This is a genomic window from Bradyrhizobium sp. Kon58 (assembly GCF_055807455.1).
Genome location: NZ_JBVVOT010000010.1, coordinates 57,672 through 115,342, shown reverse-complemented (window position 1 = coordinate 115,342; position 57,671 = coordinate 57,672). Strand labels below are relative to the sequence as shown.

Below are 57,671 nucleotides of genomic sequence, written 5' to 3'. Positions count from 1 at the left end.
CACCCGAGATCGTTATTCCGTCTGCCGTCGAGAGCCAGGGGGAAATGGTATCTAGAACCTGATCCATTTCAGTCGTTCCGCGTCCATGAGTCCATGTGTCCATGGAAATGCATCCAGGGCAACGGATCGAGCAGCCTTGAAACCAGATCCCGATTCTACGACCGGGTCCCAACGTGGTAACCGGGAAATGGATGCGCGATAGGTCGATCGTGGCGGTCATGTGGACTGCTCGCCGACGAGGTCGATGGCACTCGATGCGCCTGGGCGAATCCCCTCGATCCTGTACTTGCGTCCTGAAGCCACGCCACTGTCAAACAGGCTACGCGAGAGTGGGTTGATGAGATTGGCTTCCACTTGATTGCGGATGCCTCGCCCGCCGTTCGAAAGATCGGCGAGGCACAGTCCGCGAAGGGCGTCGCGAGCGGCTCCCGTCAACGTAACGTCGTAACCGAGCGAGTTGATGTCCCCGAGCAGATTGTCGACCATCTGATCGAATATCTCGTTCGCAACATCTGGGCGAATGAAGTCGAATACGATGATGTTCTCGCCGATCCGATTCAATATCTCCGGGCGATTGAGGACCTGTTTGAAGTGCTTGTCGATCTCGCCGCGGACCTTTCTCCGTACCCCTTCGAAAGTCTCCTCGGGAGTGACGTTGGCGATCCGCTCGCCGGATGGGCCGGGTACATAGATACCCAAATTCGAGGTGAAGACGATGAGAGCTTCGGAGAAATAGACGCGATCGCCTCGACCCGAGGTGAGGACGCCGTCATCGAGTATCTGAAGGAATTTGTCGAGGATCCTCGGGTGAGCTTTCTCGATTTCGTCGAATAGAACGACGCTGAACGGTTTTTCGCGGATCGCGTTCGTGAGCTCGCCCCCGACGTCGTACCCGATATAGCCCGGCGGCGCGCCAATGAGCCGCTGGTCCGAATGCTCGGCGCTGAACTCCGACATGTCGAACCGAATATACGCGCTCTCGTCGCCGAAGAGCAGGCTCGTGATCGTCTTCGCCAATTCCGTCTTGCCGACGCCGGTCGGTCCCGCCAGAAAGACCACGCCTCTCGGCCTACCTCCTCTGGGCGACTGCCCGATGCCGGTCACCGCGCGCTTGACGATGTCCAGCATGTGCGTAACCGCGTGCGCCTGTCCCTTGACGCGACGTCTTACGAACTGTTCACCCGAGCTGATCTTGTCGCGGTTGATCTTGCGCCAAGGATCTTCGGTTACGCCGACCTTGAACCGTCGAACGGCATCCCCGATTCGATCGAACTGAACTCCCTCGGTGCGGGCGAGCTGCGCGACCGCGCTCAGGTCGAGCAGCAGAAGGCCCTCCGTCTCATCGACGAATCCCTGGATCGACTTGTCCAGTTCCGGCTGTTCTGCATTCTGCGCACCCGGCAGGCCACGGACGAGAGATCGGATCATGCTTCTCCTCGCGGAATGATCCGGCCGACCTATGGGGATGTGGCGAATCTTGGGGTTGCCGATCAGGAACCAGTCGGGCAGGTCTCCCTCCTTGTCGACGATCCAGATGACCGTGTTGAAGAAGGGAAGGCGTTTGTCGCCGGCCGGCCTAGCTCTGGCGGCATGAGAGAGAATTAGCGCCCGGGAGAACAACTGGTGTTCGTGAGGTGACAGAGCTTCGTTCCGCGCGATCAGCCTAGAGGCGAAGTCGATGATGAGCGCCGACGGCGGCCCATCTGCCCCGATATGCCTTTCGATAGCGGCTGACAGGAGGTCGATCCCGCCCGGCGCGGTGCCGTTGGTCGGTGTCAGCCCCAATTGAGACAGATAGCTTCCGTCGTTCGGCTCGAGGCCCCGAAATCCGTTGAGAAGATCGAAGCATGCGATGTGCGCATAGCCCGCCTCCTTCAAGACGTCCGGTAGAACCCTAGATAGCGGCGCAGCGGTCACCTCGCCCGGGACGACCTCGTGCATCTGAAGGTCCCGAGTATTGCCCGAGAGGACAAATTGACTGCGAAGCGGCAGAAAGCGCAGCAGATCGCGGAGCCATCTGGCTTTTTCGGCCGGACTATCGTGCACTGAGACGCTCCCCCTTGTACTCGTAGCGCGCGACTATAAGCTAACTCACTCGCCTATTTCGAGAGCAATTCCCTAGATTCCATAGGGAATTAGGATGAGCCGACCGCAGGAAGGGAAAGTGCGGCGCCGGCTCAATTCCGCAAAACGGGATCTGGTTTGACAGTCTGCGCAACGACATTAGGAACACGATTGAAGATCAAAGGCGCAGCGGCAGCGCGGCGCCCGAGCTCGGCGTTTTCCTCCGGCGTGGATCCCAGGCGATGGCCGTCTTCAGCGCAACGCTCGCGATGGCCGGGCTCCAGTCGGCGTGCACGAACTCGGCATTTCGGTCTCGAAGATCAAGGGAGGCGAGCTGCGTCCGATCCTCGCGAGGCTCGCCGAAATGCGAAACATCGATCCCCGCGTCGTCTCCGAGTTTGTCGCGAACATCAAGTCGGGAACGGAGCAATTACCGGAAAATTTGGCTAGATCTCTCTGGGCCAGACAGAATGACGACAGGGTCACCGGGATCCCCGTCATGGCCCGAGGTTTATAGCAGCGTACTGCCTTCGAGCGTTCGATGGTGGAGGAACGACGCGATGCACAAGATGGAAGAAAAGCTCAACCTCAGCGCGGGTTATCTCGTAGGTCATATCAACTGCCGATATATGACCGCACTCGACCTTGCCGTGGCGTACGGCCGGTTGGCAAGCCGCGTGTCTGGGATCCGTTGCTGGAGACGCTGGCCGAGCGCGGCGCATCCGGCGAGATCATGTCTTACAAGCTTGTGATCCGCAAACAAAGCCGCTTTTCACAGTTGAAGCGTGCAGCTTCCAACATTCACGCTTGGCTTTGCGACAAAGTCTGCCACAGATGCCATCTCGGGCGCACCGAGCTGCATCTGAAGAAATCGGGCGGTCGGCTCCAGGGAGGCAAGACGAATGGCTTGAGCGATGACCAGCGCTCCTGTAGCAGCTCCCACAAACGGCACGGAGGTGCTTGCTTCAGCGAAGCTCACGATCCCGCACTGGCCAATCTGTTTCTCAAGATCCTTGTAAGCAGCATTTTCTTGCCGATCCGATAGCGCTTCTTCAGGTGCATGCTCGGGCGCACTCCACAAATCGCTGGACAATGCGCCCTTGGCGACCACGCGCAGTTGAATGCCTTCGAAATCATGTGGCCCATGCCCAAGTCCGGCATCAATCATGTAGTCGAATCCATGCTTCGCCATGATGCGGCGTGGTTCAATCCGGTCGAGGCCGCTTAAAAGATACGGTGGGTCGTCGGGTGTAAGCCGAACATCACCATGATGCCGCCGCTCAATAACGTCCGCTGTCCAGCCAGCGGCGCCAAGCCACGTCGCAGTGATCCGCGCTTTCTTTTCTCCGATATCGGCCTCCGTTACTAGGAGGCTGGTTGCCTCGTTTTCCTCGCCAATGGTTTGATTGTCCTGGAGCACCGCCCGGCCGCCTTTTGAACCAAGAAGGCAGAGGTTCCAGACGAAGCCTTGGCCGAGATGGCCGAGGCCAAGAAACCAGAATTGGTCAGGTACATCGAAGCATTCGGGTCCGAGGTCTTTGCGGTCAGCGCCCATCCATGGCGTCCAGAGCGAAATCGTAGCATCCCTCGCGCGCAGGACCTTGCCGGCAAGTACACCTGCGAAGACCTGACGGACCGCAAGTGCGGCGGCAAACACGCCGGAAAGAGCCAGCCGGGAGTCGCCGATCGTCTCGTAGTGTACACGCGTTCCCGAGAGCCACCGGTCCCACCAGCAGCGGATCGCCCAACCATCGCCGGCGGCCACGTTCCCAACGATGATTCTGTGCGTCGTTCTTGCAAGCGGCTTTCGGACAGTCCTGGCGCCGAGCCGCCGTGCTGCACGGTGAAGCGTTGCACCCAAGGGAAGTTTTGCGATCAGCGGAATGTCCATTTCGCTGACGAGCGTGACGGGGCCAAAGCATTTGCGCGCGGTGACAATGGCCGTCAACACAGCCGCCTGGCCGGCGCAGGTCGTGGCCTGATCGGCACCAACGACGATCGCTATCTGGACGGCATCGAGGCGTGCTTCCGCCTCCTTAAAGGAACTGGCGCGCGCAGCGTCAGTGAGAGCCTTGGTGATGCGGGAGCGTTTCCAGTGGTTCGCCATCAGAACCACCCGACTCTCAGAAAGCGGCTGCTTCTCTCGCTGTGATCAGCCCACCGGCCGTTGCCGAGGAATTCGTACATTCCTATCCCGCCGGGCTTGGGGTTATCCCGGGCAAAATTCGGCAGGATGAACGCGATGTGGCCGGAGCGAGGCATAATCGGTCCCGCGCGATCTGAGGCACTTTGCCCATAGCCAGACGGGTGCACGTGCACATCTGCGACGACGCCATAGCCCCGCGCCCGGCAGATTTCCCAAAGGCGCGGCAACGCAGTTTCGCGAATAGTCACGATGCCGGTAGCCAACGCCTTCGGATCAACGTCATCGTAGAAAATGAACTCAAGGATCTCGCGCGTGTCATTCTTGAAAGTGCGGCCGAGAAGATAGGCGCCGCTTTCACGGGTCTCATTCAGTGTGCGTCGCGCAAGTTCACCGACACCCGCCTCCCAGACGCGCCGCGCGCAGATAATCCTAGGCGGCGCGAGCCCGACCCAGCCAAGCAGCGTGTTCAGAAACGAGTTCATACAAGCGCTCCATAATGAAAGTGATATGCCGATCCCGGCGCCACACGAGGTCCGGGCGCTTCGATGCCCAGCCATTATGCAGCGCGGCAAGACGCTGCCACGGGCGATAGATGCCGCCATACGTTCCTGGCTGCTGGTCAGTCCACTGTTTCAGCGCATCAACGACACTGTCGGCGCTCGCCGTGAGTGGATCAGGTCGTTTACCCGCCGCATGGTTCCAGTGCTGGACGAATGGACCCGTGGCCGGAAAATTATCACACACGAGCTGAAAGCCCAGCGTGACGCTCTGCCCCGTTGGCGGATCGGAGCCAGTGATATTCACTTCCAGTTTGGGAAAGGCATAACGCACGATCTGCCAGCGCCCTTGATCGACGCCAGCCAGGAAGCGCACCGACCGAAGATGCGCTTCCAGTGTCTGTTGCGCGGCTGGAAGAACGTCAGCCATTGCTGAAATCCTTGAGCGTGAGATCCACTACAAGCGTGCAGTGGCCGTGCTTGACGAACTTGCCCAGCGCATCCTCGCGGGGAAGCGGCGCCTCAGCACCCGGCAAGATCAGATTGGCTTTTGCCGCGGCAACGGGATCAAGCCCAAAGCCCTTCTTGCCAACGGCCCACTGCAAGGCTTTGAAGACCGTCTCGGACGGGGCGAAGTGGTGCTCGATGGTGCGATGCTCGTAGCGAACCTGAAGTGTGACGACCGGGCAGCGGTGTCCCACCAGGCGAATGCTCTTGCGTCCATGCGGCGGGCAAGGAAGTGGCTTGTCGTGGCCGTGTTCGAAGAGGTGCATGTCTTCGGCCACGCCGATCCGGCCACGAACCGTCTCGTGGAATCGCTCGTCGACGACGACTGAAAAGCCCATCGCCTCTTCGCGGTCCTCGATCTCGATTTCGACGTCGATTTCCAAGACCTCGATGACCTCAAGGGCTGAATCGGGAGGCTGCCCCTCAATTTGCGTGGGATTCTCGGAGTGGTTGCCATGTTCCATGATATGATCCTGTTAGCTGTGGCCTGCCCTACCAAATGGTCGGCTTTCGTCCAAAAACGGATAAATCTGATTATTTAGTACGTTGTTGGACTATCTGTAATCGAACGAATATGCTACGTCAAGTCCGATTTTGGACTTATGGAGCCCTTATGCCGCCCGCCGCCACACCCGCCGAAACATCCGCGAACGCACCCCCAAGCCGAGCCTTGGATGTCTTTTTCAAGATTGCCGACGCCTGGAAGCTATCGATCGAGCAGCAGATCACTCTGCTCGGCGCCCCGGCGAGGTCGACGTTTTACAAATGGAAAAAGGAAGGTGGCCTGTTATCGACCGATACCGAGGAGCGCATCTCGCACCTCACCGCTATCTATAAAGCGTTGCAGATAATCGTTCCCGATCCGCATGCGGCCGACACGTGGATCGAGCGGCCCAACAAATATTTTGGCGGCCGTACCGCGCTCGAAGTGATGCTTGATGGAAAGCTCACCGACATCTATGCGGTCCGCGTTTATCTGGATGCCCAGCGCGGAGGCTGATGGCGATGTATTCCAAGCGTTCGTTCGATCAGGATTGTTACCAGCTCATCCCCTCGCGGTTTCCGATCATCGAGGTGTACGAGCGGCTGGGCGACGACCGATTACAGAATGCCGCGAAGGTTCTGGAGGAGCGCTCAAATCCTCGCCTAGCGGCGATCAAACAGCTGCCCGGGGCACCGAAGGTAGGCGAAAAATCTGCCAGCCAATACCAAAACTGGAATCACGCGCCCTTCGCCTACAAGGACCCGCGCGGGACATTTTTTCTCGGGCCGACGCTCGGGTGCCTTGAACTCGCCAGCGATATCAACACGGCTCTGGCCTTTGCCCTCCTGCGCCGCGAGGAGTTTCTCGGCAGCACGGGCGAACCTGCCATGGGCCTCGACATGCGTGTCTTCAGCCGTCGCATTACAGGAAGCTTTCACGATCTTACAAAGCTTGATCCCAACCTCCCTAAGGCCGAGCGTTGGAAGATCGGGCACCAGCTTCACGACGGCGGCTCGCCGGGCGTTCTGTTCTGCCGGCCGGGCTTCGGTGAACATCGCTTCCTTGCCGTGTTCGACGGGGCCTTGCTGCCGCGCGCTGTGCAAGGCGCCCACTACCGCTTCGTCTGGGACGGGCAGAAGATAAAGAGCATCTACGATTTTTCCGGCGGAGAAGAAATCTCGCGGGGAGCTTTGTTAGTCTCCGACGCCGGCAGAGACGCTGCCGAATAGATAGCAAAGCGGGGGGCAATCGTGAGGCAGGAAGCAGGAAAGCGGATTTATTCCGCAACCGACCTCGTAAATTATCTCGGCTGCACGCATGCAACGTTCAACGACTTGCGGCAGCTTACGCATCCAGTGGCCCTCCCGGAAGACGACGAGCAGGCCAAGCTCCTTCAGGAGAAAGGTATCGAACACGAAAAGGCCTATCTCGCCCGGCTGAGGAAAGAAGGGCGAACCGTTTCCGAGATAACCAACGAAGGATCGCTTGGCGACCGTGTGGCGGCCACGCACAAGGCAATGCAGGCAGGCGCCGATGTCGTGTATCAGGGCGCGCTCCATAGTTCGCCCTGGCACGGGTTTTCGGACTTCCTCCTGCGCGTCAATGGAACTGCGTCGCATTTGGGTGACTACGCCTATGATGTCGCCGACACGAAACTCGCGCGCACTGCCAAGCCGAAACACGTGGTCCAGCTTTGCGTTTACGCCGATCTTCTTGGCGCCGCTCAGGGCATCGAACCACGGCAGTTGCATGTTGTGCTTGGCGACGGGAAAATAGCTTCACTTCGCACATCTGACGTGCGTCACTATTATGCCGTGGCGCGAGGGCGGTTCGAAACGTTCGTTGCTACGCCTCCAACGTCATCGATGGCAGAGCCCTGTGGTCATTGCACCTTTTGTCGGTGGTCCGACCCGTGCACCAGCGAATGGGATGCGAACGACCATTTGAGTCTCGTTGCGAACATCCATCGCAGCCAGATCGATAAGCTACGGGCGGCGGGCATCGCCACCGTCCGGCAGCTCGCAGCGATGCCGGCGACCGCGCGCATTCCGAACCTGCAAGCCAATACCTTGTCGCGGTTGCGCGCGCAGGCTACCTTGCAGGTGGAGCGCCGCGATACGGGAAAGAATCAGCATGAGATGCTGCCGCCATCGCCGGGCCGTGGTTTTGAGCGGCTTCCCAAGCCGGATCCCGGTGATCTCTTCTTCGACATGGAAGGCGATCCCCTCTACGAGATGGGGCTCGAATACCTCTTTGGCTTGGTCCACTACGATGCGGACCAACAGAGGTTCACGGCCTTCTGGGCGCACAATCGCGAAGATGAAAAGAAGGCATTCGAGAACACCGTCGATTTCATGACCGCCCGTCTCGTGTCTCATCCTGCCGCCCACATCTACCATTATGCCAGTTATGAAGAGTCGGCCTTGAAGCGCCTTGCGATGCTTCACGGCACCCGGGAACTAGAGGTCGACAATTTGCTGCGCCGGCACAAGCTCGTCGACCTCTACAAGGTTCTGCGCGAAGCCGTGCGCATCTCGGAGCCGCGCTATTCGATAAAGAACGTCGAGGCCTTCTATCTTGATAGCGCGAGATCTGGAACAGTTACCACGGCGGGCGACAGCATCATCATCTATGAGCGCTTCCGACGCCTCGGCGAAAAAGCCCTGCTCGACGAAATCGAGGCCTACAACAAGCTTGATTGCCAATCGACCGCGAAGTGCCGGGATTGGCTGGTCACGCTGCGTCCTGCCACTATGCCGTGGCCCACGGAGATCGCGCCGGAGAAGGCCGATCCCGCGCGCGAGCAAAAGCGTATCGAGGCGGAGCAGCGCACCGCCGCACACGTTCAGGCACTCACAACGGGATGCGCGCCTGAAGATCGGCCGTGGCGGACCCTGCTGGCCTATTTACTCGAATTCCACCGGCGTGAGGCCAAGCCGAAATTTTGGGCGATGTTCACGCGTCAGGAAATGACCGACGAGGAATTGATCGATGACGCCGAGTGCATCGGCGTTCTTAGGCCAGATCCCGCGCGTCCACCGCGCCCGGAAAAGAGATCGATGGTCTATTCCTTCACGTTTCCGCTCCAAGACTTCAAGATGCGCGTCGATGATGAGGTCCTGCGGGCCGGGACGCTCGAGCCGGCCGGCGAAGTCTTCGAACTGGACGAAGACGGAAGGCGCATCTCCTTGAAGCTTGGGCCGAAATGTCCACGCCTTGCCGATGGCGCGTCGCTCATTCCCAAAGGCCCTCTTGGAGACCTCGTTTTACGAGGGGCCGTTCATCGTTATGCCGAAGCCGTCATCTCGGGCGATCTGAACTGCTACCGAGCGTTGACCGACATCATGAAGAAGTCGGCGCCCCGACTCGTGAAGCAGGCGCAAGGCGCGCCAGTCATTGCTCCGGGTGCAGACCTTCTGGACGGATCGGTTCTCGCACTAAAGCGCCTTGATCAAAGCTACATGCTTATTCAAGGACCACCCGGTGCCGGCAAAACTTATACCTCATCACACGCAATCGTCGCCCTTTTGGCGGAGAAGAAGCGCGTCGGCGTTGCCTCCAACTCGCATAAGGCCATCAATAATCTGCTGAAGGACGTTGAAGCCGTCGCGAAAGAGAAGGGCATCCGCTTCAGCGGAATTAAGGGTTCAACCAAAGAGGAGCAGCATTTCCAGGGAACGATGATTACCAATGCGGAGAACAAAGACGCGGCGGCGGCCCAAGCCAATCATCAGCTCATTGCCGGGACCGCTTGGCTCTTTGCGCGGCCTGATCTCGATCAGACGCTCGACTACCTCTTCATCGATGAAGCAGGCCAAGTGAGCCTTGCGAATGTGATTGCGATGGGGGTAGCCGCGAAAAATGTCGTTCTCGTTGGAGATCAAATGCAACTGTCCCAACCCATTCAGGGGGCCCATCCGGGCGGCTCTGGCATCTCCGGGCTCGATCACTTGCTCGCCGGCTTGGCAACCGTTCCGCCCGACAGGGGCATCTTCCTGGCAACTACCTTCCGGATGAATCCCGGTATTTGCAAATTCATCTCAGATGCTGTCTACGACGGCCGTCTCGTATCCGACCCATCCGCCAAACGGCAAACGATCGACGTCGGGGATACGAAGGATGAGGCGCTCGCTGCGACCGGACTACGCTTCGTTCCCGTCGATCATGCCGGTTTTGCGCAACGGTGCCCGCCGGAGGCCGATCGCCTCAAGAAGACTTACGACACATTGCTTGGCAGAACGTGGGTCGACCAGAAGGGCACCAAGAAGACGATCGGCGTCGACGATATTTTGGTCGTAACGCCTTATAACATGCAGGTCAACCATCTGCGCGACGTCTTACCGAACGGCGCTCGTGTTGGGACAGTCGACAAAATTCAAGGACAGGAAGCCGCCGTCGTATTGATTTCGATGACCACCTCGTCCGGCGAGGATATGCCGCGGAACATTGAGTTTTTATACAGCCGCAATCGTCTCAATGTGGCGATCAGCCGGGCGCGATGCCTTTCTGTTGTCTTCGCAAGCCCGCGTCTTCTGGAAATACCCTGCAATACGATCGAGCAGATGCAGCTCGTGAATACGCTTTGCTGGGCCAAACATTATTCTGATGCGTCCGGGGCATCCAGAGCCGCCAACTAGATTGCTTGTCTTCACGTCTGCCTAGGCTCGGGGGGACCCATGCTTCAGAAGCAACTCGAAAAATCGACCTTACGGATCTTGAGTGCCTGCTTGGTGTGGCGCGGGAAGGGGCGGCACACGGTGTAAACCTGGACGGCGTCACTTCCTCTATTCGGGTCCTTCGATAGCGGAAAGCCACGGCCGGGCAGGTATTTCGGCCGGAACAGCCAAGCGTTGCCTTTCGGCTGCTGTCCTGCAAACCTCCAAGCCCGGCGCGCCTGAGAGCATTCCGCGGGGCTGCCATTCTTTCTCGGATTAGCAAACGCATGGGAAGGCGGAAGCCGCTCCCATGAAGTCCGCATTGGTTTCGCGGCCGCTCGAATTCTCCATGTGGAGAATGACGCGCCGCTCGAGTCAGTTTCAAAGCCGGAGATTGACTCACCCTTGTTCGGGGGTCGAAACGTTGCCGAAACGCTGGCGAAGCTCCATGCCCACGTGCACATTTTCAGGCTGGTCCTTCATGCCCTGGTCACTTTCGAAGCTATCTTCGAGCACGCCGCGCTTTTGGACGCGCTGGAGCGGCGGGACGTAGAGGCAAGTCACGCGACCATGAAGCTTCACGTCGAGGCTTCCTTGGCTCGCGTTCTCAGTCTGCGCCGATGATCCGACCGAAGCGAAACGTCGACGGGAAATCCGGTCCGAGCGCAGCCGTGGCAGGTCACCGCGGCGGCTGCGCTGTCCGATAGGCTCGCGAACCGTCCTCTCAGGATGCCGAAGCCGTTTCGCGGATCGACGCGAGGAATCGATCGATCGTCAGCACCTCGTGGCCGAAGGTCGGATAGGAGATGTCGATCGCGGCGCGGTGCGCCTCGGGCGTGAACTCCGCGACAGCATCGGTCAAGAATGTCAAGTGATAGCCCGCCTCGGTGGCGTGGCGGCCCGTTCCCTCGACGCACGTCTGCGACGTCAAGCCGGCGAGGATCACCTTGTCGATACCGCGCTTCTTAAGCTGTTCGTCCAGATCCGTCCCGATGAAGGCGTTGAACGTGCGGTGACGGCCGGCGATGATGTCTCCCTTCTGGGGACGGAACGGTTCGTAGAAATCGGAGCCGGGCTCACCCATCCAGAACATGTGTTCCTTCATGGCACGCTGCATCCGGACGGGAACGTGCTTCACGTCGTCGAAACTGTGCTCGTGAAGACCATGGGGAGCGTACACGATCTGCAGTCCCGCCTTGCGGGCGCCCGCGATCAACCGGGTCAGATTGGGGACGAGATTCACCTGGGCCATCTGATCCTTGATGCCCGGATAGATCTTGCCGTCAGGCGACAGGAAATCGTTGAGAACGTCGACGAGAACGAGCGCCGAATCGTTGGCCGTATAGATCGTGCCTGCCATTACCATTGCCTCTTCATGATGTTGTCGAAGGTCGGTCGGCCGATGCCAGGACACGCCATTCGTGTTACTTCATTATTTGAAGTTAAGAACAATTACTCTTCCGGGGCGAGCCGGTCAATGGGGCGAACAAATAGATGTCTGTTCAACTCTATTTGAACTGGCATTGGCTCGGCGGTTTCGTACACAGCCGGAATTCAAGCGAGGAGCTACACAATGGACTATCGTCGACTTGGGCATTCCGGCCTGCGCGTCCCGGCGCTCAGCCTAGGTACCGCCACCTTCGGTGGCGGCAACGACTTCTTCAAGGCGTGGGGTTCCACGGACGCGTCCGGCGCGGCGCGACTGATCGACATCTGTCTCGATCACGGCCTGTCGATGTTCGACAGCGCGGACGTCTATTCGGGCGGGCTTGCCGAAGAGATCCTCGGCCAGGCCATCAAGGGCAAGCGGAATGAACTGCTCATTTCGACGAAGTCCACCTTCCCATCCGGCGACGGACCGAACGACTACGGCTCTTCACGGCAACATCTGGTGTCGGCGGTCGAAGGCTCATTGAGGCGTCTGCGGACCGATTACATCGACGTGTTCCATCTCCACGGTCAGGACTACAATACACCCGTTGAAGAGACGCTTGGCGCGCTCGACGCTCTCGTTCGTTCCGGCAAGATCCGCTACGTCGGCTGCTCCAATTTTTCCGGCTGGCACCTGATGAAGTCGCTTGCGGCCGCCGATCGCTTCAACCTTCCGCGGTACGTGGTGCATCAAGCCTATTACTCGCTCCTGAACCGCGACTACGAGTGGGAGCTGCTCCCGCTCGGGCGAGACCAGGGCGTCGGCGCCATGGTCTGGAGCCCGCTCGGCTGGGGCAAATTGACCGGCAAAATCAGGCGTGGAGTCGCCGCGCAGCCCGGCACCCGCGCGCACGACATCGCTGGCACCGGACCTTATTTCGACGACGAGCGGCTGTTCCGGATCGTCGACGCGCTGGATGCCGTCGCCAAGTCGATAGGCAGGAGCATTCCGCAAGTCGCTTTAAATTGGCTGCTGCAGCAACCGACGGTCGCCAACGTCATCGTGGGTGCGCGGGACGAGAAGCAGCTCGTCGAAAACATCGGCGCGGTAGGCTGGACCCTTTCCGCCGAGCAGCTCGCCCAGCTCGACGCGGCGAGCAAAGTCGCTCCGCCATACCCTGTCTGGCACCAACGCGACTTCCCTATGCTCAACGAGCGGAACGGACCAGCCCACTAAATGTAACTTCAAAAACAAAAGCGACGTTGACAACAGCTCTTCCGTCGTCCTATTGGTGGCCGGTGCCATAGGACGGCGGCTTCGGCTCCGGCCTCGGCAGGCTCTCGGAGATTCCGGAAGATGACCGCACAAGCCGACCGCAAAGCCGTCGAGCAAACAGCCGATCTGTTCGACGCGACGCTCGGCGCGCGTCGGCTGCAAGAGCGGTACAGATCGGAAACCACGACGGTGACCGGTCCATGGAACGCGGTGATCGCGACTCTTCTCAACCATCGCTCGGTCAGGGCGTTTTCGGACGAGCAGGTGTCCGACGAGATTTTGGAACGCGCGATGGCCGTCGCGCAGTCGGCCGCGACATCCTCCAACCTTCAGGCATGGAGCGTCATCGCCGTCCGTGACGCCACCAAAAAAACGCGGCTGGCCGACCTTGCAGGTTCGCAGGCCTACGTGGCCAATTGCCCGCTCTTTCTGCTCTGGTTGGTGGACCTGTCGCGTATCGAACGGATCGGCGACGAAAACGGGCGCGAGACCGACGCGCTTAAGTACACGGACACGTTCCTGTCGGGCTTGATCGACGTTTCGTTGGCGGCGCAGAACGCGGTATCCGCATTCGAGTCGCTCGGATTAGGAACGACATACATCGGCGGGATGCGCAATCGTCCGATGGCCGCCGCAAGCGAGCTGGACCTGCCGGCAAGCGTCATGGTCGCGTTCGGGATGTGCGTCGGTTATCCCGATCCCAAGGTCAATACCGCGATTAAACCGCGGCTACCGTCCGAGCTCGTGATCCATCGAGAGAAGTACAGGCATTCGATCCCGGACGCCGTCCTCGCGGAATACGACGCGCGCGCTCGTTCGTTTCAGGTCGAACAAGGAATGAAGCCGTCTGGCTGGACGGACCAGGCGCTGGAACGCATGCGCGGACCGGAAGCGATGAGCGGGAGAGACAAGCTCAAGGACGAGATGACCGGGCTTGGCTTTCGAATGCTTTAAGTGTGTCGTCGACGTCTTCACGCGTCCGAACAACCAGAACGAATAGGGAGTAACGGACCATGACCAAGAAGTCCGCAGTCGTCGTCGGAGTGGGATCGGAGCAGGGCTTGGGCGCGGCACTCTGTCGCCGTTTTGCTCGCGAAGGATACCATGTCTTCGTCGCCGGACGATCCGCCGAGAAGATCGAGCGAGTCGTTGACACGATCGTCGACGAAGGGGGAGCCGCGGAGGCCATAAAGGCGGATGCGTCGAGCGAGCGCGAGGTGGCGCAATTGTTCACGAAAGCGTTCGCTCCCAGGACGAGCCTCGATGCGCCCGATCTAATCGTCTTCAATGCCGGAAACAACAAGCGCATGCCATTTCTGAAGATTACGGCGGCGACGTTCGAGGATTTCTGGCGGAGCGGGTGCTTCGCAGGTTTTCTGGTCGGCAAGGAAGCGATCACGAATCTTCTCCCCTTGAAGCGCGGAACGCTGATATTCACCGGCGCTTCGGCCAGCCTGCGGGGGCGAGGCGGCTTCGCGCACTTCTCCGCCTCCAAAGCCGGTCTGCGCATGGTCAGCCAGAGTCTCGCGCGCGAATTCGGCCCACAGGGAATCCACGTGGCTCATGTCGTCATCGACGGAGGCATCGACGGTGAGCGACTTCGCACGTCGGCTCCCGCGCGCGTGGCGGAGTTGGGCGAAAACGGCCTTCTGAAGATCGACGCGATCGCTGATGCCTACTGGCACATCCACGGGCAGCATCCGTCCGCCTGGACGCAGGAGTTGGATCTACGGCCCTTCGTCGAGGTGTTCTAGCTACCGCAGGCTTCTTCCAAACGAAGCTTCGTTCACGGGCAGGTCGTGAACCCAGTGGTGGTAGCGGTCGAAATTACCGGCTCGATGCCGCGGGAGCTCGACGCTCAACTCGGGTATACAGGGCTCCTCAATCGACCGCCGATCGCCTGCGGAGACGCTCGGACAAGGCAACCGTGCCAAATGAGTTCTCGAAATGGCGACGGCGCTGAGGTATTGAAACGCCTTCTTTTCGACTCGGTGTCGTGATCCACCAATGATCGCAATCAGTTGCTTGCGTTGGCGAGCTCGCCGAACTTTGCCGACCGCAAGTCGATCAACTAGGCAACGCCCTAGTGTCGATGTCGCGCAAATTCACGAACAATCGGACGAACGAGTGCGGACCGTGCCTGCGAACCGCTGCAACAGGCGGACGTAGCTCTCACACGAAAACGGTGGAAAAGGGGATCCGTGATGATCGCTGCCTCGAATGTCTTTGAACCGGTCGCCTGCAAATCGCGTAATGGAAGTATCGGCTTCCGCCGATAAGCGTGCGCGCCTCCTTGCGATGCCAGATTGTACGGTGTCATATTACCGCAGGAACTCCGGCGTTTTTCGGACGTTGATGCGACGCCCGCATCACCGCTCGAATCTGGACTTGCGCGCCGAGCGATCTTGGCCCACATCTGTCAAGTGTTTTGTTCCGCGTGAGCTGCGGAGGCTTAAGCTATTGTTAATGAAGGAATTTTAAATTCAGAAGGATGCTCCGATGCGCAGGTACTTGAGAATGACCACCAAAATACCTGACCAGAGCCCGGCCGAAACTCTCCAAGTGGAAGGCCGTGCGGATGCTCCGACGAAGCCCGATGTTCCGCGCAACCAATACGGGCGGACTTGGGAAGAGCATCGCCTGTATGTCGAGGAACAGTTGCGCGGGGCATTGACCGAAGAGCAGTTCGCTCACGAGATGGCGATCCAACGGCGCCAATTCGAGATCTTTTCCGGTTTCATCGCGGAAGTCGACGGGCGACAAGCTCAGTTGCAGCGATCGTTCGACGCTACGCCCCCCGATCGTCACGCAAGAATCCTAGAAGCAGCGAGACGATCCTGGAAGTGATGCCGGCCGGCGGCGGGATTACCCCAACTTGCGGGCGGCGCTCCTCTGCAGGCTTTGTGGTCACGAACCTCTCCTCGACGAGAATACGCCAGTCCGCTTCGAGCAACGCCACAGTGCCGTCGAGCCTTTCATCGGCAGGTTCGAGGACCTTGCCGTCGAGCTTGCGCAACAACTTTCCATCAGGCCCTTTCCAGAGGTCCGACCGAATCTCGGCCGCTTGACCGACAATCGGATCGAACAGCGATAGATCCCTGTCGCTCTCGATCGACAACACTCCCTGAAAGATCTTGCGCTCGTCGATCACGGGAATGGCCCAGCACCACGCCCGATCCTTCCATTTGACCGCGTCCCGGTAGCGGTTCATTCGTTCGCCCATGAGCTCCTTGAGGACGTCGGCCCGGGCGAATTGACTGCGGCCGGTCTGTGCGGCCCAAGCGGTCATGCTGGATCCGAAAGGCAGAACGAGACGATCGTCGAGATGATCGCGCCCAAAACCGTAGGTGAACTTGATACGCATGGCCTTCGAGGGACCGTCGCGTTCGGACCAGAATACCCGGATGATGCCCTCGGAGACCGGATTGTTCGGATCCCGTCGGTTGCGCAACGACGCTTCGATCGCTTGGCACACGTTGTTGAAGGCGATCTTCCGGCGCCAAAGCAGGTTGGTGGTCCAGACGTATGCCTCTTGCTTGAGAAGCTCGATCTCCGCCTTCGCCCTCTCCGCGGATATGTCGAATTCGAGGAGACCGATGCGAGGTTGCAGCGGAAACTTGTCGAGCCGATCGCTGAAGTCGAGATCGAGAGAACGGCCCCCGAAGGCGGCAGTTCTGCCGACGTTCATAGCGATCCGAAGCGGCCAGAACAGGGATAGGCGCGGCGTAAGCAAAACGATGCGCGCTTTGCCGATCGCCCTCATAATGGCTCGCAGTTGTCGGTTCGAGAACTTCTTGTCCCATTTCGCCAGTCTGCGCGCACGCGCATCGAAGAAGGGCTGCATCCAGGTGTCGTGTTCGCGGGACTCGATGCCGACCGCAAGAATGCGGCAATCCGGATCGCGCGTGCGGTGTCTACGAAAGAGCCACGCCGGCAGAGTACTGATGAGTCCTCCATCGAAAAGCACACGCTCGCCGTCGGATATCGAGCGGAAGGCGAACGGAATCGCCAACGACGCGGTCACGGCCTTCGCGACCGAGAACGAGCCGTGCTCTTCGGTGGTGAAGACGGCCACGTCGTTCCTGACGATGTCCGAGGCGACGATGCTCAAGGAGAGCCCGGTTGCGGCATAAAGGTCATCGAAGGTGACTTCGGTTCGGCCTACCATGGCATCAGGTCGATACTTGCGGAGGATCGCCGCGAAGGCGTCATTTAAGTCGATCTGCAGATTGCCGCTGCTCACCGTTCCCTTGCAGAAGCGACGGATGGCGCTCACGATCCAGTACCCTGCGGCCAAGCCGCAAAGAACGCGCAGAGCCAGGAGGCAGATCGGAACGTCGTGGTAAAGGACCGAAATACGGTATCCGATCAGGTCGAAGAACGCGGATTTGGCCCATGAGATCATCGCTATTCCTCTGACGGCGATCGCCGTGACGAGAAGAGAAACGAGTAGGGTCAAACCCGGATGAAAGGCCGCAGAGAGCTTCCAGGAATAGTGTCTCTTCTTCCTGCGGCGCTTGCTTTTGTCGACGGCCCGCAAAATCGTGTTGGAGAGAGCGAAGCAGAAATTCGCGACGAACCAGAACAGGAGAAAGACGATCTCTTCCGCCCCTTGACGCTTGAATATATCCGCATCGTCGAGCCAGAAGTAGAATAGGGAAAAGACGACGCTGGCGACCACGATCCAGAAAAACATGTCGCCGGTCGGATAGAACCACGACTTCGCCCTTTGCGGCCAAGGTCGATTTTCCTCCCTGATGAAGCGCCATGCCTTTTCGGCAAGCGGTCCGGCGGACCCACCGATCGATTTGAGGTACTTCAGACGGCGCCACTCTCTCATTCCGAAGATGTCGTAGAAATACTCGACGCCAAGGACGTCGCATAACGGCACGCGTCCCTCCCGATCTATCAAATCCTCGGCCTTGGCGCCGGCCGCAATGAAGGCCGCGACGATGGCACCCGCCGACGAGCCCGCAACGGCGGTCAGGCGGAAGCGATCTTTGCCGAGATCCGAAGGAACGTCGCAAGGTGTCGGGTCAAATGGTTTCGCCACCAGTTCGTTCAGGACGCCCCATGCCGCGACATGCGCGATGCCTCGAGCGCCACCCCCCTCCAGGACCAGAAAAAGCTCGGTCTCGGTCGCTTCGGCCGGGCTCTCGACTTCTCCGCGTTCGGCCGTTCCAATCGTCTCGCTCATAGATTCGGACATCCCTGAATCGTCCTCGGCCAAGCTCTTATGTCGCTGGGGAAAATGTCAGATCGGCGACCTCCGAAAACCTAGTGAAGCCCCTAGGACGGCCTCCAATCGGAGGAGGGCATGGGCGTTCCGCTTGACCATTTCAGAAGCGGAGATCGCCCTCTTGGCGCCCAAGATCACATCCGATGTCCCCGGCCCAATCGCGAAGATTGCCGGGACGATAGCGCCGGTCCTCTCGACAGCGCCTGAAGACGGAGGCGTCGATCGTGCTCCGAATGCTCTGCCGTCTTTCGATCGGGCGATAATCGCGGCTGCTGACGAGACCGAAGCTGCCGCCGAGAAATCTCCTGTATGTATCGTGAAGCGAATAGTCGTGCTCATCGCCGGTCAACGGCTGCAGCGTCGTGAAATGGAGCCCGGCGGCGGCGGCTTCCTGCTGCATCCAGAGCAGCGGCACGTTGGAAATCATCCCGCCGAGATGTCCGCCGCCGACGTCGCAATGATCGCCGGCGAACCAACGCTGCTCGATGTCGACGTGATTCTCCCGCTCCGGGCGGAGTTCGAAATGCTCGACGCGGTAGGGCTCGCGGTGCTCGTCGATGGCGATCGCTTGGCGGATCGTGCGGCATGATCGCGTGCTCATGATCTCGTGGAAGAGATTTTCGGATCGACTGAAGCCGCGGATATTGCCCAAGGGGATGTCCAGGTACCGGACCGTATCCCAGACTCCCAGGAACCGGACTTCCACCGACCTCGTGCGATCCAGGAATCGTCGTTCTTCCACGGTCAGCAGGCGATCCATCGACGCTAGTTCGGACCTGCGGGGGACGACGTCCGGCCTCCGGTATCGTTCGAACAGCTCCGCGACGATCGGTGCGTCGGACTTCACCGAGAGGCCGCAACGATCGAGAAATCCCACGAGCGATCTCGCTTCGAACGCACCACGGCTGAAGCCGAGGACATAGATCTCATCGCCCGGAGAATAGCTTTCGGCCAACCATCGATAGGCCCTTCTGACGCGGTCGTTGATTCCTTTTCCGAAGGCCCCGATCAATCTGCTCATCCTGCTGGTGCCGACGCCTACGACGTACTCCTTCTCCTGCGATACGCCTGCCGGATCGAACGGCGCGAGCAACTCGGCGAGACGCCAAACGTTGGTATGATGCTGCGGTACGTTCCAAGTGCCATCCATTAACACGCAGAGCCGCTTCATGACGCCGTCCGGAAAATGTTCTGAAAAGTCTTCGGGTCGCTCGATCCCGGGAATCTACCCGAGCGGAAGTAGCCCCCCAAGGCCCAGAACGAAGAGTTGAAGCAGCGCCAAAGCGCTCGATCCGATCTTTGTCGCCCTCAAGGCTGCGAGCAAGCCCACGGACGCGTCGGTTATGACGGAAGGTCGTGTCAACAGGACGAAAATAAGAGCGTCTTCGAACAGATCCGCCAGAGCGTAAAGCGCGGGAAGCGCCAACCATGCCACAATGGGGACCTTGCCGAGAGGATTGCCGGTGACGATCCCCGAGCTCGCGAGCGTGTAGGCCGCGAGCGCGAGAAATCCGCCGAAGGCGAAAATATAGAACAAGTCGATCGGCATCACTCTGCGGGCATAGGCCCTCGCATAAGCCGAAGTACCGGTGGCGGTAGCCCAGGCCCGGAGGGATTTAGCGTCGATGGGGACGGGCGGGGCGCCCGGTTCTGAGGGAATGCCGCCGGGGCGTTCGAGGAAGCGGGCAGAGACCGCAGCCCCGACGCGGTTCGCCGGCGCGAGCACGGGTACGATGAATGGGGTGGCTATCGCCGCGGCCGCAGACAAGATGATCCAGAGCATCGATGAAGCCTCAATTGGCCTGACGGGGACGTTGCACGACCAGCGTCGCATGCCCCTTGTCGTTCCGATAGAAGCGGTCGTAGAGCCAGGGCAGACCCCACACCGCCTCGTTGACGTAGATGAACAACTCTCCTGGACGCTTCGGCACGATCTCGACATTCAGCGCGTTCGACTTCGGATCGTCCGCTTCGAGAACCGTTTCGTCGCTTCCGATCGAGCCTACACGGGCGATGACCTTGAAGCGTTCGACGAACAGATGCCGCTTCAATGGCCAGATCATGACTTCCCTGAGCTTCGCCCACGCTCCGGTCGAGGACGCTCCGCGCGTGCTCACCACGCTGCCGTCGGCGTCTCTCCACGCCGTCGTTTCGTAGTCGTCGTCGCGGGGAGACGGTGCGAGGACGGCGATTTGGTATTTCTGACCTTCTTCAAGCCAGATTCCCGTCTTGTGGCAGACCTCGCCGATGTCGAACCTCTTCGCCTGGCTGGAGATCGGCTCCTTCTCGCAGATCGCCGGGCAAACCCCCAAGCCAACGAAGCGGCTCGACGCTGGCTTGTTTCTCTCGGCTGGTACCGTGACGCTACATACCGGGACAGGGGATGCTAAGCTTCCGCCGCAGACAGGTTGCCCTTCGCCGCAGAATACCTCGCGTCCGTTGCTGCAGCTGGGTCGGGCCCCTGGTGCCGTGCATGTGGCGAGACCGGGCGATAGACATGCCTGAAGTCCAATGTTCTCGACGGGCTTTCCGTGTTCGCCCAGTTCGTCGCTTTCGATCGCCCGCGTGATGGAGGCGCTTTGCTCACACGCCCACCCGTTCGCCTCCTCCACGCTGAAGGCGAGGTGACTGACGAACAGCACGCCCAGCAACAGAAACGAAGCGGCGAAGATCAACGGCAAGAAGAACAGCTTCGTCCATCGCACCAGAGTCCGGTAACCACCCCAAGACCTGAGGTGGTAGACCAGTCCTGCAGGAGCAAGGAGCGCGATGACCGTCGCGATCGCGATAGCCTTCAAGGAGGTACCGACATGATGGTCGAGAAATTGCTCGCCTCCCTTCGTGAGCCGGAGCGTCGGAGGGAGGTGGGCGTGAATGACGATGTAGATCGCGATCATCGCGACGGGTATGCCGAGCCAAGCTACGAACCTGGAGCGCGGTGCTTCCGGCCCGGAACGCCATACCCGCTCCATAAGGTCGCTGATCCGACTTCCGAGACGGACGCCCAGCCAGATCAGCAGAGCGACGAGCGCACCGACGAGGAGAAAGTGGGCCGGGTCGCGAGCATAGGCGTCGATCCAGATCGTCAGCGCGCTGGGCAGGACCTGTCCGGCCGCTCTGATGATCCCCGAGACCAGAGTCCAGCCGTTGTCGAATTCTCCGGATGAATGAATGGTCCGGGACAGCGGGTAGACCGCCAGATAGAGAGAGGCGAAAACCGTGATGAAATAGACGATTCGCCTGCGCCAGACGAAATTCCAGATCTCCTCCTGTTTCGCATGGCGTGCTTTCGCCTGATCGTCGCTTTCGATCGTCGAGCGTGGCCCGACTCCACCGTCGGAGAGAACCTGGTAATCCTCGGGGATGCCGATCGGCGCGTACCGGTGGGCTCCCAGCTGCGCCCGCAGGATCGCGGTCTCGTGGATGGTTGGAAGGCCGTTCTCCACGCGATCGCCCTTGCGCCAGGAGAAGCGTACTCGGCTCAGGTCCGCGATCCGCCGAGGACCGTACCTGTAGTAACCTCCGAGCCCGTTTCTGGAGTCGTACAACCTCCCGTCCTTGTCGCGATGCCATTCTGCGAATGCCATCATGTCGGGATCCGGATTCGTCGGCTGGTTGGGGACCGTCTTGAAGTTCAGACCGTGGCCCTGCGCCTCCTTCATGATCCAATACAATGGGATGTAAGCGAGCGAGTCGTCGGGATAGCCGCCGCCGACGTTCGAATGCACGCCCGAGAACCACACCTGTTTCAGCCGTCCAGGCGGTACGTTCTTCTCGTTCCAGAGCACCGGGTGGAAGGTCGTCCGCTCGTCATCGAGCGACAGAGCATGGCAGGCGCAACGGATCTTCTCGTTGAAGTCGCGATTGGGGAGTTCGAGGGGCCAGATGTACTGGCTGACGCCGCGCGCCATCTCGTCGACCGGGAGACCGTAGGCAGCGACGGTATCCCAAAGACCGACGAATTCGACCGTCCCGAGCTCCCGGTTGTCCGCCTTCCGGTATCGCTTTCCCAACGCGGAGAGGAACAGATCGCGGATATTCCTGAGCGGCTGTTCCACATGAAGAAACGTGTGAAATCGTTCCGCGCGGTAAGCGCGATACGCCATCTTGGCGTTTTCATACAATTCCGCGTCGGTCGCGCCTTTCACCAGTCCCTGGTTCAGAGCCAAGCCCAGGACGATGCGTATGGTGAAGGCGCCGCGGCTGAACCCGAACGCGTAGACCTGATCGCCCTCCTCGTAGTTGGCGCATAGAAATTTGTAGATATCGAGCACGTTGCGTTTCAGCCCCCAGCCGAACGCGCCACCGAGGATCGCGAGGGGCTTGAACGACGAGGTCCCGACGCCGTCGTCGTAGAATGCCACCTGGTCGTTCGATCTCAGATCGAGGCTTTCGAAAATCCTCCAGACATTGGATTTCCAGACCTTGCCGGCGGCGTTGCCAGTGCCGTCGGACAGAAGGATTATCCGCTTGGTCATCGAACGCGCTCCACTGGACGGGGCGGCCGTGCGCTCCATGGCATCGTGCCGAGCAGTGCCGTCATGACGACGATCGGCGCCAAAGCGAAGGCTTTCCCCCGCCGATGCCCGGGGGGGCCCCGCTACTGCTTTTTTGCGGCACTACCGATTGCACTGAGAAGGGAGCTTCCTATCCCCAGGAGAGCCGACCAGCCATTGGTCGCGCCGAAGCCGGCGACCACTAGAGGAATCACCGTCGCGAGCGTTCCCACCAAGGGGCTCGATCCGCCGGTCGGCGCATTCGTCACCGTGCTGAACGGAGGAGCGAGAAGGCCGATGGCCTGAAGAAGGGATGTGATCCCGAGGCCCGCGGCGCCGATCTGAACGCTCGGTTTCGACGTGACCGAGCCGTCTGACGCCGGCGGCGGCTGGGTGGTGGCGGCAGCGGTAGTCGTGCGTGCCGGGACGGATTGCCCGGTCAGTCTCTGCAGCAACAGGGGGAGAAGTGCACTCAAGACGGTGTTGATCGATTGCTGCGGTTGAGAAGTGGAGCGGTTGGTCGGCGTCGGCATGTTCACAGGTACCGTTGCCGTACCGGTCGGAACGGGCTGGGTCGGGGGCGCGACGATAGCTCCCAGCAGTTGGCCAACGTCAATCGGCTTGTTGGTCTGCAGCGCCTGAAGCAGGATCGGAAGCAGGACGCCGATGGGGTCGACCGTCTGGCCCGGCTTTGCGGGGTCGGTAGTCATCGGATTCTCCTTCAGGATCAGAGCCATGATCAACGCCAACACTTGGTACGCGTCCACCGGCGAGGTGGCTGGGGCAGGCGGTGTCGTCGTCTGCGGGACGGTAACGGCAATCAGATTCGCGTCGGGTGCAAGCGAGATGCCGAGAGCCGCCGCGGTTTCCGGGCCGACCTGACCATCGACCGTCAGTCCTTCCCGCTCCTGAAATTGAGCGACCGCGCTTTCAGTGTCGGTCCCGAATCCGCCGTTGACGACGCCCGGGTTGAAGCCCTTCGCGAGCAGAGCCGTCTGTATCTTCGCGACCACGCCAGAATCCATGTCCGCGGCGCCGCGCCAATAGATCGACGTCGGAGGTTCGACCGCGACCGCGCCGGCCGGCCCGTACGCGATGCCTGGGATCAGAATTCCGGCGTCCCAGTGCCTGTCGTGGACCGTGTCGGCCACGACCCCGTAACGCGCTCCTTTCGCTTCGACCGTTCCGCCCTTTCCGTCGCAGAGTACGATATGTCCCATCTTGCCGGGACCCGGTGGATAGCGAAGCAGAATGCCGCCGATGGTCGAAGCCGCCTGGTCGACGGACACCTGCTTCCCCAAACGCGCGAGATCGATCTTGAACGCGCCCGTATACGCATCGGCCTTGGCGGGAGATGCGGAATCGTCGACGCATCCATAGAGAGTATGGCCTTCCTGGAAGATGAGCCAGGAGATGAACTCGGCGCAGTCCCAAGGCCCCTTGTAGCCCGCGTCGTCCTTGGGGACCTGGACGTTGACGTATTGCTCCCCGATGTGTTCGCGGGCACGCTTGAGCATGCCTTCACCGGAGGGGACCCCCGCGATCGGATTGACCGCCACGGGCGCGGGACGGCCGTTGAGGTAGACGTCCGCGCTGCCGGCCTTATACATGTCATGCGCTTGACGCCATTGTTCTTCGCTCAAGTTGGTCCCGCGACCCGACTCCCTCGTCGCAATCGCCTTAAGCAACGCGATAGCCTGATCGCGGTCCTCCAACATCTGCTTGGTGAGGATGCGGGACGGGTCGTATCCGGGGACGCCGAACCCGTTCGCGCCCGTCCACTTCGTGCCCGCCTCACCGATCGACATGCCGGTATAGTTGCGGTTGAGCAGGTCGAAATTGGCTGCCGCTCCATTCACCGGGTGCGGGAAGAGGGCGATCTTGTAGCGATCGTGGTCTATCTTGCCGAAGCCGAGTTGGCCGAACCTGGCCGCCTCCTTGCTCGGAAACTGTGCTCCCGGGTTCTTGTACCTGAACGAGGCCGGCTGGCCGTCGACCGGCAACGTCTGCTCGTTCGTGGCCGTTCCCGGATTCGTGGATCTACCGATCCCGTCGGTCATTGCGGCAACTCCAGGGATGCGCGCCTCGCCGGCGCGTTCACGGACGTCTCGAGCCGATCGCTTCGGCCCTACTTGGAATTTTAGCGGGGAACTGGGGACCGCATACTAGGGGAAGCCCTAGGAACCTCTTCACGTTGCCCTTGCCTCCCGATGCGGAGGGGGCGATCCTAAGGTTGCAGCGATCAAGACACTTGGTCGAGCTAACTTGCGTACACAAGGCTGAGAACGTCTGGGGCTAGTCCGTCTTTATACCTTCGTCCTTATTCCGGGCACGTGGCACCGCTTCTTGCCTGGCATTGCTTCGGGTGCGCGCCTCGTCGCGGACCTGAAGGGCCGGGCTTGCGGCGCGCAAGTGTTAGAGAGGCGCAGGCGCTCCGACTTACGGGAACGAGACCGAGACCGTTACGAGTAGGTATTGATCGCACTTAGTCTCCACCGACGATGGCGTGAAGGTCGCCCTCATCGACCGCTCAGAACTATCGCGACAGCCCCAAATCGGCATGCTGGCGTGGGAGTGCAACGCATTCGAGCACGCTAATCAAACCCGCAACGACTGGTTCATTCGGTAGGGTTCGCGACGCGACTTCACCAGTATTCTTTTTACGACCGTGGCTGACGCAAAGAGACTTCGGGCCCTGTACTTCAGTCGCCCGAGCTTGTCAGCGCGACGGTGGACGGCGCCAATATTCGTTTCGGTCGGCTCACAGCCAAGCGATCCGCTTCCGCGGCGGCAGTCCTGTCAACGATAACGTCGAGAATTGCAAGGTAGGCTCCGATCATACCGCCAGCGTCGACCTCCTTGGAGCCGTAGATGACGTCCTCAACATCGCCATCGTCGGAGAACTGGTTCTCAGCGGTCATCGCCCCCGCTCGCTCGGATGCTTCTCGGGCATCTATCAGCCGCCCGATTTCCGCCCAGCGGCGAGCCAAGACCGCAAATTTTACCGCTCTTGGTTCCGGTCGGGGGTCGAGCGAAGCGCTCTGCAGGGCATACGCCAGGAGGCGTGCCGCCGTCGAGTTGTCGACGTCGGTCGCCGCCTTCGCGAGAGAAACGAGGAGATCGAACAAACCAACGACTTCGCGGTCGGTTCGCTGCGTCGTTCGCCGGACTGCCCCCCGAGATCCGATGCCCCCGACAATGGTCTTAGGAAGAACGAGATCGGCAGCGACAACCAGCAACGCGCGCGATCTATCTATCCGCTTCAGTTGCAGGTTCAAGGCGGCAGCCGTGCGCAACTGATCGACCTTCGCGTGGAGGGGCGATAGAGCCGACGGCATTCGGGCCCGCTGTTCGACCCGATCAACGAAGGCCGCAGCCTCGCCAGCGAGGCCAAACCTTCCGAGCATGTCGACCGTCTTGAGCTTCATCCGCTCCAAGTCGTCCTTCTCGAAGAAGACGTCCTGATCTGCTTCCATCGCGGAAATTTCATGGGCGATCTCAGCGACCGCCTTCGCCTCTTCTTTCGAATCGAACATAGACACGATGTCCCAGAGGGCGGAGTACTGCTGTTCAGAGCTAGGCTTCCGCCCATTTATCTTGAGTAAGAGGAGGCGACGCGCTTCGATAGGGCTTTTATCGATGATTTCTTTCCACTTGGCGGTCTCGACGAACTGTAGGCCCGCAGGGTGCTCCGGCGGCAGGTCATCGATTGTCTCCTTCAGCGGCGTACCATATCGTTCGAATGCGTCAGGATGGGTTTTCATGCACTGGTCGTAGACCACCGCACCCCACCGGTCAGTCGGTCGCTCTCTATGCGTATTTTCCGCTGTTTTCTCGCAGAAATGTTTATCGAAGCCGGGCAGTTTGCGCAAATCAATCGATGGATCGACTGTGAGTAATACGGAACTACCAAGAAACGCGAACTGCTGGCCCGAGGCGCCAGCTTCGTTCGCCGCCTTCGTGGTTTCTTCGATCTGCTGGCTCGTGGACGCCTGTCCTGAGACGATGATGCCGGCGAGCCCTTGGAGCAGAATCGTGGCTCTGACGCGCTCCCAATTTTCGACCCCTACGGCGACACTTCTGCTGTAGTTTGAAAGCTCTTGCACACCCTTCCAATCGCCGCGGTGTCCTGCGGAAAACGCAAGTACTTGGGCGCTCGTAACCGCAAGCTCGGCTTCGACGATGGTGTCGAGCAGAGGAATTGGCTTGCTCAGCAAGCCAAGCGCCTTGAGGTCTCCAAGGATGTACCCGACGTAATCGTTGTCCCGGTTGGCCAAAAAGCTTGCGTCCATGACGCGGGACACGATAGCCCGAAGCTGAAACGGGTAGCCGGATGGCCAGATGAACGTGTCGAACGAAAGTACGAAGGCAAACACCAGCAGGACATAGCCTGCGATGCTAATGCCGGTTGCGGTGATCCAGAGCCGTAATGGCTGGAAGGATCGGGCGGGTGGGGACTCGAGATACTGCGGCGTCCCGCTTTTTGGTTCGGAGGCCGCCGAGCCGCCAGCAGGCAGAAGCATCGAATGCCGGTTTATGTGGTTGGCGATCAGCGATACGGTGCCAAGCACATCGAAATAGCTCATATGAATTACGGAATTCCACATCTCCCGAGGCATGCTGTCGAGCAGCAAGCGCCCGTCCCCGGAATTCCTGATCTCACGAAGTCGGGCGCGGAATCCCCCGAATGTCCGACGCGCAGCGCTGCTGCTCAATTCGTTCAGCTGATCGAGTGCGGCTGACGCCATTGCCGGCCAACGGTGCAATTTCGCGTTGGGAACGATATCGACCGTTTGGCAATTTAACCCCGAAACGTCCGATCCTTGCAGCCGCTTCATGAGCAGCCACCAGACGAATTGATCCGCGATCGGCGCTATTGCCCGGTCGTAGACCAGTCCGGCTAAGCCCGGTCGCTTCGTTTGGACCATCGCTCCCCTACGTTGTGCGCGAGGAGCTATGTCTGCTGGTCGGGAAAGTGTGGCTCCTAACCCGAGAATCGGCTCGTCATCAGCGTGCCAAAGCGCGAAATGTCCCTTTCCGTAGCGCACGGCGGCCCGATCTTCCGCTTGAGCCTCATTGCGTAGCTGCCACCATCGGCGCGTCCACAGCAACGCGTAGACAAGAAATGTCAAAAGCAGGAGCGCACATCCGAGAAGAAGACCAAAGGAAAGGACGGCGCCGACAAAAGGAACACGATGGAACGAGCCGATGTTGTGGACACCCTCGAATAGGCGGCTGGCCACTGGGACAGTCGCGACAAGCACGAAACAAACGATAGCTAGAAGAAAGGGATACAGAGAGGTCAGTCCATGCCCCAAAAAGGGCGTACCTACTGTGGTCCAGGAGCGAAGCCGCCCCAGACGAACACCACGCATTTCCGCCAATTTCAGTGCATGCCAGATCACGGAGCCGCCGTGGCTATGTGCCACTAAGTGGTATCCCGACCCGAGCCTCTCCGTGGATACAAGCCAGTCGAGCAGCTCCTCGCCCGCTATTCTTCTCTGATATTCTGAATTGCTCCCCAGCCAGGTGAAGTAGTCGTTCCTAACGGCGTCGGTCTTCCACTCGGTGAACCTGAAGCGTTGACCAAGCGCTTCCGAAAGATGTTTTGCGAAGACGCTATGCCGTTGCCACCAGTCGGTCTCATTCTGACGCGGGCCGTTCGGTTGCGTGCCGTGAATGAGATACACGTATTCTTGCTGGGAGGGGCTATTGTCGACGTCGGGCATGATGATGGACGCGATCAGCTAAAGATAGCGAACTGCCCGTCATGCCGCAGCACTCCGTAGCATGCCGGACGGAGATCTTCTCGAATTTCGCGATACTAGAGCTTACGAAACCGCCCTGCAACCCACCGATGCAGCATCGGCTGAAGGCACCATCGAAGGACTACCAACCAATCGACTGGAATAGTTACGCCCGGTGGTTACTTTCCTCTATCGTTGATCACCCGGCGCATGTAGATCGGGCTACTTCGGGTTTCTGCGAGACCGCACCATTCAGAGCGGGAAGCATCGCATGTAAGAGGCGAACAGCTCTTCGTTATTGTAACTCACCAAGTTTGAGGTGATGGCCTGGGCGAGTTCTAGGTCGCCATTCAGAACGCGCAACCACGCCGAAGACTCGGCCGTGATGAGCAACGGCGCTTCTCCGACATGCTTCCCCGGCAAGACCTGCATGTCCTTGCCCCTGATCACAACGGTCATGTCCAAGGGATTTGTCCCAGTAAAGCGAAGATGGGTCACGAGATCGAGGCCCCGGGCTTTGCCACGCTGAAATCCTAAGGACAACGAGAAGATATACGCCTGGATGCTACCGGTATGGCGACCCGAGCCGACACGCTGAATCTTCTTGTGAGGAAACCGCCGCGTCACCGTATCTTCGGCATCCGTATCCGGAATCACATAGACGAATTCATCCTTGTCGATCAGCGGCTTCACCACATCGGCGAAGTGGGCGCCTCGATCCTGGAGAAAGGGGCCGATGACGTCCTCGCCCGCGGGACATGCCGATATGCAATAAGCAGCCTTGTAGCCCGGCTTGAACGAGAGCGACTGCCAGACATTCAGCGTCTCGGTCCGGGAGACGCGCGCGCGGTAATCTCTTCCGTCCTTCGAATCCGCAACCTTCTCAACCCACTGCGCGAAGTTTCCGAGGAAGTCGTGATAATTGTGGGTATGGCACGACAAAAAGTCGAAGCCGCCGTCTGGTTTGATCGCACCGACCGGGCAGGCTGCAACACATAGCTTGCACTCCAAGCAGGGATTGTAGTCGATTGGTTGATCGTGAGCGTCCACATCGCATCCGAGCAGCACCGTTCCGAGCAGGACGAAGCTGCCGAACTTCGGATGGATAACGCTGCGATGGATCCCCATGCGTCCGAGCCCGGCTTCGACCGCAATCGGCTTGTGCTGAACCATCATGATCCTAGGGAGGTCCATCTCCATTGGAAAAGCGGCAACCGAATTACATGCCGGAATACCGTGATCGTCCAGCGCGCGGACGATGGCGCGTGCTGTTTCGTTGACGCAATCGTAAGTGCTGTGGAACTCTTCGTTGGCGACCGATCGCGTGGGCGAGCGGACCGGCTCGCGGTTCATGTGGCAGACAAACGCGAGCAGCGATCGCGTGCGACCGTAGACTTTCCTGATGTAATCTCGCTGCGGCGCTATCGCCGCGCGTTCGAACTCGATGATGCCAACGTCGTCGGCTCCGCAATCCCTGGCGATCTGTTTGAGAAGCTCAGAAGAAGCGGGCGCGGTTGAGGGAGATTGGCCACCTCGAGCCCGCACGGCCCTGACTGTCGGATGATCGTCCAAGCTCATGAGGAAGTCGTCCATCAGATGATGGTTGTAATCTTATTGAGCGGCGGGAGGTGCGGCAAGTGAATATCCGTCGCACGTGACGACCGGAACCCCTCAAGTAGAGCCTAGACATGCCGCAATTGGACAGGCCCGGCGATCTTTCGCCAAACGCTGGCTGATCATCTGAGCGATAGGGCGAAGCCGCGGAAAGTCGCTCCGCGGCTCAATGATCCAAGAACGAAGGGCGAACTGAGCGATCTGACCGCCCTATGCAGTGCTATCGTGACGAAGTTGCGTGAACACGCCGTTGATGATCCCGTCGACGACATTGTTTTGGTATGTGGAGATCCCCTTGAAATAGAAGGGACCGCCCGCCTCGACCAGCATCCCGCCCCCTGAAACCGTCGCATCTACTTTGCCGTCATTCGACTTCACTTCCAGCCGATCGAACGCGTCGTTCAACTGCTTTACGGCGGTATCGCTCGCCTCGCCGTTCGCTTGCATATTCAGCAACAGGGCCTGATAGGCCGTCTGCATATCGGCTCCCGATCCGGACTCCGTAACCGCGGAGAATGTACCGTTAGTTTCACCATCGAAGCTATTGTAGGTGAGCGTATTATTCATGGAGCCATCTTGATCCGCGACCCGTGAAAGGATGAGATCGAAGGCATGACCGTAGGCTCCCGTCGTTATCATGTACCGGCCATCGGCGCTTCCGCCGCCGGCGGTTCCTGTCTTGACGGCGCCGGAGCTATTGGAAGGTACGACGAAGCCTATTTGGGTCATATTCGATCCTGCGTGACGAAACAGCGTGATGGGACTCTAGCGTGCCATCCTTGCCCGTGGCTTTATTCGCCTAAGCGCATCTTCGTTCGAAGTGCAGGACAGCCGATCGCCGCAGCCCGAATCGATGTCACACTAGAATTGCTTCAGCAGAGCAGATAACTTCTTAAAATGAAGTTACCAGACTCGCGCCGACACCATTCGAACTGGTGTTCCGAAGTCATATACCGTTACGTGCGGACAGATCGGAGCGTCCGCTTGAGCCGCCGTGGCGGGATCGACCTCCACAAAGCCGACGAGGAGATCCGATCATTCCCCGGTACATTCCACCACCGATCGTCGGTCGGACGGAATCGACTGGAATTCCCCGTCGCCAATCGCTCGAACTAAGACGTCGAATATGCGGCCTTATCGTCGGACTAGATCTGAACGTCCAAATCGTCAGCAGCAACAATTTGGCACCCGTCCTCGGTGGTCCAGACGAGACAACGTCGACGCCGACGAGATGCACAGCCAACCTCGGTTTCCCTGCCTTGTCTCTCTGTTCAAGGAAAACTCAAGGAGCTGTGGAACGACCACACGAGCGGTCCGGAAGGCAGCTTCGACGGCGGATCCAGCCAGCGACTGATGATTTGCCAATGAGCTCACGGAACGATGTCGACGACCTGGTCGTTGCCGAGCCCGACTACGTCAATTATTTGCGGTGGAATTCCGCGCGGCGCGTCAAATAACATACGAAGCGGCGTCCGCATGTGGCGAAATGGTCGTGCGGGTCGCCATCGTATTCGCGGGTTGCGAAGCGGCCGTCGTCGTCGCTTCGATCGCCGGCATCGTCCTGAGCTCTCCAGATGTGCGTCCAGCCAGCCGGCACCTGGATCGGCCATGATGAATTTGGGCACGGTCTAGCTCTCTTGCAATACGTATTCGAGTGCAGAGTTCGAATCCTGAGCCGAAGCTATCGACGCACGGATCCTAGAACCGGCCTTGCGCAGGGCATAGGCTTACACTTGGCCGCATGCCGGATGTTCTCGGCTTCGACCCTTGCTACGTAAGCGGTGAGGGCGGGCGTCTCGGTGCGACCTAGCCGCTCGCATCCCTTGACGAGCGTCTCGGCGTCACAACGCGTCATGAGAACCGGAGTGCGCACGTATCCGAGGGAGGCACCTTCGCCAACTTCAGTCAAGCGGCGTCATACGCCTGCATGTATGCTCCAGCTTCGTGCCTTGCCGTATCGTCGTCCGATTTGACCGATAGTAACATACGCCACAAGGTGCCCCTACGAGGCTTCGAGCCTGTTTAATTCGCATGAGGCGAGGTCTGAACTCCGGCGCAAGAACCCAGCATGGCCTAGCCCCGGGCCTTCGTAGATCGTAGGCCGGAGTGATGCGCTGGATCCAGATTCTGTTCGCTGTCGCTCATCTAAGTACTCATGATATTGATTCCGACGGGCATGGGAGTGACGGGCGAGTTGTCTAGCTGTCGGATCGTGCTTTCGTCTGAGTCTCACTGCCTTCTTCCTCGGCCGGCTCGAGAAGCCGGCCCATCATTTCGATGAACAGGCGAAATTCCGGGATTGCCTTGCTGAACACCTCAAGGCGTTCGACAGTGATCCTTCCGCCGCAGATCTCCTCAAGATTGGCGTAGCGCCTGAACCGGCTGTCCTCGTCAGTAGGGCTGTAGATTCCCATGTATCACTCCTTGCGAACGATGGTGGCGGCCTGGAGGATGCATCGCCACTTGGCTTCGAGGTCCCCGCGGACCTCGCTCCAGTCCCCGAGGCCGTACTTCTTGCCCGTGATCTCGCCGGCGAGTTCGAGCGCCCGCCGCTTGGTGATCCCTTGGATCGTCCTGTCGCGGAATCCCCTCGCCCAGAAGCCGCAGATCATCCACAGCGAATGCACGCGGAAGGCATCGACCGCCTCGCCACTGACGATGGTTGCGCCGGATGAGGAGTACTCGATGGTTCCGTTGTCGTTCGTCATCGTTAGAGGCTCCGCCTCATTCGTTTGGTGGCAGCTGAAACAGTGTGCGTTGCGCTTACCGTTTCCTTGATGTTCTACTCATGCGAGAAAAATCTGCGCCTTAGAGTAACATCGGTTCATCACCGCCGACCGGCTTGCGGCGCGCTTTCCGCTTCACCGTCAATGTGCGTGGCGTCGCCCAGTACTGACACCACGCGATGTGGTAAGCGATCGGTACGCTGTGGACGAAGGTCAACGCCGGCGGCAGGCCATCGTTGAAACGGTGCTGACGGGCATGCCGCTCGAGGAGTCCGGCCTCGACGAGGAGCGCCAACGTCCTCTTTGAACATCGGGGCTCGCCGCCGGCAGCGGCCACATCGAACGCTCTCCTTGCCGGTCGGGCAGGCCTTCGCACGGATGGCGAAAGGGCTGCGGCATCTCAGCCTCCGATCCGCAGACGGGCGGCGCGGAGCCGCTCGCGGCAAACGTCGAGATCGGCGAGCGCTGCGGCGAATTCCTCCGGACCGTACAACTTGCCGGTAATCTCGCCGGTCAAGGCCAGGGCGTCCGCTTTGCCGATGCCCTGGATTGTCTCGTCCGGAAAATCGGTCGCCCAAAGACCAATCACCATTCGCAGAAAATGTACCGCGAAGGGATTCGGCTGATCTCCGGTCCCTCCGAGGATCGGGGTCATTCCGATCGTCATCCTCTTGGCGCTCCCATCGTCAGAGTGCTCGCCTTCATTGCAATGCCCTCGCCCATTTGCGACCTCATGGCTAACTTGTGTAACATACATATTCACTGCGTCAACCCTTGGTCGGCGCCCCCGACTTGCGAGGACATTCGGCTTGGCAAACGCTAGGGAATTCCGGAGAAGCGGTTCGCGCAGCGGCGTCATACGAAGTAGGGTGTAGACGGACCGGTTCGGACTGCTGAGATCAGGGCGCCGTTCCCGTCGGGCAATCCCGATGCAAGCAGGTTGTCGCGCCTCTACCGGCGGGTCTGGACACATGGATGCGGGCCGCGGCCGTCACGCGCCCAATCATCGTTCAACTTCAGCACGATAAGTTTTTTTAGAAATTCAAAAATCGGCTGGCGAACTGGACAGTACACTATAGTGTACTGTCCAGTCCGCGGCGGACTTTGGGGATTTTGCGAAAAGCCGGTAATTATCTGATGTGGCTGGGTTTTTTGCGAATCGTGGAGTAAGCCAGCGCCTCTCTTCAGTGGGAAAATCGCGATCAATCGCCCTCGTGGCAAAGAAGTGCCATTGGGGTGACCGCGGTGCGTTTGATTGCGGCCTGAGCAGCCAACGCTGAACGGTGCAGCGAAACACGCGCAAGTCGAGGGGCGGTGTGGGACATCCGTCCAAGAGCCCGGCCGCTTCTGACCCCGCGCAGATAATGGCATAGCCATCGTTGCCTGTCCGGTCGAGATGGGACCGGAGTCATCGCGGGCTGCTGCCGTCCAATGTGCCTGCTGCTCCTGATGCCAGGTAGACGATCAAGGACGACCTGATCGGGCGCCCCGAAGAGGCGCGTGACCCGAGATGTCCGAGCGATCCTTTCTGCAGAGCGACCCGGCATCCGTTCACGGGCTCTGGACAGGACAACTCGCACATCGCGACGGCTGTTGGCCCGTAAAATCCGGGCTACGCCCTTGGCGGCCGGACTCCTGACCAGTCCAGACTTCGTGGCGCCTAACGCGAGCTACGCGACATTGAGCCCAATGATCTCGCATGTTTCCTGGCTCGCATTGCCTTCTGGGCGGCGTTCCAAAGTGCGTTCGGCACAATCCGGAGGTGCTCTGCCAAGGCGGCTAGGTCTCTGTACTTGATCACACCCGCTATCATCGGATTCGTCACCATGCCACGTACAATGCCTGGCGTGATCGGGGCGCCCGAACGGGTCTTAAACCCTTCAGACGTGAGCTGTTTCGCGGTGAAAACGACTGAATTTCCGGTGAGCAAGTGGACGCCACGTTCCACGGCGGGACCTTCGATTGAGCAGATCTCGGGAAAGCCGCGCTTGGCGCCGGGCCGGTATCCGAACGGCAGGGCGCCTGGAACACCACCCTTCTTAACCAACTTTATGACGCCGGCGCTCGTCCGCCGTCTTTGGGCTTCGCGATCATATTGCGCGTAAGAGTCCGACATCAATGCTCCAGAGCGGTGTGGCCGCAATCCCATTCCGCAAGCAAGCCAAGCTAGACAATTCTATTTTGAATACGTATCTTTCACAACATGTATTCTTCAGCCGTCGAACAAAAGGTTCCCGGACACTGGTTAAATGCGACGAGGAAGCGCTCGGCTCGCATGCTCCTCGTTGAACGCGTTCCCAGGATTCCGAACGGCGCCACACCGCGTCATGAGGCTTCCTGAGCATGCCCGTCTACGTTGGCACTCAGAAAAACCGAGAGAGCCTGCTCGATCGAGACTGGCTGTTGGTGTCTACCGAGGTAGCCATGGACCGAGCGGTGCTGCCGGCGGCGCCGGAAACTGGCGCTTCATCCATTCAGGCGCCTGTTGCCCAGAACGCGAACATCGTTCGCCCGACCGTTCGGGTGCAAACCAATTCGGCGTTGGACACGCTCGAACTGCAACAGCCACGGCGCCGGCGAATGGCCAGGAAAGAGCAGGACGCGACGGAGAAGGACAACTCGGAATTTGATGAGGACTTCGAAGTCGACGATGACTCAGACGGTCCGGGCCGGCGAGACCAGTCAACGCGAGGGCAGGCCAAGGAGAAATTCGACGACATCGACATGCTGACGATGCGCAGCCAGCCGGAGTTGGAGAAACCAGCCCCGCAGGGTCGCCGGCGCCGTTTGCGCGTTGCGATCTACGCTCGCTTTTCAAGCAAGTTGCAGAAGGAATGGACCATCAAGCAACAGGTCCGTATGTGCGGTGACTACATTGAATTCCACTTGAGGACGAAATCGTATCATGTCTTCGCCGACAGGGGTAAGACCGGCACGAACATGGACAGAGAACAGATGGACGCGCTCATAGCGGCCATCGAGTCCGATGAGATCGACGTTGTCGTCTTCTATCAGTTCGACCGCGTCTCTCGCGAATTGTTTGACAGTCTCCAATTCTGGAAGATTCTGGAGGAAAATAACGTCGAACTTCATTGCGCTCGCAGCGAAAGGAAATTCACGAAAGAGGATGCCGCGAGGGCCGCGATCGAGGCGGAGAACGATTCCAAGCTCCGGCGAGAGCGCAGCATGCACGGCCTCGACGGCTTGGTGAAGGAGCGAAAAGGACTTCCGTGGGGCTGGAACTTCGGGTTTGAAAAAACGACGAGGCGCGGTCAGCCCAGGCCGCATGAGGTTCACTCTGGTACAGTAAAGCGCATCTTTCGCGACATCGTCCGAATGTCGGCTGAAGATCTAGCCATCGAGCTTATGAAGGATGGGGTAATCAGCCCGAGCGGCGATACTATCTGGCATGCGACCACAATTCTCTTCATTGTCAGGAACGTCATCTATATCGGTCGCATCAGATACCGGAAGACGACGATTAAGAAGATCCACCGAGGTTCTAAGGCGGCAGGCCTTACCAGGCTGAAGAAGCCCAGAAAATACAACGTCAAAGCCAACCCGGAGTATACCTGGGTCACCGAAAAAGACGAGAGATACAGGCTTGTTAGCGATGACGAGTTTCGTGCCGCAAACGAGGCAGTCAAAGCCAGGGCCAAAAACCGCAAGTCGGGCATCGTGGGTGATCCCGCGATGCCGATTTTCGGCGTGCCGAAGTGCGATATCGGTACGTCGTTCAACATGCAACACGAGGAGACTGGCAGCCGAACGCACAGATACAGCTGTTCCTTGAAAAAGCAATGCAAGTGCGTCACCAGAAGCTTGTCCGCAGATTTGGTGGAAGAAGCGATCTATGACACGGTCGTGCCGTTCTTGGATGGTATTTTGCAGCCAAACTTCATCTCTTCTTTCAAGCTACAACTGGCGGCGGAAAGCGATAAATCCCAGCTGCAGGCTTTTGAGTTGGAAAGTTCTCTCCAACGGCTGAACGACGAGTACAGCAGCATCTTCCGCGCTTCCATGCTGCAAGCGTTCATCTCAGCCGAAGTCAAGGAGCAAGCGGATCGGATTGAAAAGGAGCGCACCGAAGTTCGCGAGCGACTGGCTTTGCTGCCTCGCATTTCGGTGGATGCGATCGATTTTGACGATACGCAAGCGACGTTGCGAACCGGCTTCGAATTGTTGCGTAAGAGGCTTCCGTTCATCCCGAAAGACGATCGCGAGCGCGCGTTCGTCATTGCGCTCCGGAAAGGGGTCAGGGAAATCCGTTTGCTTCGCGACGCTGAGCGCCGGGGTGTTGTCCGAATTCTGATCAGCATGCAGTGGGAGCGTTACTTTCTCACCAAAGAGGAGGTGGCAGCCTGCGGATTCGCTCCCCAGGAGTTGAGCAAGGAGATCGTCCTTCCGTTCCGTTACACGGGCAGCAACTCCGGATCTTTGGACCACATGTCCCAGATGGCCGCCAGCGGTCTCCATGCCCTGACCGACGAGGAGTGGGCCCTAGTCGCCCCGGGGTTGCCCGATCTTACAAAGACCGACCACAACGGACACCGGTCGACCGATACTCGCACCGTTGTGCATTGCCTGCTCTTCTTGCTGCGCACAAGCATGCCTCTGTCGGCGATACCGCGCTTTTTCGGGCCGAAGCAAGCAGTTTACAACGCGATGCAAAGACTGATCGCCGCCGGCGGTGTCGAAGTCCTTGTGAGCACGTTAGGGGATCGCGATCCCACTTGGCTCGACGGATTGAATCTCAGCCGGCTGGCGAACCGGCGTCGCGCCGCCCATTACTCTCGTGTCGCCCGTGTGGCGATCCGGCCGACCGAGACCGCAGAATGTCTTCTGCGTGATGGCGGTTGCGCCTTCAACGACGCCCAATGGGATGCCATCTCGCACGTGTTCGATCCAAGGATCCAAAATCCGACGGGCCGATCAGCCCGGACCTTGGATTGCCGTCGAGCAATGGAAGGGATTCTTGTCAAACTCCGCAGCCATTGTGCTTGGGGAAAGATGCCGGGCGGGTTCGAACAGCTGCACGAGATGGCGATGGCCATCGCGTATCACGGTGCCTGGGACGAAGCTCTGGAGATACTTCGCCGCGAACACCCCAGCACCATCGCGGAGCTCGGTACGAGAGCTATGGACAGTCTGCCCCGCAGTGCGGTGGTGCGCAGGAAGCAGCAAGGACCGGAGATCGGGCCGACCGACATTGCCGAACGTCTCCTGCGTGATGGCGATTGTGCCTTGAACGAAGCCCAATGGGAAGCCATCGCGCACGTATTCGATCCAAGGATCCAAAATCCCACGGGCCGATCCGCCCGGACCTTGGATTGCCGTCGAGCGATGGATGGCATTTTTGGCAAACTCCGCAGCCACTGTGCTTGGGGCAAAATGCCGGGCGGATTCGAGCAGTTGCACGAGATGGCGATGGCAATCGCATATCACGGTGCCTGGGACGATGCTTTGGAGATACTTCGCCGCGAACACCCCAGCGTCATCGCGGACCTCGATACGAGAGCTATGGACAGCCTGCCCCGCAGTCTGATCGTGCGCAGGAAGCGGCGCCATTACACGCAACTAGCCGACAATAAAGGACAGGCCGAACATGCCTGAGAATTCGGATGACATCCCAGTCCTGGAAACCATCGCAGCGCCTGTCCCGAGTTCATGCGCTGGGATCACGCTGCTGCAGCCCGGGGATGTTCTTTGTCTTCTTCGGCTGCCCTTCTGGTTGGTTGCCGCCAACTATAATTGGGCGTTTGCGGCCAGGCAGGTCGCTATCATATGTTTTATGGCCTTGGCCCATATCGGCATCAAGCCGCTCGCCAAGCTCATGCTAAGACCGAGAGACGCGAAGGAGCAGGTATACGAAAGCGAATGGTGGTTCGATCATGACGGCGAAGGCTGCTTTTGCATCAAGGATCGCAAGCTCCGACGGCACAAGGCTCCCGCCACTTTGAGCTTTGCCGTCCGGCGTTATCTGTCGAGCCGGCCGGTCACCAACGACGACCACTTGTTCGTGACCCGCTCAGGGCGTCCATTAGAGGAGTCTTCTTACAGCCTGACCCTTCTCACGCTGGCGAAACAGTTGGATCTTGGGGCGCCGGTCGCGACCATGCTGAAAGCTTTCTGTGCGGAGATAGCTGGGCAAGTTCTTGATGCCGAAGGTGCTGCGTTCCTCACGGGGCGACCGTACCGCGGAAGGAAGCCCAAGCTTGAAGCGGGTCGTGAATTGGACCTCTTACTTCAGATCGACCCATTCGAGGGGCTTCTTGGACAAGCGATCAACGACGACGACTTCGCAATGACGCTCCTGACGGACCGCTTTCCTACACGGCTGCCCCTCTTAGCTCGGAAACGGTCGGCCTACGAGAAAGCCGATTGGATGCCGCCTCTCAATCCGAAAGATTATCCACTCATCCAGGAACTGACTTCCTTGCCGAGAGCTGAAAAGCAAGTTGAGATGCGGGATGAACGCGAACGGCTTTTCTTGGAGTACTTCCCCCGGATGAAGCCGCTTTTGGAGCACGGAATGCTGCCTCAGTACCAAGCTGCTGAGCTCCTGGGATACTCAAGATCGGCTTGGCGAATTCGTGTACTTCAAGAAACTCACGGGCAAAAGTGGTGGGCGCAGAGCGAACCGATGTATCCGGGCAAGAAGAAATCGGTTTGATGGGGGCGCCGCGTCGCGAAGGCGTCGCGCTTGGTCCATCAACTGTGATGGCGTGCCAAGCGTATTTGATCGAGGCGCCACAGCCGATGCCGTGCGGGCGCTGGCAAGATCGCGATCTTCCGGGTCGGCGCTCCGCCCTTCGGGTGTAGCAGGCGGAAATCGGCGCCTTGTGGGAGAAATCAGCGAACCGGAATGGCTGCTTTCGCGAGAAACAGGTTGTAGCCACGCTTCCGCGTCTTGGCTCGACTTAAACGCGTCCAGTCGCCGCCCCGCCGTGCCGCCGAGGCTATCTCGGCCATTAAGCCGAGGCGCCGCCGCGCGCGCATCTCCGACGTGATCAGACCGGCTCGGCCGTCGTGAGCTTGGCCAAAAGCCGCGACGTCGGACAAATTGCAAGGATTCGAAGTGCGTGCGGAGGGGGACACTCTTTTGACGGTGGGATATAGTGGCGCTTTGACTGAGCCTCATGATGTCCGAATCCGAAAACGACGCGCTGCGCCTGGCGGCAGAAACCCTACAAGCCCTCAGGAAGTCTAAAGGTTTTAGGTCCGCAAGCGCAGCGGCCGATCATTACGGCTGGCCCGCGTCCCGCTATCGCTCCCACGAGAGCGGCGCGCGTCCCATTTTGGAGAAAGACGCGGAACGGTATGCTGTCGGGTTCGGCGTTCCAGTCCGGCACCTAACTGATCCAACCCTAGAACGGCTGCTCAAGCTCACCAAGGACGTTCAAAGGCAGGAGGACCTTTCACGAAGGGGCGTTGCAGAACGGTTGAGGTGCGCTCGGATCCTTGCCGGTTTCGACTCCGCTCGCGGCGCGGCGGAGAGCTGGCATTGGGCGTCGGCAACCTACGTGAAGCACGAGAATGGCGAAAACGCGGTCGGACAGACCGCGATAGAGATGTACGCTGCCGCTTTCGGAGTGCGAGGCGAGTGGCTGCGAGATGGCAGCATGCCTTCCGGACTGGGGCGGGAGATCGATGTTGGGATCTGGGAGGTCCTCAAGGATCCCGAGCGACATCGACATCTGCGTCGGGCGATTCCGCCGGTAGACCCGGCGAGGATTGCTCGCCTCAAGGATTCCTTGAAAATTGGTCGCCCGAGCGCCCTAGTTGGAATCAAGGAATACCGTTGGAAGGATCTGGAGCGCAGCCGAGGTCAGCTCAACTCGGTCACGGCCACGAACGTTTGGAACGTGCCGCCCAGCTTCGTACCGGAAGGCAAAGAGGTGTTCGTCCTCTCCGTTGAAAGTCAACGAAACCACACCGGGGGCTATTGGCTGTTCGTGCTTCCGGGAGTTCCGACCGATCGCTACGAGCAAATGTATCTCGTGGCCAAGGATTGGGGACTAAGCATATCTGAGGGACCCTTGGAGGATATCGCGGACAACAAGGTCTTGGGTGCCATCATCGGAAAGCTCGGATCTGCCTTCGAAATGCTTTAGCTGGTGATCATTGCCCACCGAGCGAGACGCCAAGACATGTCCGGGCCGGATCGATTTCCGTGACCTAAGCCTCGGTGGAGTTCGAGAGATTCCCGGTCGGGCGACTACTCTGGCGGAATCTCACTCCTTCGCCACGAGCACCATCGTCAAAGATAAATTCGATGCCGAAGTCTGTTTCCAAGGATTCCTTTATTCGCATAACGGTCCGCCGGCGCCGGGCATCCGGTTCAGTCTGGTCCTCCGCCTCCAGCCTGGCGATCGTACGCTGTCCTACGCCGCCAAGGACTCCAAATCTGGTCTGATCCCAGCCAAAAAGTGCGCGAGCCGCACGCAGCATGGCAGCGGTCGGAAGGGGAACGGAGGGAGGAAGCGTCACACCAGTAAGACCTCTGCAGAGCCTCTATATAATAGCACTGTCCTGAACAGGACATAAGTCATATTTTTGCCTTATTAATATACGCTATTAAGTATGAACATTCATAAATCTGACGGTTCGTGTCATGGCGTTCTTCGTAGGAAACTGGCGGGCTGACCTCGCGAAATACTATCTAAATCTCCTGTCAAAGAATGGAATTCACGCTGTCTACTCCGAGGTCGGCAATGGCTGGCGGGATCTGGTCGAGCGGGCATGTCGCCGGATTTCGGCGATCGCCGCGGAGAGCGGAGCGGCGATCACGATCGAGAACTTCAAGGAGAAATACGACACGTTCCAGATCACCGTCGCTTCATCGGGACTGCGCGAAGCGCCGGACGCGAGCTCGGACGAAGCGGTGGCGTTGGCCGAAGTCCACAGCCAGACGACGTGCGAAATTTGCGGAGAGCCGGGACGTCTTTTCGCGCGCGCCGACTGGCTCCGGACGGCACGCGACGAGCATGGCCGTGGAGAACCGGTGGATGTTCAACCCGCAGGGGACAATATTCATCTTGTACCACGTATCGCTTGCGGGCGGATTCGCGCCCTGAGCTGTCAGCCGTACATCCGCGGAACGGACTCGTTCGTCGACCTTCCTCCGCACATGCTCGGAATCGAGGAGCTGTGATGCTCAGCCGGTCACGTCAGACCTCCATTTCGAGACGGCTCCGCAGTGGGAGCTTCCGTCTCCGCGTCCTGAAAATGACGCGCTGGTCACCGCCGGCGATCTTACCCAAATAGACGCGAGCTGCCCGACCCGCTTCACTCTCCAGGACTCGGTAACATGCGATCAGTGATCCGCGAATTCGAGCAATTCGTCATGAATTTGCCGCGCAGCTATCGCGCGCAGCACCGCAGCGATCGGCGCCCAAAAAGCGGTATCGAGAAGCCCGGTTTTGGTGAGCTCGGTGACTCTCCTTCACGCAACCTTGGATGAAAAATGTTGAGAGTGACGGTTGAACTAGTCCCGGGCGGCATCGAGGCTTTCAAAAGGAGCTTGGCCACGCTCGAAATCTGGAATGTCTCTGATTTAAGCGACGTCTCCGATTATGGATTCAGAGCCAACGAAATCAGCAATCCGTTGACTGGAGAGGGACCAAAAACAATACGCGGCCGCATCGAACGTCATTCGCGGCGCCAGAGCGTCTGGCGGCTAATCGCCGCCGCATTGAAGGCGCTGGGCGGCGTGGATTGCGCCACCCAGAACGGTGGAGACTGCTCTTGAAAGAGATCAACCCCAAGCGACCTCCAGAACTTTCTCCGGCGCAAGTGATCGTCGATTTTCTAGCAAGCATGATTGTCGAAGAACGCGTCCGCAAAGAAGTCGCGCGGAAGCGTCGAGCGCTTCCTCAGGACGACACTCTCGCAGCTCAGCGGAGCCGACTCAAGAGGCGCCGGCGGACCAAACCGGATGGAGGGCGCTAAGCATGCAGCTCGGAAGCTTTCCCCGTCGCCTGCCGCCCAAATCCGACTCTACTGTAGTAGCAAATGAGTGCCCAGCTTGCGGCCAGCCCATCGACCACGAGCACGCAAAGAAAACGCAAGCTCGCATCGAAACGTGGCGGCGCGAGCGAACGAACGAGATCGCCGAGGGGGTCGCAAAGCGGCACGAAATCGAAAAACGCGACGCTCTGGAAGCCACGAAGCGCGAGGCCGATGATTTGATAAGCAGCTTGCGTCGCCAGCTGGAGCTCGCTGGGCAGGCCCAGAACGAGCTACAGGTCAAAGCACGCGCGGAAGCCGAAGCCGCAGTCGGCCAGCGACTTGCCGCCGCCGCCGAGAAGGAAGAGAGGTTGATCGCGGCGCTGGAACAGGAGCGGGCGACCGGCGCTATGGCACTTGAGGAGAGTCGAAGGGCCTCAGAGGCGCGCGAGCAATTTATCCGGCAAGATGCAACCGAACAGGCTGCAGAAATGCTCCGGTCCGACATGACGAGGCTTGCCCAAGCAGCGACTACTTCGCAGGCAGTTGCGGCAGCTGCTGAGCACAGGTTGCAGGCGTTCCAATCCTCGTGGGATAAAATGAAAGAGGAGATGGAGAGGCAAAAGGATGCCGCTTTGGCGGCGGAGAGATCGGCAGCTTTCGAGGAGCGGCAGAAAATTCAGCTCAAGTTCGAAGAATTGAAGCGAGCATACGAGAAGAAGAGCTCCGAGGAGCTGGGGGAGGGCGCTGAAATCAATCTTTATCAGGCTCTTGCGGCTGAATTCGAGGAGGATCGTATCGAGCGCGTCGAACGCGGTCGTCCCGGGGCCGATATTCTCCAGACCGTCATCCACAACGGCAAGGAGTGCGGCAAAATCATCTACGATTCGAAGAATCATTCAGCTTGGCGAAACGAGTTCGTCACGAAGCTTGCCGCCGACCAGATGGATGCGAAGGCCGAGCACGCCATCCTATCCACCAGTCGATTTCCTGCAGGCGCGAGGCACCTTCACACAGTCGACGGCGTGATCCTCGCTGCGCCAGCGCGCATCTTGACGCTCGTATCCATCGTGCGGCGTCACATGATCCAGACTTTCGCCCTGCGGTCGAGTAATCGCGATCGTGCGGAAAAGACGGCCAAGTTGTATGAATTCGTCACCTCGGAGGTTTGTGCCAGCTTTTTCGATCGCATCGAAAGATCGTCCGACGCCCTGCTCCAGCTCCAAGAAAAGGAGAAGAAGGCCCACGAGGCAAATTGGAGAAAGCAGGGAGATCTGGTCGCATCCGTACGTAAAGGACGCGAGAATCTGGTCTATGAGATCGACCGGATAATCGGGCTGCAGCTGCCGGATTCTCAACCGGAAGTGAGCCATGTAAGTCCGCCGGACGATCTCTTCGGATAGACGATTCTTGTGTTAGACAAGGCGCCGGGCGGTATTTCAATTTACCTGCGAAGGCGAGCAGCGAAGATGTCATCCTCACCGAAGCTCACGATCGACGACTTCTTCGAGGCCCTCTCCAGCGCCGAGGAGCGGCACGAACTCGTCGACGGCTTCCCACGTCTTCTTGCTTGAGCCATCGCGGTCAGAATGTCGCCCGCAGCAACGCTTGGACGGCGTTGGCTCCTGCCGGGAGTCGAGCGGGATAAACTGACTTCCTTCAGAGGGGTGCACGCATCGACCTTGTAGAATTTAGAACCGGTAGGCGTATCGGCGACATCAACGAGCGCATTCAATGATCGATAAAGCAGCTTTCTGCCGAAAAATAGCTTGCTCAAATTGCGAGCAAAACGAGGGAGGCGATTGCTTCAAGGCCATATGCGACGTACCGAAAGTGATTTTAGCTACATCTTTAGTGACGGCCTTCCAGCAGCAAAGCAAATTGTGTTCACGGAATCGGCTTTCTTGAATCACCCGAAAAAGTGTAAAGGACGGTAAAGCTATGCACCTTTCAAAGCGTCTTCAGAGCGGAATTCGACAGCGTGGCGAAGAAACAAAAACCAAAATCGACGTCAAAAGCCGTCCGTCGGTCTGCCCCGAAGACTAGCCCGAATAAGAAGCCGAAGCCGGCTCCGAAGACCGGGGCGAAGCGCGCTGCAAAGGTCTCGGAAAGGCTCGGCGAAGAGGGAGGTGCGGGTGGCTATTCGATCGCCGGGTACGAGTATCAGATCGACGTGTCGGTCTGGCTGGCTCTCGATCTGGTGTTGGCGAGCCGGCTCACCCAGCATCTCATCCTCGAGCCGGCCAGCGAGGAGGACGTCGAAGCTGATCTCGAAGAGTTCGAACCTGGCCGGATCACTACGGCCGCAACCCTCGATGGCTACCGATTGATCGTCCAGGCGAAGCTACGGACTGGGGACGCTTGGACCGTCGCAGGGGTGAAGCGCCTTCTTGAGCACGGTGAGGCTCGCGCCTCTGCAGCCGAGCGGCTCAAGGATTCCCGTGCCCGGTACCTCTTGGTGACGAGCGCAGGTTTGAACGGAGGAGCCGCGAACCTTCGCGTGCGTCACGCGGGTATCTGGCCGACGGCGGCCGCCATGCCTTCGACGATCGCAGGCATTCTTCCTCCCGACGCGGCCGGACGCGTGGCCATCATCGGCAACGAAGATCCGGAGCGCCTCGGGACGGACATAAAGGAGTTGTTGCGCGAAAGCTTTCGCGTCCCAAACGCCCGGCTCGAGGAATGTAGAAAGGCTTTCCGGGAGGAAGCCCGAGCCCGGATCGCCGGCGCCGGCGGCGGTCGCTGGACCCGGGAGGAGCTGGAGCGGCTGATCCGGAAGCATGAGGGATACATCGCGAGCTCCCCGGAACTAGACCATTACGTGAAGCCCACGAACTGGGGTGAGATCCTGGGAGCCCTCCGGAAACGGCATGCCGTCCTTCTCATTGGGCAGTCCGGCACAGGCAAGACAATGGCCACCCGGAGAATCTACGACGAGTTAAAGGCGGCCGTCCCCGGGTTGACCCGGGTCCCGATCTCACGAGGCCCGGAGCAGCTGCGCGATGATCAGACGGAGGGGCCGGTCCTCTATGACATCGAAGACCCTTGGGGCAGGTACGATTTCGACCCGGAGAGCCGGCCGTGGAACGATCGGCTATCCCACTTTTTCGCGGAAGCGCGGCATGATCGTTTGATCGTGGCCACTTCGCGCCTCGACGTGGCGACGACCTCCGGCGCCTTGGATATGGTCAAGCCGTGGCTGGTCAGCCTGGAAGCCGAACACTACGGCAGAGGGGAGCGGCGGCGCCTTTACGAGACGCGCATCGAGGCACTGCCCCGAAAGCTTCAGAAGCCGGCCAAGGAAAGCGAAGCGGGCGTTCTTTCGGAATTAGCGACCCCGCTCGAAATCCAGAAGTTCTTCGACGCCCTTCCTACGGTGGACGAGGAGGAGTTTCGAAATCCCCATCAGATCGTCGCCGAGGCCATCCGTCGGGCCCATCAGAATTCGATCGAGCGGACGGTGGTCGATCAGATCGAAGCTCGCGGCGACGTGCGCGCGGCCGCGGTCGTCTGGGGGATGTTGAAGGCCGCCGACAGACTATCGTTACCTCTCCTGCGGCAGGTCGAGGAAAAACTCGCCGAGCGGGGAGAGGCGTTCGAACGGGGGGTGTCACCCCTCGTCAACTTCTTGGTCGCTGCCAGGAACCTCCGGCAAGTAGAGACTGCAGTCACCTATTACCATCCACGGGTCGAAGCTGGAATCGAACAGGCACTTGGGCGAGCGGAAATCATCGCTCGCCTCACCTTACGCGAGCTCATCGAGGCCCTGGTCTCGCTTGACGGTGAATGGGGACCGGCAGCTTCCGCCCGTCTGCTTCTTGCCATCGATCGGACCCCCAAGCTCAGAGCCAAGCCTACGGCTCCTTCGCAGGTTAAGATCGATGCTTGGCTAGATCAGGAGCTGGCCAGAGGAGGGAAAGGATTCGAAACCAACCTCGCGCTTGCGGCCGCAGCCGGCTCGCCGTCGAGCAATCTCTCGGAGGCCGCACGATATCTTTTGCACCGTCCCGATCGCAGCTTCCCAGGGTTCATGCGATGGGGCGCTCCCGAGCGCACAGCGGAATGGTATGCTCGAATGAAGGGCGATGTGGCCGTCAAGGTCCTGGTGGAGCGTTTCATCAGCGACGTGCTGCCTGAATCCCGAGACGACTACCCGAGCGGATTTGCGGCCGCAGTCGATCGGCTTGCGGGCGGGCTGACACCGGCCTTCCTGGCCGCGGCGGCCGAAGCGGTCAATCTCGGTGTCATCCACAGCAGCGACGCCATCGCCGATGGTGCTCTCGACGATCTCGCCGGCTTCGAAGCGATCGTTGAAGGGGCGATCCGAGTCCTAACGCCGAGCGAGGCGGATCTGAAACGAAACGCGGAAATCCACCTGTCCATCGTCAACGGTGAGTACAGCGAGGATTATGCCGAGCATTTAGCCGACGACGAGACGGGTTACACGGCCCGCGAGTTCCTCGAGGCCTATGTCGATCGCGTGCGAGCGACCACGGGGTGGCCCCGCATCGCACAACATCCGCATCGCGTGCATCTGCTGCGTTATTGGTTCCGGGCGCTGCTCAAGGAGGATAGGCCAGCCGACAACGAGGTCGCAGGAGCATTCGCGTCAGGTCACGGGACAGAGGACGAGGATGATGTTTGGCACGTCCTAAACAGGGCATGGAATCCCGCCTTCGAGAAACCGCTGATTCAAAGGATCCTTGCCGGACATCAAGAGAGCAGCATCAGAACTGCCGCCCTCGTCACTCTGTTCAAGCGAGCCCCTCAACGGCTTGTCGAGATCGTCGAGACGTTGTCTCAGGCGGGAAATCACGCCAAGCTGATCCAGCTCGCCATCGAGCTCGGCGAACTTCGATATCGGCAAGCCGGGCCCAAAGGAGAACGCCACACCGAAGCTGCCGAGCAAGCCTGCCGCTCGCTGCCGTCCGTACTGCGGGAGATTGCTGAGGCTGCGTTTTCATTAGACAAGGGGATTCCCACCCTTTCGGCCGAGGCTCGCCAATACCTGGTCGGCGTTCCGGACGTCGACGAGGATGTACGACTCTTCCGCGTCATGATGGATCGCCATGTGCCACTGCCCGTCTCAGAAGATGCTCGCTGGCTGCTCGCGCATTCCGACGAATCCAACCACGCGGTAGAAGCTCTGGAATTCGCCATCCGGCACGGAATGGATGCGGATATCAAGGCCGGACTGTCGCATCGCTTCGCCGAAGTCGTCGCTCGGTCGCTGAAGGTGCTGCCGCCGGCGTCACCGTTGCCGCCGGATATCCTCGCTCTGGCGGAAGCTAAGGGAAGCCCCGTGCGCCGGGCTCTGGTCGAACTGCTCGAAGCGCGGCCACATGCTTCTCATATGCCTGCGCTCCTTCATCTATCCAAGGACGACTGGTGCCCCGGGGCGAGCTACTACGGCGAGGCAGCCGACTATCCGATCGCGCAAAGCGCCGTGAAAGCAATGGCGAAGCTCGGAAGGATCGAAGACGATCCAGCGGATGAGCTTTATCGCGTGGCAATCGACACGCGCGATTTCGATCTTCGCTATGAGGTATTCCTCCTGCTGGCGCGCTCGGCCGGTGAGCAATTTCAGGACAAGATCTTCGAGCTCGCGACGAATCCGGGTACTCGCGACGTAAGGTTGAGGGCAGCGCACGCGTTGCTCGTAGCTTCGGAGTTCGCGGTGCCGCGGCTTCTGGAAGCGATAACTCCCCAATTGGTTATGACGAAGATCGAGCCCATCGCTTCTCGGTTCTTGCTCATGCTGGCGCTTCGCGGTGACACCGATCAGCTTCTGAAATGCGCCAAGTCTCTCGCTACGCACGACAAAAGGCGCGTGCTGCTTTTGCTTGCAATCTGGGCGGTTCGCGACAGGGATTTCGCCGCAGCCGAACGGATAGCAAACATGTTGCCGGCGAACCACGTGGCCGCGAAGTGGGCGCTCGCTGGTGGTACGGGTAAGCTGATTGATGCTGCGCTGGAGGATTTGGGCGACCCGATCAGCGTCGAGCAGGTGAACTTCTTTATCAAGCGAGAACCAAAAAAGGGTGGACGCCATCGGCAGACTCCCGAATAGCGAAACCCACTGAGTCGATCTTGTGGCCGGCCACCATGTCGTCGGTGATGCCGGTAAGCGCCGTGATCTCGGCCGGGATTGGCTCTGACGGCTCATTGAAGGCGGAGAACGTGTCCCTGACATCAATGATGCGCCCGTCCGGCGTGTAGCCGAACTTGACCATGCCGAGCTCGATTAATTCGTCGTTGCGGTGGTCCAGGCCGGTGGTTTCGGTGTCGAGCAGGATGCCGATCCTCGTTTCCTATCCGGAGACCGCCATCGACCTCGGCCGCCGCACCAGGCGCCGGAGCACCCGGTAATCACTCGACCGGCCTAGCGCCTCGGCCATCGCGGCCAGATCCGATTCGTCTTGAAACATCTCTTCTCATCGTGAGCCGAACAGGTAGGCCCGTGAGCCCCAGAATACCGCGGAGGCCGGCCGGGAGATATCTGAAAGACGAGCAATTCACGGGCTTTTCGGGAGTGTCGTGCAGCTGGATTCCATTGCGGGACGCTCGCGCGAGGGCAATCGATCGCGAGCGCTCCTGATGCGGCGCCGATGTTCCACCGAACTCCTACCAGGGCGCCTCCGGAAGGCCAACTTCGCCGAATTATATGGGGCATATAGTCGCCCGTTAGAGGCTGCCCGGACTACGGCTCGTTAACGGTGTGGCGGGTAATTTTGGACCATGCGATACAGCGACGGTTCATTCGCCCATGTGAAGTCCATCAGTCAGCAGGCCATGTGCCGGCACTGGGCACGCGCGGCCGGCACTCTACGCTTTCCTTCGCTAGATCAGTTCAGGCCGGAAGCGCGCCTGCATGATCCAAAACAACTCATCATCTGGAGTGTTGAGCGCCGGGCAGACGGGCACACGTTTCGAGCGCTTTACCAAGGCGCCAGCGTAGGAGAGGTCTTCAATTCGAGCTGGGCCGGGAAATCGATGGAAGAGGTTCTGCCACCGGCGTTGAAGGAGTTCGGTCTAGCCGCCGCCGAACAATGCGTGACCAGCGGCTGCGCCATCTACAACGTGTTTTCGACCTACAACAGCGGCGGCCATACGATCTGTTGTGAGCGCTTGCTCCTGCCTTTGGGACGAGCCGGCCGGGTCGAGCAAATGGTTGGCTCGCTTCAACTGATCAGCATGGCGGGATCGTTCAACCGCGAGACCGTCATCCGACACTTCGAATGGAAAACGGACGTATCCTGCGCAATTCGTATCTACGCTTCAGGTGGTGTCCGGCAATCATCGCAATCGATGAGCGAGGAGCGCATCGCACTTGTTAGCCGGACGCGCGGCGAAGGCGCATCGGACGGCTAGACAGCCCCGGCCTATGGTGCCGACACCGGATTGCTACGGTCCCACTGGTGCGTGATCATTTACGATCTGCAGCTATATTTGTATCCATGGATCTCGAGTACGACTCCAAGCGCGAGGCCGCCGCGGCGATGAAGCTTGCCGCGGAAGCCAAGGGCGCAGAGCGGCAGAGATGGATCACTGCCGCGCTCGCGTGGTCAGAACTCAATTCCCTGCGCGGGGCTGCCGAGCACAACGTGTCGGAAGGGTGGCCTACGCGGCAGCTCGTTACCGGTGCAAGGCGCAGCGCGTCCCCCCACCCCTCTCCAAGCCGCTAGGATCGCGTTCAGGGGGAAAGGCGATGCCGCACCCGCCCACGGCATCCAATCGTCCGTGAGGCCAGGACCCACCGGCTGGGTGCGCACGCTTGGTCCGCGGGAGGCGTCTGTCGGCGGCTCTCTTGGCGCACTGCGGCACGACGGCCAGATGACGTCCAGATCGGACCATCATTGATATAGATCCGATCCTCTTCCATCCTGACATCCGGAAACCGAACCCTGAAACTTTTCGCTTGGATCCAATGCGTCGTCGCACGGCGACCATCGAGAAGTCCGGCTTCGGCGAGAACAAACGCCCCATTGCAAAGTGAAGCAGTGCGCCTTGATACCTTGGCAGCTTCTTGCACAAAGGCGATCAGGTTTTCGCTCGATGGAGCCATTTCGAACGCGGTGACAGCGCCGACAATAATTGTATCAAAAGCTGGATTGTCGAATGCTTCGGTTTCAACTGTCAGACCACAAGAGGATCGAATGGGACCGCCATGTTCCGACAACAGATGAAGGTCATAGTGAGAATCGGCCGGGGACGGCTTTGCAAGTCCGAACCCCGTCATTTCGAATGCCGTCAGGGGCGCAAGGCTCAAGCGCTGGAAGTCGCGCGGGATGATTAGGCCTACCCTATGCATGGCTGCTCCTAGTGTCCGAAACGTTGATAGTCGCTGGGTGGAAGTCACTAGGAGGCATGATTTGATCTCGAACCCGGATGCTCACGTGCGAGCCGGATGACCGAGAGCGGCGTTCGGCGCCATGAGTGCCTGACTCAAAATCCTACATCTCTTTAGCCGAAGTCAGGCAGCCGCCTCCGCCTCTCGTCGAGCGTTTCGCCGCAATATCTCCGGTGGCACGCCGAAGATCCGGAGGAACGCGCGACGCATGCGTTCGCGGTCCACGAATCCTGTTTCCTGCGCCACGACATTGACCGTGTGCCGCCCCTCTTCGATCATGAACCTCGCGGCCTCCAGCCGAAGCCGCTCCACGGCTTTTGCTGGAGACTGGTTGGTTTCGGCCAGAAAGGCGCGGCTGAACTGGCGGGGGCTCAGGTTGGCGACGGCAGCCAGCTCTTCGATGGTCAATGGGTTTCGCAAATTTTGACGAATGTGCGCCAGGACCAATTCGATGCGATCGGACTTCGGCGTCATGTCAAGCAGTGCGGAATGCTGTTTCTGTCCACCCATCCGGCGCTGGTTCATGACAAGCAGCCTGGCGACCATTTTCGCGGCTTCGGGACCAAGATCATTGTCGATCAACGCTAGTACAAGGTCGATCCCCGCGGTCATCCCCGCCGACGTCCAGACCGGACCGTCATTGATGTAAATGCGGTCTTCCTCCGCCCTGACTTCCGGGAACCGAGCCCTGAAGCTATCTGCGTGAGCCCAGTGCATCGTGGCGCGCCGGCCATTCAGAATGCCCGCTTCAGCCAGCACAAACGCTCCACTGCAGATCGAGGCGATCCGTCTCGACGCCTTGGCAGCCTCCTGCACGAACGCGATCATGGTCGCATCGGAGGAAGGCATGTCCATCTCGGTGATCGAACCCACAATCACTGTGTCGAAGGCGGGATCTCCGAACGCTTCGGTTTCCATCATCATGCCTGATGAAGACCGCACGGGACCGCCATGTTCTGACAGCAAATGGATGTCGTAGCGCTGGTTGGCCGGGGGCAGGTTCACGATCTCGAACGCCGTCAGCGCCGCAAGGCTCATTAGCTGAAACCGTTGCGGCACGATGAAACCGACCCGATGCATTTTTGCTCCTGTGGCACGAATGGTGGCAAGAACGACCTACGTCAGCCCCGCCATAATCGCTAGAGTCCGGGCAACAAATCTCGCACTAGCTCCTCGCCGCTAAGCGACCCCCATCAGCGCTTCCGTGAGGAAGAAAGGATGATGCATGTCTTCCGATCACGCCGCCTTCGTCGAGCATCGCATTTCCAGGGGCGAAGGAAAAGTCTACGCTCGAGATTATGCGGGTTCTGGCCCGGCCTTTGTGCTGATGCACGGCTTCCCTGACAACCTACATATCTGGGATGATCTGATCCCGTTCCTGGTTGCCAGCGGCCGGCGCGTGGTGACGTTCGATTTCCTGGGCTTCGGCGCCTCGGACAAGCCTGTCGGCACTGCCTACAGCTTCAGGCAGCAACTCGACGATCTCAGGGCGGTCGTCGACCGCTTAGGCTTAGAGAAAATCGTCCCGGTCGCTCATGATTCCTCCGGGATGGCGACGCTCAACTACGCGCTCGCTCATCCAAACGGTGTCGCTTCCGTGATCATGCTCAACTCGGCCTATAGCGAGGACTCCACGTTTCTTTGGCCCGAGATGATCACGCTCTTTGCGACTCGGAGCATGCAGGCCCTTGCAATAGCGATCGCCCAGAGCTTCGAACAGTTTGGCTGGCTGCTGAAATGGCAGCAGAAGAAATTCCTGGACCCCTTGCCTGAGGCGCAAAGACCCCATTTCAGCGCGTTCATCGGTCCGCTGATCAGCGACAACTTCATTGCCCAACCCGGCGCCGGTCCTGCCTTCGTGCAATTGGCGGCGGAATTCTTCGATGAACACGCCCGAAACGCCAAGCATCTGACCGCGCTCAAGATGCTCGATATTCCGGTCAAGCTGATATGGGGACAATACGACCCCTACTTCCCCGTCGCCATGGCCGAGCGGCGTCAATCTCAGCTCAAAAATGCGTCCCTCACCTTCATACCGGCGGGCCATTGGCTGCAGGCCGATGAGCCCGCGCAAGTAGCGAAGGCGATGCTGTCATGAGCCCGCGCGCGCTCGAAAAGCTCACGGTTCGCGAACGCCGCTTGACCAAGCTCGCTCGAGCCGTTGGCCTCGTCACGGTATTGGCGGTGATTAGCCCGACCGCTTCGTTCGCTCAGTCAGCGCCACCATCATCGAGCCTCGACGTCCCGACGACCAAACTTCTCGCGATCGGCACCTTCACAGCCAAAGGGTCGCCGGAGCGGTGGAAGCCGCTCCTGCCTGCCGAAGTGCGCGACACGGTAGGGCTCTATCTCGCTGGGAAAATCGACCAGTGGTACCTCAAGCAGGACCAGAGCGGCGTCGTCTTCATGATGAACGTCACCGACCCGAAGGAGGCTCTGGACCTGCTGGGCAAGTTTCCTTTCGGCCAGGCCGGGCTGATGGAGTTCCAGATCATCCCGCTCGGCCCGATCGCCCCGCTCCGCGTGCTTCTGACCGATCCCGCTAAGTAATTCGCAGGCGGTCCTTACCAATAGATCGAAAGGAACATCGAATGTATGACGCTAAAAATCCGCGCGTCCACGCTGAAATATTGCCCGCGCTTGCCGCCGTCGTCGGTCCAACGACGAAGATCCTGGCAATCGGCTCCGTCACGGCGAAAGGCACGCCCGAGGCGATCGCGCCGGTCCTGCCCCATGAGGTTCGCGCGACGGTTCGCAATCATCTCGCCGGCAAGATCGAGCAATGGTTCTTCCAGACCGAGGGCTACGGCGTGGTGTTCATCGTGAACGCCACCAGCACCGTAGAGGCGCACGAACTTCTGGAGAAACTTCCCCTCGGTGTGGCCGGCATGATGGAATTCGAGTTGATCGCTCTCGGGCCGCTTGCGCCGCTCGCCATGCTCATCGGTGAGCCGCCCCGCTCGTGATGATCTGGTCCGCTGGGGCTCGTTGGGAGCTTGGTGGCGCTTGAGGCTCTATCGAGACCGCTTCGGTCACCTTCGTGCGTGCCTGACAGCCGCCGCATTGCGCGCTGTCGATCGATGCTGCGCCGTCCCTCGAGCTCCCCACACCAGTACCGCGCGAGGAAACAGAAAATGCCTGACGTCAAGAATACGCGCGTCCATGCCGAGATGTTGCCCGCGCTCGCCGCCGTCATCGGTTCGACAACCAAGATACTGGCGATCGGTTCGATCACGGCGAAGGGCACGCCGGAGGCGATTGCCTTGGTTCGTCACCGTGAGGTGCGAGCGACGGTTCGTTATTATCTCGCCGGCAAGATCGAGCAGTGGTTCTCCCGGACGGAGGACCGCGGCGTGGTGTTCATCGTGAACGCCACCAGCACGGCAGAGGTGCACGAACTCCTGGAGAAGCTTCCACTGGGTGTGGCCGGAATGATGGAATTCGAGCTGATCGCTCTCGGGCCGCTTGCGCCGCTCGCCATGCTCATCGCCGAACCGCCGCGTGCGCAGGGCGATCCGCGCGCCTCGTTGTGAGCTTGGTGGCGCTTCAGGCTCCATCGCCAACGGATCGACTTCGAGCGGGGCATGGTGAAGCCATGTGGGAGCGGACCAAGGATTACACCAACAACTCGCCAAAAAGGACCCGCCACGATGCCTGTTGTCAAAGCCGCGGCCGTGCAGATCAGTCCCGTTCTCTACAGCCGGGAAGGCACTGTTGGCAAAGTGGTCAAGAAAGTCATCGAGCTTGGGCGCCAGGGCGTCCAGTTCGCGACCTTTCCGGAAACCGTCATTCCTTACTACCCGTATTTTTCCTTCGTCGAAGCGCCGTACCTGATGGGCGCGGAGCGCTACAAGTTACTCGATCAGGCGGTGACCGTGCCGTCTGACGCGACCAGGGCCATCGGCGAGGCCGCCAGACAAGCTGGCATGGTCGTCTCCATCGGTGTCAACGAGCGCGATGGCGGCACGATCTATAACGCGCAACTTCTGTTTGATGCTGACGGCACGCTCATCCAGCACCGTCGCAAGATTTCCCCAACCGATCAAGAACGCATGGTCTGGGGTCAGGGCGATGGCTCCGGGCTGCGCTGCCCGGGTCTTCGAGGACAACCTCGCCGGATGGCATACAATTCTGCTGGAGCTGAAACGAATGCAAGCACCAGAGTGGGCAGGCGCAGGCCGATGGTTTCAGATGGTCGAAGACACGGACGGCTTCCTGCCGAGCTGGGGCCGCGCGGCTTGCGATCTCGGCTGGACCGCTCTGGATTTGTTCGGCGTTCACGCAGTCGCACCGGGATGCCGGTACGACGTCATGGGCCTGACGATGTTGCTGGGTGGCGGCGCTGTCTTCGCGTTGACTGAGCAGACGGCGGCTTTCCGGCGGCCGCGGGATCGACGCTAACGTATCGACGCAAGCCGATGTCCGGCACCGTACTTCTGTGTGGAGGTCAGCATGCAATCCGCTGAGGAGACCGCATGGAGGGTGCTCACACCTTACGATCCCAGGGAGGGCATTAGCCTGGCTGCAGCAGCTAAGAGATCCGGCAAGCCCGAAACAACACTTCGCAGCTGGTGCGTCCAGCATGGATTAGGACGGCGGGTCGGAGGAGGCGTTTGGGTTGTCAGCCAAGTAGCCCTTGCAATGTTTTTGGATGATGATGCACCAGCTCTTGCGAACTACCTGAGGGGAGACCGTTCGAGCAAGCTGGTGACCCACTACTTTGAACGCCTTGGAGTGCCTGTCCCGAAGAGCGCGCCCATGCTTGCCGATTGCGGTTGAGGGCTCACACGCTTATAAAGCGAAATTGACGCCAGTTTAAGGGGGGGGAGCGATGTTGATACGCCCGAGCCTGATTGCCGTCTCGGAAAGGCGATTCAAGCAGGCCAACTTCTCGCCCGAGGTATTGAACAAGCGGCTAGGCGATGGCCCGCTTCACATCACCGCCGAGCAGAAGCGCCTGCGCCAGCGCCAGCTCTTGGCCGAGACGCAGGACGTGCAGCAGGCGGAGATCGGCCTGGAGCGGATCATCCAGGGCAATGATCTCGACAGCATCAACTATCTCGCCAAGGGGACCGCCGCCTCGCGCTCGGTCTGCCGCATTCAGCTCAGGGATCTCAAATCGAACCTGCTCGGATATGGTTCGGGCTTTCTGATCGGGCCGGGCCTGCTGCTGACGAACCATCATGTCTTCGGCAAGCCGGCCGAGGCCGCCAATTCGATCGCCGATTTCAACTATGAGCTCGACACCTCGGGACAAGAGCGCGTGCCGGTGAGGTTCGGCTTCGAGCCGGGCAAATTCTTCTACACCAATGACAGGCTGGATTTCTCGGTCGTCGCGGTGGCGCCGACCTCGCTGTCAGGCCAGGAGGAACTCGAGGATTGGGGATGGCTGCCGCTCAGCGGCGCGCCAGCCAAGGCGGATCCCGGCGAGTACCTCACCATCGTCCAGCATCCCAGCGGGCAGATGAAACAGGTCTGCGTCCGCGAGAACAAGCTGCTCAAATATTCCGGCGATTTCCTCTGGTACATGGCGGAAACCACGGCTGGCTCCTCTGGAGCACCGGCGTTCAACCGCTTTTGGCAGGTGGTCGCGCTGCATCACAGCGGTGTTCCCCGGAAGAATGCGCAGGGCCGCACCTTGACCAAGGACGGCAAGGAGTGGAAGCCGTCGATGGACGAATCCTTGATCGACTGGATCGCCAGTGAGGGCATCCGGATCAGCGCGATCGTCGCCGATCTCAAGGTCGCCGTCGGCTCCCATCCCTTGATCAGGCCAGTGCTGGACGAGGAAGAGCCGCCGAACCGGCAACAGGTGGAGAAGGCCCGCGCGCCGGCCTCCGCCCACAGCGCGCCTCTGGTGGTCCCACTTCGCCTGCCGCTTGGGCTGCCGATAGAAGCCGTTCAGGGGGACCAGACCACTCTAAAAGATCTCAACTACACCGTTTGGTTTGGTACCAATCGAAAACCGTGGGATCCATTTAATATTTCAAAGGGTTTCTCCGGCACCCGTGACACGACGCTGCATCTTGGCATGTGTAAAGTTTTCGTCCCCGAAGCGCACAAGATCGGCTCCGTTGGCTCAAACTGGCTAAGGCGGTTCATGTCCGGCGTTGATGACCGGCTGAAGCTAATAACGACTGAGGAACTTGCGGCGGCAAAGTTCTGGAAAGGTGTCGCCGGGCAGCTCGAACAACTCCGGGTTCGTGATCGCGATGCTGTCATCTTCATCCATGGATACAACGTTCCGTTTGAGGACGCAGCACTTCGCGCAGCACAGCTTGGTACTGATCTCGCAGTACGCGGGTGCATGGCTTTCTTCAGCTGGCCGTCTAGAGGCAAGTTCAAACTGTACACCAATGATGAAGCGACTATTGAGGCCAGCGAACCATACATCACGCAGTTTATGACGGATTTCGCGCGGCGCTCCGGCGCATCGAAGATTCATATCATCGCCCATAGCATGGGCAATCGTGCAGTGTTGCAGGCAGTGAACCGAATTGCCTCCGCGGCAGCTAAACGGACAGGCAAAGCATTTGATCAGATCATCCTTG

Annotated in this window: 45 protein-coding genes (2 of these 45 cut by a window edge); 20 read left to right on the top strand and 25 right to left on the bottom strand. The window is 59.7% G+C overall.

The window, feature by feature from the left end; all coding sequences use genetic code 11:
* The 6 genes from AC0L20_RS18980 to AC0L20_RS18955 all read right to left on the bottom strand — a co-directional run.
* Nucleotides 1-220: the 5' portion of a 4Fe-4S single cluster domain-containing protein gene (locus tag AC0L20_RS18980; protein ID WP_473290680.1), read on the bottom strand. The gene continues 434 nt to the left of window position 1, outside the view; the window shows 220 of its 654 coding nt (coding positions 1-220); its start codon is at nt 218-220; the stop codon falls past the left edge of the window.
* Nucleotides 217-2,046: an AAA family ATPase gene (locus AC0L20_RS18975; protein WP_473290678.1), complete on the bottom strand. Its 1,830-nt coding sequence runs from the start codon at nt 2,044-2,046 to the stop codon at nt 217-219. Before AC0L20_RS18975 ends, AC0L20_RS18980 begins: the two co-directional genes overlap by 4 nt.
* Before the next feature lie 790 nt (nt 2,047-2,836).
* Nucleotides 2,837-4,171, bottom strand: coding sequence for a hypothetical protein (locus AC0L20_RS18970; protein ID WP_473290676.1), 1,335 nt, complete (start codon nt 4,169-4,171; stop codon nt 2,837-2,839).
* Nucleotides 4,171-4,692: a hypothetical protein gene (locus AC0L20_RS18965; protein WP_473290674.1), complete on the bottom strand. Its 522-nt coding sequence runs from the start codon at nt 4,690-4,692 to the stop codon at nt 4,171-4,173. Before AC0L20_RS18965 ends, AC0L20_RS18970 begins: the two co-directional genes overlap by 1 nt.
* Nucleotides 4,640-5,137 carry a DUF7665 family protein gene (locus tag AC0L20_RS18960; RefSeq protein ID WP_473290672.1) on the bottom strand — a complete coding sequence of 166 codons (498 nt, stop codon included), beginning with the start codon at nt 5,135-5,137 and terminating at the stop codon, nt 4,640-4,642. Before AC0L20_RS18960 ends, AC0L20_RS18965 begins: the two co-directional genes overlap by 53 nt.
* Nucleotides 5,130-5,678 carry a hypothetical protein gene (locus AC0L20_RS18955; RefSeq protein WP_473290670.1) on the bottom strand — a complete coding sequence of 183 codons (549 nt, stop codon included), beginning with the start codon at nt 5,676-5,678 and terminating at the stop codon, nt 5,130-5,132. Before AC0L20_RS18955 ends, AC0L20_RS18960 begins: the two co-directional genes overlap by 8 nt.
* A gap of 149 nt (nt 5,679-5,827) precedes the next feature.
* On the opposite strand from AC0L20_RS18955, the gene AC0L20_RS18950 reads away from it, so the two are divergent.
* From AC0L20_RS18950 to AC0L20_RS18940, 3 genes are read left to right on the top strand one after another with little or no spacing between them, the layout of a single operon-like run.
* Nucleotides 5,828-6,214 carry an antitoxin Xre/MbcA/ParS toxin-binding domain-containing protein gene (locus AC0L20_RS18950; protein ID WP_473290668.1) on the top strand — a complete coding sequence of 129 codons (387 nt, stop codon included), beginning with the start codon at nt 5,828-5,830 and terminating at the stop codon, nt 6,212-6,214.
* Nucleotides 6,214-6,927 carry an RES family NAD+ phosphorylase gene (locus AC0L20_RS18945; protein ID WP_473290666.1) on the top strand — a complete coding sequence of 238 codons (714 nt, stop codon included), beginning with the start codon at nt 6,214-6,216 and terminating at the stop codon, nt 6,925-6,927. Before AC0L20_RS18950 ends, AC0L20_RS18945 begins: the two co-directional genes overlap by 1 nt.
* Before the next feature lie 21 nt (nt 6,928-6,948).
* Nucleotides 6,949-10,335 carry a TM0106 family RecB-like putative nuclease gene (locus AC0L20_RS18940; RefSeq protein ID WP_473290664.1) on the top strand — a complete coding sequence of 1,129 codons (3,387 nt, stop codon included), beginning with the start codon at nt 6,949-6,951 and terminating at the stop codon, nt 10,333-10,335.
* A 417-nt stretch (nt 10,336-10,752) separates the two neighbouring features.
* Here AC0L20_RS18940 and AC0L20_RS18935 read toward each other — a convergent pair whose 3' ends face one another.
* Together AC0L20_RS18935 and AC0L20_RS18930 are read right to left on the bottom strand one after the other, a co-directional pair.
* Nucleotides 10,753-10,935, bottom strand: coding sequence for a hypothetical protein (locus AC0L20_RS18935; protein ID WP_473290662.1), 183 nt, complete (start codon nt 10,933-10,935; stop codon nt 10,753-10,755).
* A 142-nt stretch (nt 10,936-11,077) separates the two neighbouring features.
* Nucleotides 11,078-11,713 (bottom strand): cysteine hydrolase family protein, encoded by a 636-nt coding sequence (locus AC0L20_RS18930; protein ID WP_473290660.1) that lies wholly within the window; start codon nt 11,711-11,713, stop codon nt 11,078-11,080.
* Nucleotides 11,714-11,926: 213 nt separating this feature from the next.
* Between AC0L20_RS18930 and AC0L20_RS18925 the strand changes: the two genes are divergently transcribed.
* The 3 genes from AC0L20_RS18925 to AC0L20_RS18915 all read left to right on the top strand — a co-directional run bounded on the left by AC0L20_RS18925 (nt 11,927) and on the right by AC0L20_RS18915 (nt 14,754).
* Nucleotides 11,927-12,961, top strand: a complete 1,035-nt coding sequence (locus AC0L20_RS18925) for an aldo/keto reductase (RefSeq protein WP_473290658.1) — start codon at nt 11,927-11,929, stop codon at nt 12,959-12,961.
* A 120-nt stretch (nt 12,962-13,081) separates the two neighbouring features.
* Nucleotides 13,082-13,954, top strand: a complete 873-nt coding sequence (locus AC0L20_RS18920; RefSeq protein ID WP_473290655.1) for an NADPH-dependent oxidoreductase — start codon at nt 13,082-13,084, stop codon at nt 13,952-13,954.
* 59 nt (nt 13,955-14,013) lie between these two features.
* Nucleotides 14,014-14,754, top strand: coding sequence for an SDR family NAD(P)-dependent oxidoreductase (locus tag AC0L20_RS18915; RefSeq protein ID WP_473290653.1), 741 nt, complete (start codon nt 14,014-14,016; stop codon nt 14,752-14,754).
* Between the two features lie 709 nt (nt 14,755-15,463).
* On the opposite strand, the gene AC0L20_RS18910 is transcribed toward AC0L20_RS18915, so the two are convergent.
* The 14 genes from AC0L20_RS18910 to AC0L20_RS18845 all read right to left on the bottom strand — a co-directional run bounded on the left by AC0L20_RS18910 (nt 15,464) and on the right by AC0L20_RS18845 (nt 34,938).
* Nucleotides 15,464-15,808: a hypothetical protein gene (locus tag AC0L20_RS18910; RefSeq protein WP_473290651.1), complete on the bottom strand. Its 345-nt coding sequence runs from the start codon at nt 15,806-15,808 to the stop codon at nt 15,464-15,466.
* Entirely contained in the window at nt 15,789-18,230 is a 2,442-nt protein-coding gene (locus AC0L20_RS18905) for a patatin-like phospholipase family protein (protein WP_473290649.1), read from the bottom strand. The genes AC0L20_RS18910 and AC0L20_RS18905 overlap by 20 nt, the downstream gene beginning before the upstream one ends.
* Before the next feature lie 109 nt (nt 18,231-18,339).
* The gene (locus AC0L20_RS18900; RefSeq protein WP_473290647.1) at nt 18,340-19,410 is read right to left on the bottom strand and encodes a DUF2235 domain-containing protein; all 1,071 of its coding nucleotides are present in this window, start codon (nt 19,408-19,410) and stop codon (nt 18,340-18,342) included.
* 54 nt (nt 19,411-19,464) lie between these two features.
* Complete coding sequence (locus AC0L20_RS18895; RefSeq protein WP_473290645.1) at nt 19,465-20,022, bottom strand: hypothetical protein; 558 nt, start codon at nt 20,020-20,022, stop codon at nt 19,465-19,467.
* 10 nt (nt 20,023-20,032) lie between these two features.
* Nucleotides 20,033-22,717: a DUF2235 domain-containing protein gene (locus AC0L20_RS18890; protein WP_473290642.1), complete on the bottom strand. Its 2,685-nt coding sequence runs from the start codon at nt 22,715-22,717 to the stop codon at nt 20,033-20,035.
* Between the two features lie 122 nt (nt 22,718-22,839).
* Nucleotides 22,840-24,795 (bottom strand): peptidoglycan-binding protein, encoded by a 1,956-nt coding sequence (locus AC0L20_RS18885; protein WP_473290640.1) that lies wholly within the window; start codon nt 24,793-24,795, stop codon nt 22,840-22,842.
* A 642-nt stretch (nt 24,796-25,437) separates the two neighbouring features.
* A complete protein-coding gene (locus tag AC0L20_RS18880; protein ID WP_473290638.1) occupies nt 25,438-28,464 on the bottom strand; it encodes a hypothetical protein in 3,027 nt (1,008 codons plus the stop codon).
* A 270-nt stretch (nt 28,465-28,734) separates the two neighbouring features.
* Nucleotides 28,735-30,075 carry a 4Fe-4S binding protein gene (locus tag AC0L20_RS18875; RefSeq protein WP_473290636.1) on the bottom strand — a complete coding sequence of 447 codons (1,341 nt, stop codon included), beginning with the start codon at nt 30,073-30,075 and terminating at the stop codon, nt 28,735-28,737.
* 231 nt (nt 30,076-30,306) lie between these two features.
* A complete protein-coding gene (locus AC0L20_RS18870; protein WP_473290634.1) occupies nt 30,307-30,825 on the bottom strand; it encodes a hypothetical protein in 519 nt (172 codons plus the stop codon).
* A gap of 1,469 nt (nt 30,826-32,294) precedes the next feature.
* The gene (locus AC0L20_RS18865; RefSeq protein ID WP_473290630.1) at nt 32,295-32,510 is read right to left on the bottom strand and encodes a hypothetical protein; all 216 of its coding nucleotides are present in this window, start codon (nt 32,508-32,510) and stop codon (nt 32,295-32,297) included.
* Nucleotides 32,511-32,513: 3 nt separating this feature from the next.
* The gene (locus tag AC0L20_RS18860) at nt 32,514-32,804 is read right to left on the bottom strand and encodes a hypothetical protein (protein ID WP_473290628.1); all 291 of its coding nucleotides are present in this window, start codon (nt 32,802-32,804) and stop codon (nt 32,514-32,516) included.
* Between the two features lie 100 nt (nt 32,805-32,904).
* Nucleotides 32,905-33,117, bottom strand: coding sequence for a hypothetical protein (locus AC0L20_RS18855; RefSeq protein WP_473290626.1), 213 nt, complete (start codon nt 33,115-33,117; stop codon nt 32,905-32,907).
* A gap of 105 nt (nt 33,118-33,222) precedes the next feature.
* Nucleotides 33,223-33,477, bottom strand: coding sequence for a hypothetical protein (locus AC0L20_RS18850; RefSeq protein ID WP_473290624.1), 255 nt, complete (start codon nt 33,475-33,477; stop codon nt 33,223-33,225).
* Between the two features lie 1,005 nt (nt 33,478-34,482).
* Nucleotides 34,483-34,938: a recombinase family protein gene (locus AC0L20_RS18845; protein WP_473290622.1), complete on the bottom strand. Its 456-nt coding sequence runs from the start codon at nt 34,936-34,938 to the stop codon at nt 34,483-34,485.
* Between the two features lie 227 nt (nt 34,939-35,165).
* Here AC0L20_RS18845 and AC0L20_RS18840 point away from each other — a divergent pair, with 227 nt between their 5' ends.
* The 7 genes from AC0L20_RS18840 to AC0L20_RS18810 all read left to right on the top strand — a co-directional run bounded on the left by AC0L20_RS18840 (nt 35,166) and on the right by AC0L20_RS18810 (nt 48,840).
* Nucleotides 35,166-38,435: a transposase gene (locus AC0L20_RS18840; protein WP_473290619.1), complete on the top strand. Its 3,270-nt coding sequence runs from the start codon at nt 35,166-35,168 to the stop codon at nt 38,433-38,435.
* Nucleotides 38,428-39,495, top strand: a complete 1,068-nt coding sequence (locus AC0L20_RS18835; protein ID WP_473290616.1) for a hypothetical protein — start codon at nt 38,428-38,430, stop codon at nt 39,493-39,495. The genes AC0L20_RS18840 and AC0L20_RS18835 overlap by 8 nt, the downstream gene beginning before the upstream one ends.
* A 466-nt stretch (nt 39,496-39,961) precedes the next feature.
* Nucleotides 39,962-40,936, top strand: coding sequence for a hypothetical protein (locus tag AC0L20_RS18830; protein WP_473290614.1), 975 nt, complete (start codon nt 39,962-39,964; stop codon nt 40,934-40,936).
* A 500-nt stretch (nt 40,937-41,436) separates the two neighbouring features.
* Nucleotides 41,437-41,976 (top strand): hypothetical protein, encoded by a 540-nt coding sequence (locus tag AC0L20_RS18825; protein ID WP_473290612.1) that lies wholly within the window; start codon nt 41,437-41,439, stop codon nt 41,974-41,976.
* Between the two features lie 312 nt (nt 41,977-42,288).
* A complete protein-coding gene (locus AC0L20_RS18820) occupies nt 42,289-42,573 on the top strand; it encodes a hypothetical protein (protein ID WP_473290610.1) in 285 nt (94 codons plus the stop codon).
* 202 nt (nt 42,574-42,775) lie between these two features.
* Entirely contained in the window at nt 42,776-44,173 is a 1,398-nt protein-coding gene (locus AC0L20_RS18815; RefSeq protein WP_473290607.1) for a DUF2130 domain-containing protein, read from the top strand.
* Nucleotides 44,174-44,751: 578 nt separating this feature from the next.
* Nucleotides 44,752-48,840, top strand: coding sequence for an nSTAND3 domain-containing NTPase (locus tag AC0L20_RS18810; RefSeq protein WP_473290604.1), 4,089 nt, complete (start codon nt 44,752-44,754; stop codon nt 48,838-48,840).
* On the opposite strand, the gene AC0L20_RS18805 is transcribed toward AC0L20_RS18810, so the two are convergent.
* Nucleotides 48,791-49,063, bottom strand: a complete 273-nt coding sequence (locus AC0L20_RS18805; protein ID WP_473290930.1) for an exonuclease domain-containing protein — start codon at nt 49,061-49,063, stop codon at nt 48,791-48,793. The genes AC0L20_RS18810 and AC0L20_RS18805 overlap by 50 nt on opposite strands.
* Nucleotides 49,064-49,508: 445 nt before the next feature.
* On the opposite strand from AC0L20_RS18805, the gene AC0L20_RS18800 reads away from it, so the two are divergent.
* The gene (locus AC0L20_RS18800; protein ID WP_473290602.1) at nt 49,509-50,141 is read left to right on the top strand and encodes a PAS domain-containing protein; all 633 of its coding nucleotides are present in this window, start codon (nt 49,509-49,511) and stop codon (nt 50,139-50,141) included.
* 322 nt (nt 50,142-50,463) lie between these two features.
* On the opposite strand, the gene AC0L20_RS18795 is transcribed toward AC0L20_RS18800, so the two are convergent.
* Both AC0L20_RS18795 and AC0L20_RS18790 read right to left on the bottom strand, forming a co-directional pair.
* Nucleotides 50,464-51,009, bottom strand: a complete 546-nt coding sequence (locus AC0L20_RS18795; RefSeq protein WP_473290927.1) for a DJ-1/PfpI family protein — start codon at nt 51,007-51,009, stop codon at nt 50,464-50,466.
* A gap of 234 nt (nt 51,010-51,243) precedes the next feature.
* Entirely contained in the window at nt 51,244-52,200 is a 957-nt protein-coding gene (locus AC0L20_RS18790) for a GlxA family transcriptional regulator (RefSeq protein WP_473290600.1), read from the bottom strand.
* A 145-nt stretch (nt 52,201-52,345) separates the two neighbouring features.
* On the opposite strand from AC0L20_RS18790, the gene AC0L20_RS18785 reads away from it, so the two are divergent.
* The 6 genes from AC0L20_RS18785 to AC0L20_RS18760 form a co-directional block, all read left to right on the top strand.
* A complete protein-coding gene (locus AC0L20_RS18785) occupies nt 52,346-53,218 on the top strand; it encodes an alpha/beta fold hydrolase (RefSeq protein WP_473290597.1) in 873 nt (290 codons plus the stop codon).
* A complete protein-coding gene (locus AC0L20_RS18780; RefSeq protein ID WP_473290594.1) occupies nt 53,215-53,670 on the top strand; it encodes a hypothetical protein in 456 nt (151 codons plus the stop codon). Before AC0L20_RS18785 ends, AC0L20_RS18780 begins: the two co-directional genes overlap by 4 nt.
* Before the next feature lie 41 nt (nt 53,671-53,711).
* Nucleotides 53,712-54,086 carry a hypothetical protein gene (locus tag AC0L20_RS18775; RefSeq protein WP_473290591.1) on the top strand — a complete coding sequence of 125 codons (375 nt, stop codon included), beginning with the start codon at nt 53,712-53,714 and terminating at the stop codon, nt 54,084-54,086.
* A 168-nt stretch (nt 54,087-54,254) separates the two neighbouring features.
* A complete protein-coding gene (locus AC0L20_RS18770; RefSeq protein WP_473290589.1) occupies nt 54,255-54,653 on the top strand; it encodes a hypothetical protein in 399 nt (132 codons plus the stop codon).
* A 117-nt stretch (nt 54,654-54,770) separates the two neighbouring features.
* Entirely contained in the window at nt 54,771-55,481 is a 711-nt protein-coding gene (locus tag AC0L20_RS18765; protein WP_473290587.1) for a nitrilase-related carbon-nitrogen hydrolase, read from the top strand.
* A 470-nt stretch (nt 55,482-55,951) separates the two neighbouring features.
* Nucleotides 55,952-57,671, top strand: the 5' portion of a protein-coding gene (locus AC0L20_RS18760) for an alpha/beta hydrolase (RefSeq protein ID WP_473290585.1). 359 nt of this gene lie beyond the right edge of the window; 1,720 of the gene's 2,079 nt are visible here — the first part of the coding sequence; it begins with the start codon at nt 55,952-55,954; the stop codon falls past the right edge of the window.

Bases quoted from the DNA above. Each gene is read 5' to 3' on its own strand.
- AC0L20_RS18785 (WP_473290597.1), top strand. From the start codon at position 52,346: ATGTCTTCCGATCACGCCGCCTTCGTCGAGCATCGCATTTCCAGGGGC.
- AC0L20_RS18865 (WP_473290630.1), bottom strand. From the start codon at position 32,510: ATGGGAATCTACAGCCCTACTGACGAGGACAGCCGGTTCAGGCGCTAC.
- AC0L20_RS18870 (WP_473290634.1), bottom strand. From the start codon at position 30,825: ATGACCCAAATAGGCTTCGTCGTACCTTCCAATAGCTCCGGCGCCGTC.
- AC0L20_RS18880 (WP_473290638.1), bottom strand. From the start codon at position 28,464: ATGCCCGACGTCGACAATAGCCCCTCCCAGCAAGAATACGTGTATCTC.
- AC0L20_RS18835 (WP_473290616.1), top strand. From the start codon at position 38,428: ATGCCTGAGAATTCGGATGACATCCCAGTCCTGGAAACCATCGCAGCG.
- AC0L20_RS18950 (WP_473290668.1), top strand. From the start codon at position 5,828: ATGCCGCCCGCCGCCACACCCGCCGAAACATCCGCGAACGCACCCCCA.
- AC0L20_RS18930 (WP_473290660.1), bottom strand. From the start codon at position 11,713: ATGGCAGGCACGATCTATACGGCCAACGATTCGGCGCTCGTTCTCGTC.
- AC0L20_RS18945 (WP_473290666.1), top strand. From the start codon at position 6,214: ATGGCGATGTATTCCAAGCGTTCGTTCGATCAGGATTGTTACCAGCTC.
- AC0L20_RS18770 (WP_473290589.1), top strand. From the start codon at position 54,255: ATGCCTGACGTCAAGAATACGCGCGTCCATGCCGAGATGTTGCCCGCG.
- AC0L20_RS18765 (WP_473290587.1), top strand. From the start codon at position 54,771: ATGCCTGTTGTCAAAGCCGCGGCCGTGCAGATCAGTCCCGTTCTCTAC.
- AC0L20_RS18925 (WP_473290658.1), top strand. From the start codon at position 11,927: ATGGACTATCGTCGACTTGGGCATTCCGGCCTGCGCGTCCCGGCGCTC.
- AC0L20_RS18915 (WP_473290653.1), top strand. From the start codon at position 14,014: ATGACCAAGAAGTCCGCAGTCGTCGTCGGAGTGGGATCGGAGCAGGGC.
- AC0L20_RS18800 (WP_473290602.1), top strand. From the start codon at position 49,509: ATGCGATACAGCGACGGTTCATTCGCCCATGTGAAGTCCATCAGTCAG.
- AC0L20_RS18920 (WP_473290655.1), top strand. From the start codon at position 13,082: ATGACCGCACAAGCCGACCGCAAAGCCGTCGAGCAAACAGCCGATCTG.
- AC0L20_RS18890 (WP_473290642.1), bottom strand. From the start codon at position 22,717: ATGACCAAGCGGATAATCCTTCTGTCCGACGGCACTGGCAACGCCGCC.
- AC0L20_RS18830 (WP_473290614.1), top strand. From the start codon at position 39,962: ATGATGTCCGAATCCGAAAACGACGCGCTGCGCCTGGCGGCAGAAACC.
- AC0L20_RS18960 (WP_473290672.1), bottom strand. From the start codon at position 5,137: ATGGCTGACGTTCTTCCAGCCGCGCAACAGACACTGGAAGCGCATCTT.
- AC0L20_RS18815 (WP_473290607.1), top strand. From the start codon at position 42,776: ATGCAGCTCGGAAGCTTTCCCCGTCGCCTGCCGCCCAAATCCGACTCT.
- AC0L20_RS18850 (WP_473290624.1), bottom strand. From the start codon at position 33,477: ATGACCCCGATCCTCGGAGGGACCGGAGATCAGCCGAATCCCTTCGCG.
- AC0L20_RS18875 (WP_473290636.1), bottom strand. From the start codon at position 30,075: ATGGACGACTTCCTCATGAGCTTGGACGATCATCCGACAGTCAGGGCC.
- AC0L20_RS18840 (WP_473290619.1), top strand. From the start codon at position 35,166: ATGCCCGTCTACGTTGGCACTCAGAAAAACCGAGAGAGCCTGCTCGAT.
- AC0L20_RS18955 (WP_473290670.1), bottom strand. From the start codon at position 5,678: ATGGAACATGGCAACCACTCCGAGAATCCCACGCAAATTGAGGGGCAG.
- AC0L20_RS18790 (WP_473290600.1), bottom strand. From the start codon at position 52,200: ATGCATCGGGTCGGTTTCATCGTGCCGCAACGGTTTCAGCTAATGAGC.
- AC0L20_RS18780 (WP_473290594.1), top strand. From the start codon at position 53,215: ATGAGCCCGCGCGCGCTCGAAAAGCTCACGGTTCGCGAACGCCGCTTG.
- AC0L20_RS18795 (WP_473290927.1), bottom strand. From the start codon at position 51,009: ATGACGGGGTTCGGACTTGCAAAGCCGTCCCCGGCCGATTCTCACTAT.
- AC0L20_RS18895 (WP_473290645.1), bottom strand. From the start codon at position 20,022: ATGCTCTGGATCATCTTGTCTGCGGCCGCGGCGATAGCCACCCCATTC.
- AC0L20_RS18825 (WP_473290612.1), top strand. From the start codon at position 41,437: ATGGCGTTCTTCGTAGGAAACTGGCGGGCTGACCTCGCGAAATACTAT.
- AC0L20_RS18900 (WP_473290647.1), bottom strand. From the start codon at position 19,410: ATGAAGCGGCTCTGCGTGTTAATGGATGGCACTTGGAACGTACCGCAG.
- AC0L20_RS18845 (WP_473290622.1), bottom strand. From the start codon at position 34,938: ATGTCGGACTCTTACGCGCAATATGATCGCGAAGCCCAAAGACGGCGG.
- AC0L20_RS18965 (WP_473290674.1), bottom strand. From the start codon at position 4,692: ATGAACTCGTTTCTGAACACGCTGCTTGGCTGGGTCGGGCTCGCGCCG.
- AC0L20_RS18885 (WP_473290640.1), bottom strand. From the start codon at position 24,795: ATGACCGACGGGATCGGTAGATCCACGAATCCGGGAACGGCCACGAAC.
- AC0L20_RS18970 (WP_473290676.1), bottom strand. From the start codon at position 4,171: ATGGCGAACCACTGGAAACGCTCCCGCATCACCAAGGCTCTCACTGAC.
- AC0L20_RS18775 (WP_473290591.1), top strand. From the start codon at position 53,712: ATGTATGACGCTAAAAATCCGCGCGTCCACGCTGAAATATTGCCCGCG.
- AC0L20_RS18820 (WP_473290610.1), top strand. From the start codon at position 42,289: ATGTTGAGAGTGACGGTTGAACTAGTCCCGGGCGGCATCGAGGCTTTC.
- AC0L20_RS18860 (WP_473290628.1), bottom strand. From the start codon at position 32,804: ATGACGAACGACAACGGAACCATCGAGTACTCCTCATCCGGCGCAACC.